The following is a 57,671-nucleotide window of genomic DNA, read 5'->3' as shown; positions in this document are numbered from 1 at the left end:
CGTATTCTTTAGAAAATCTGACCTCTAATTTAGATGGATGAACATTAACATCTACTAAATAAGGATCAACCTCTATATTGACAACAGCAATAGGATAACGATTATCAGCCAAATATGCTCGATAAGCATTGTTAATTGCATCAATACTCATTGCATTTTTTACATAACGATGATTCACCAAAGTGATAATATTTGTCTTTGATGCTCGCGAAGTATCAATTTTGCTAACATATCCTTGAATTTGAAATTCATCATTTTCAAATTCAACAGGAATCATATTTTTAGCTGTTGCAATACCATACATACTGGCAATGACTTCCAACAAATTGCCTTTTCCATTTGTCTGAAAAATCAATTTTTCGTTATGATATAATCGTATTGCAATATGAGGATATGCTAAGGCAATTCTTTCAACATACTGGTGTATAGCAGCAAACTCACTATTAACTGATTTTAAATACTTTAAACGGGCGGGAACATTCTGAAAGATTTTAGTGATCGTAATCTGTGTGCCTTTTGGTAAATCACATATACCTTCTTGAAGAGACTTCCCAAATTCATATATCATAAAATAACCTGCTTCACCAGTTGATGTTCTTAAATCAAAATGACTGACTGAAGCAATAGAAGGTATAGCTTCTCCTCGAAAACCTAAAGTCATAATATTAAACAAATCCTGGTCATCTTTTATTTTACTTGTCGCATGACGTGAAAAACAAAGACGGGCATCTTCTTTTGACATACCTTCACCATTATCAACCACTTTAATCATTTGAAGTCCACCATCTTCAATATATATATCGATACGATGAGCAAGTGCATCAATACTATTTTCAACTAGTTCCTTTACAACACTAGCCGGTCTTTCAACAACTTCTCCAGCTGCAATTTTATTAGATAAAATATCATCTAACTGTCTAATTTTTGCCATTTAACCACCTCACTTATAATAATTTTTTTAATTCAATCAATGTACTTAAAGCATCTAATGGTGATAAAGACATTGGATCTATTCTTTCTAATGCTTTTTCAACTAAGCTTTCTTGAACTATCATCTCGGGTTGTTCTTGTGTTTCACTGATAACAGTTTCAATATTATTATCTTCTAAAGATTTTAAAATAATTTTAGAACGAGCAATCACTTCATCAGGTAATTTAGCTAACTGAGCAACATTAATTCCATAAGAGCGATGAGAACGTCCTGGTTTGATTTGATATAAGAAAACAATACGGTCTCCCTCTACTGATGCACTTGCATGAACATTTTGGATATGGAAACTTTCATCCATCATAGTCAATTCATGATAATGAGTTGAAAAAAGAGTAATACACTTGATATGAGTTGCAATGTATTCAATCATAGATTGTGCTATCGCCATTCCATCAAATGTTGCTGTTCCACGACCAATTTCATCAAAAATAATGAGAGAATCACGAGTTGCATAACGTAAGGCATTATTAGCTTCTAGCATCTCAACCATAAAAGTTGATTGTCCAGATATCAAGTCATCACTTGCCCCAATACGTGTGAAAATCTGATCAAAAACTGGTAAATTCGCACTATCACATGGCACAAAAGAGCCAATTTGAGCCATAATAACACACAAGGCAATTTGTCTCATATAAGTTGATTTTCCACCCATATTAGGTCCTGTAATTAATAAAATAGGTGCATCCTCATGGATATGTAAATCATTAGGTACATACTTTTGTCTTGAAATCACTTGTTCAATAACACCATGTCTTCCATTTTCGATATCTATAATATGCTGATCATTAAAAACAGGTCGAACATAAGCATTATGACTTGCTTTAGAAGCTAATGACTGATAAACATCAATTTGTGCAACAATACTTGCTACATCCTGAATCAAATGAACATCTTTTTTGATATATTCACGCAATTGAACAAAAATTTCATATTCTAAAGCAACAATTTTATCATTAGCACTGAGAATTTTTGCTTCCATCTCCTTTAATTCTGGTGTTACAAAACGTTCAGCATTAGAAATACTCTGTTTTCTTGTATATTCAAATTCATCTTTAACCATAGATAAATAACTTTTTGTAACTTCAATATAATAACCAAAAACTCTATTATAGCCAATCTTAAGCCCTTTGATTCCTGTTTTTTCTCTTTCTCTTTGTTCAAATTCACTTAACCATTGTTTTCCATTTTCACGAATATATCTTAATTCATCTAACTCTTGATTATAGCCTTGTTGAATCAACCCACCTTCTTTAACTGTTAAAGGCGGATTATCAACAATCGCCTGATCAATAACATCCGTCATATATGATAAATCTATTAATTGTTCAGCTAAGGCATTGGTATATGGATGTCCTAAAGAAAGTAACTGATGTTTTAATTCAGGAATAACTTTTAATGAAGCACCAATCCATTTGATATCTCTCGCATTCACATTTCCAAAAGCAATTCTCGCTGCCAACTTCTCCAAATCATAAATATCATTAATAATATCTTTAATCGTTTCACGTTCAATAAAATTATCAATAAGAATTTCAATAATATCCATTCTTTTTTCAATTTTCTCTTTATTTACTAATGGTCTTTCAATCCATTGTCGTAATAATCGACCACCCATTGCTGATTTTGTATCATCTAATAGCCATTGCAATGTCCCATAATTTTCATTATCTGCATTTTTAACAAGCTCTAAAGATTTTTTTGTATAAGAATCCATATAAATATAATCTTCTGTTTTCACTTCTTGTATTACTTGAATATGACCCAATTCACGTTTTTGTGTCTCAACCATATAATTCAATAATAAAGAACAAATCTTAATTTCCTTTAAATCACTAATATTTTCAAAAATCTTTTTATATTGTTCATTAAACTTATCATTGTTATATTTTGAAACAAAAACACCTTCAAAAACAAAATCATCCATAACAACTATTTCTTTTAATCCCAAAGCATCAATATGATTCTTCAATAAATGATTTTCTTTATCAAAATTAACAACAAAAAATTCTCCAGTTGAAATATCACAATATGCTAAAGTATAATGGAAATCAAAAACACCTAAAGCTCCTATATAATTATTTCTTTTCTCATTTAAAGAATGATCCATAATTGTTCCAGGAGTAATAATTTGTACAACTCCACGTTCAACTATTCCTTTTTTACCAGGATCAGTTAATTGTTCAACAATAGCAACTTTATGTCCCAAATCAATTAATTTTTGGATATAACCACTCACTGAATGAAAAGGGACGCCACACATAGGAACACGTTCTTTAGCACCAGCATTTTTTCCTGTTAAAGCAAGATCTAAGGCTTTAGAAGCCACAATTGCATCATCAAAAAACATTTCATAAAAATCGCCTAAGCGAAACATAACAATAGAATCTTGATTATCTTCTTTTATTTTTAAATATTGCATCATCATTGGTGAATATTTTTGTTTCATTTTATCACTCCTTAATAACTACAATATTATAGCATAATTTGACAAATAAAGAAAAGAATTCCTCTTGAAAACATAGGAATTCTTTAAACATTATTTAATAAAATCCGGATTAATTTCAATATCATCAAATTCATCCCAAACCTCTTCTTCATTCTTGACCTCAACCTTAATACAAGTTTCACCACTGATTTCAATCTGCATTTCTTTTTCAATTTCAATTGTCACATTTTGCTGACTATAACTCGCAGATAAACATTTAGGCTTTTCAAAACAACGTGCTTTGACCTGATCACTTGGTTCAAATTCACGGTTTTCTTTTTTACTCACCTGCATATCATCAATATATGTCACTTGATGCTTTTCAACTTGTGAGTCCATTTCATCATGACAGCTGTACCATATGTGAACATCGAAAGTCCCTATAATTTTAGGAACTCTATTTTTAATTGCAGCTTCATAATGATGATTAGAAATCCAACATCCTAATATGTCATTTGGCAATGTTGTTAAAGTAAAATTATACGTATTCTTGGATAATTTTTTGCCTTTCGCTACGATTGCCTTCGTATAAATCTCTCTTATGTTATTGCTCATAATTCCACCTCCATATACTATATGACAAAAAACATGATATAACACAATTTTTTATAATTATTGTGTGATATCATGCTATATTTTAAAATTCTTATTTATGTCTGTTACATTATTCATATGTTCAATAATCAAGTTATCATTTTTTACTTTTCTATATGAATTTTAGCCCATAATTCTATATAACAGTTTTTAGAAAATGGCTGAAAATATTTTTGAACCAATAAAGGCTCAGGAATAAACTGATGTTGAGGTAACCATATTTCGTATAAATACTGACTTGCCTTATACAATGCATCATTGACCAAAGCATTAAAATCCTCCGCTTCATAGCGGCATACAACATACTGACCTTTAGGCATAATCCTCGTTTCTAAATGAAAGGGATTATTCTTAGACTCTAGGCCAACAAAATAATGAAAATAATTTGGGTCTTCACAAGCAGTCAAAATATCTACACCTACTTGATTTTGATTCACTTCAAATTCATCCCAAAGTGATTTTAACTGATTGATTTTTGCTTCACCTATCTTTGATACAGGTGAAATAACACTTTTCCCAATAAATTGAATATCTTCTTCATTTTCAAATTTATTTATTTCAATAACCATATCATCAACAATATAAGTTTTTCCTTCTTCTATTAAAGAATAATTGAAAGCAAGATTGGGTTGAATAAAAAAATCTAAATGAATATTTGAATTTCTATAATCAGATGGTGTGATTGTATAAACATTTTTAAATACCTTTGTAAAATGACTATGACTTTGAAATCCACACGCTATTGCGATATCTAAAATATTATCGTCAGACTCCTTTAAAAGGTTAGCCGCTTTTGCTAATCTCCTTAATTGAATATATTCAGCAACATTTTTCTTAACCAAACGGCTGAAAAGACGTTGAAAATAATAAGGTGATAAATAGACTTTTTGTGCAAGTGTTTCAACATCTAAGTCATTTGATAAATTGTCTTCAATATATAAAATTATTTCCTGAATTGCCTCCCACGCAACCATTATTAACTCCTCCTTTTCTTAAATCTAGTCTATCATTTATTTTTACTTCACGCTTGTCTATAAATGCTTTATAAAGCAAAAAAGTATCTGCTAAATACAGATACTTTGATATATTTTATTGATTATGTGATGGAGTTGAGTCTTTTAAAACAACATCATGAGCTCCACCTTCAACAATACTTGTAGAAGAAACAAGTGTAATTTTTGCTTTTCTTTGTAATTCAGGAATTGATAATGCTCCACAATTACACATTGTAGATTTAATTTTTGCAAGTGATAATCCTACATTATCTTTTAATGATCCAGCATAAGGAACATAAGAATCGACACCTTCTTCAAATGACAATTTTTTATCTCCACCTAAATCATATCTTTGCCAGTTTCTTGCACGAGCACTTCCTTCTCCCCAATACTCTTTCATATATTGACCATTGATATTAACCTTATTTGTAGGTGATTCATCAAAACGTGAAAAATATCTACCTAACATAATAAAATCAGATCCCATTGCCAAAGCTAAAGTCATATGATAATCATGAACAATCCCACCATCGCTACAAATTGGGATATAAACACCAGTTCTTTCATAATATTCATCTCTAGCCTTTGCAACTTCAATAGTTGCTGTTGCCTGTCCACGACCAATACCTTTTTGTTCACGAGTGATACAGATAGATCCCCCACCGATACCAATTTTAACAAAATCAGCACCAGCTTCTGCCAAGAATAAGAAACCTTCTTCATCAACAACATTACCAGCCCCAACTTTGACTTGATCACCATAATGTTCTCTGATCCAATCAATTGTGAGTTTTTGCCATTCACTAAATCCTTCACTTGAATCAATACATAACACATCTGCACCAGCCTCAACTAATGCTGGAACACGCTCAGCGTAATCTCTTGTATTAATCCCAGCTCCAACAACATATCTTTTAGATGAATCTAATAATTCATTTGGATTAGATTTTCTTGATTCATAATCTTTTCTAAATACAAAATATTCTAATTTTTGATTTTCATCAATAATTGGTAATGCATTTAATTTGTTTTCCCAAATAATATCATTTGCTTCTTTCAATGAAACACCACTATGAGCAGTAATTAATTTATCAAATGGTGTCATGAATTCAGAAACCTTTGTTTCTTCATCCATACGTGAAACACGGTAATCTCTTCCCGTAACAATTCCTACTAATTTTCCATTCGCTGTTCCATCGATAGTAACAGCCATTGTTGAATGTCCTGTTTTTTCTTTTAATTCAATAACATCTTTTAATGTTTGATCAGGTGCAATATTGGAATCACTAGGAACAAATCCAGCCTTATATGCTTTTACCTTTCTCACCATTTCTGCCTGACTCTCAATTGATTGAGAACCATATATAAATGAAACTCCACCTTCTCTTGCTAAAGCAACAGCCATTGTATCATTAGATACTGATTGCATGATTGCTGAAACAAGAGGAATATTTAATGACAAAGCAGGTTCTTCACCTTTTTTAAATTTTACCAAAGGTGTTTTTAAATTGACATTCTTAGGCTGACATTCAGCACTAGAGTATCCAGGTACTAATAAATATTCATTAAATGTATGTGATGGTTCATCAAAAAAATATGCCATGTTTTCTCTCCTTTATCTCTTTTATATTCTATTTTATTGAAAAATTATATAGATTTTTGTCGTTTTCGTCAACCTTTTTCTTCAATTGTTGATTAATATCATTTTGAATTTGATGTAACAGTATGTTGACATCTTGTTTTAATGCTAAATAATTGTAAATAACAGGATTTTCATCAAAAGCTTTTTTCTTTCTTTCATACTCATTAATGAGTTCTTCACAATCAATCTGACTATGTTTACATTGAACGATTTCCTGTTGCATTTTTTTTAATTCATTTTCCCATTGAGCATATTGCTGATTCTCTTTAATTAATGATGCATACTTTTGATATTCCTGCACAACTTCTTGACTTAGAATCCATTGATTTAAGAGATTAGCTTTTTCTTCAATATCTTTATTCAACTTCTTCACCTTTAAGTGCCCATGTTTTGGCTTCTGTAATTTTTACTGGAACAATTTGACCAATATGATCTTTATTTCCTTTAAAGTTAACCAATTTTTGATGTGCTGTATAACCAGTTAACATCTCTTCATCTTTTTTAGAAAGACCTTCCACCAAAACTTCAACAACCTGATCCAAATATTTTTGATTTTGCATATGGGCTTTTTCATTCACAAGATCGTTTAAACGATATAAACGTTGTTCCTTTGTATGAATATCAATATCATCTTCCATTTTAGCGGCTGGTGTGCCTTCACGTGGAGAGTATATAAAAGTATATGCCAAATCATATTCACAATGTTCATATAAGCTGATTGTGTCCTCAAATTGTTCATCAGTTTCACCTGGGAAACCAACGATAATATCCGTTGTAATTGTACAGTCAGGAATTTTCTTTTTAATTCTATCAAACAAATCTAAATATTGTTCACGGCTGTAACGGCGTCCCATACGTTTTAAAACTTCACTATTGCCTGATTGTACAGGTAAATGAATAGCAGGCATGATGTTATCATACTTAGCAATAACATCAATCATATCATCAGAAAAATCCCATGGATGGCTAGTTGTAAAACGAATTCTTGGAATGCCTGTTTGAGCAACGTCTGCTAACAATGAAGCGAAATCATATCCATTATCAAAATCTTTTCCATATGAATTAACATTTTGTCCCAATAAAGTAATTTCCTGATATCCTTTATTTTTGAGATCATTTATCTCATCAAGAATTTCATTTTGTAAACGTGATCTCTCTTTACCTCGTGTATATGGAACAATACAATATGTACAAAATTTATTACATCCATACATAATATTAACCCATGCTTTATAAGGATGAGCACGATGACTTGGTAAATTTTCAATCACATCCCCTTCTTTTGACCAAACTTCTAAAATCATTTCTTTTTCAAGCATTGCCTGTTTAAGTAAAACAGGTAAACGATGAATATTATGTGTTCCAAAAATCATATCAACTTGGTGATGTTTCTCTAGAATTCTATTAATCACGACTTCTTCTTGTGCCATACAACCACAAATACCAAAGATAATGTTTGGATTTGTACGTTTCAACTTTTTAAGATATCCTATTTTCCCAAAAACCTTTTCTTCAGCATTTTCTCGAATTGCACAAGTATTCAATAAAACAACTTGAGCATCTTTAATTTCATCAGTTGCTTCATACCCTAAACTTTCTAAGATTCCTGCCAATGTTTCACTATCGCGTTCATTTGCCTGACAACCGTATGTCTGAATAAAATATTTTTGTCCTTTTCCTATTCCAATCATATCTGCTGGAACTTCATAAGCATCATCTATATGATGAATTTCATCTTTTCCTCTATGTTTTGCATCTTTTAAAGATGGACCTTTAAAATATTCACTATAATCTTTCATTCTTTCACCACTTTCTGACTCATTATATCAATTTATTATAAAATAAGAAAGAAAAAAATAAGGACAAAGTCCTTATTTTTAAATTTTTAACCAAAGAATCCGTCAGGTTGAATTGAAAAGTATAAAACTGCACCTTCAGGTGTTTTTTTGAAAAGTCCTTTACAATATGAAGCAGCTTCTTCAGGTGTTAAATCTGTTTCACACTCAATTTCAGCCTTAATTCCTGTCTTCTTTATAAATTTACATTTCACTTTATCATCTTCTAATCCATCGAAGAAGTCAATTAACTTTTGAGTTTGTGCAGTTGACATTAATAATTTACATTTTGCCATAATATTTCCTCCTTATTATCTTCTTATATTATACCCACTTTCACATAAAAAAGAAAGTCTTTTTAATGCATTTCTACATTTAAACGTAAAGACGTCACAATTTGATCATCGATAGTTAAATCATAGAAAGAAGGTATGCAATAAATCTCATAACCACCTGGAGCAATATATCCTCGTGCAATCGCAATAGCTTTCATTGCCTGATTAAGTGCAGCAGCACCAATCACTTGAATTTGAACATTTTGATTTTCACGCAAGAGACTTGTTAATGCTCCCGCCACCTTACTTGGTTTCGATGATGAAGATACTCTAATCATTTCCATAAAAATTCCTCCTTGCCCCAATATATGAAAGAACAAGGATAAATATGCTTAAAAAGAATGATCAGGATCAATACAAATGCGTTCAATTTGAATACATTGATTTTGATCATTAAATGTAAGTAATGTTGCACGTAATTGTCCGACACTTTCAGCTACTAAAAATGGTGTCATAACACCTGTTTTCATTCTTTTGATAATGCTATCCTTATCACATCCAATGACACTTTCATAAGGTCCTGTCATACCAACATCGCTCTGATAAGCAGTTCCTTGAGGAAGAATTTTTTCATCAGCCGTTGTGACATGCGTATGCGTCCCTAAAACTGCTGATACTTTTCCATCTAAATAATATCCCAAAGCTATCTTTTCACTTGTTGCTTCAGCATGAAAATCAACAATATGAATATCACTTGTATCTTCTTTTAAAACATCATCAATGGCTTCAAAAGGATTTTGGGATTTCCCATCCATAAAAGTAATTCCCAATAAATTTGTTACACGGATCTTCTTGCCTAAAATTGTTATTTCTCTACTTCCCATACCTGGTAATGCGCGTGGCTGATTGTAAGGAACAATCAAACGGTCTGCTTCATCAATGTAATCAAATAACTCTTTTTTAGCAAATGTATGATTTCCCATTGTCATCAATGAAATTCCCTGAAATAAAAACTCCTCATAATGTCTTTTATTAAGTCCTTTTCCATGTGTTGCATTTTCAACATTTGCAATCACAACATCAATTTGATATTGCTGTTTTAATTGTGGCAAATAGGTTTCAATCATTTCTCGTCCAATAGCCGCAAAAACATCTCCAATAAAAAGAATTTTCATAATCTCTTCTCCTTTAAAAAAAGATAGGTTATGCCTATCTTTTACTTTGCAATTTCATTTGCGCGCACTTCACGAATAACAGTGACCTTAATATGTCCAGGGTATGTTAATTCATTTTCAATCTTATCCCTAATATTTCTTGCTAACTGATGACTTGCTAAATCATCAACTTTATCAGGTTTAACAATTACACGCACTTCACGGCCAGCCTGAATCGCAAATACTTTATCAACTCCATCAAAACTTTTTGAAATTTCTTCTAATTTCTCAAGTCTTTGAATATAGTTTTCAATTGTCTCACTACGACTTCCTGGACGAGCGGCAGATAATGTATCAGCAGCAGCAACAATAATAGAAATAACACTTGTTGGTTCTACATCTCCATGATGTGACTCAATTGCGTTAATAACAGTTGCATTCTCACCATACTTCTTAGCAAACTTTGCTCCTAATTCAACATGGCTTCCTTCCATTTCATGATCAACTGCTTTTCCTAAGTCATGCAATAATCCAGCACGACGTGCCAACTGCTGGTTTAATCCTAATTCAGCAGCCATCATACCAGCAAAATGTGCCACTTCTAAAGAATGCTGTAAAGCATTTTGACCATAACTTGTACGATATTTAAGTTTTCCCAGCATCATGACAATTTCTTTATTAACACGTGATAATCCTAATTCAAAAATTGCATCTTCACCTGTTTTTTGAATGACTTCATTTAATTCATTTTTCGTTTTTTGAACAACTTCTTCAATTCTACCTGGTTGAATTCTTCCATCACGAATCAAAGTTTCTAATGATAATCTGGCAATTTCTCTTCTTACTGGATCAAAGCAAGAAATTGTAATAGCTTCAGGTGTATCATCAATGATCAATTCAACACCAGTCGCATTTTCAATAGCCTTAATATTTCTACCTTCTCTACCAATAATACGGCCTTTCATTTCTTCGCTTGGTAAAGCGACAACATTCACTGTACGTTCAATCGTTTCTTCTTGTGAATAACGATTAATAGCAGCAGCGATAATATCTTTTGCATATAAAGATGCTTTAGATTTAGCCTCATCTTCTTGTTCTTTAATATAAGCAGTGACTTCTGTAGCCATCTTTTGTTCTACTTGCTTAAAGAGTTCCTGTTTGGCTTCATTTGCACTCATAGCCGCTATTTTTTCTAATTCAACAATTTTTGCATCAATTTGTTCTTTTAATTGTGCCTCCAATTTACCTAGTTCTTCACTTTTTTTCTCTAATTGCTTTGCTTTATCGTCCAAAACATCTTCTTTACCTTGTAAAGCAATATCTCTACGATCGATATTCTGTTCCCTTTGCAATAGTTTATTTTCAAATTTAGTAACTTCTAAGCGCTGTTCCTTGATGTCTTTTTCAGCATCCAGCTTATATTCATAAGCTTGTGTCTTTGCATCAAGAATGGCTTCCTTTACTATATTATCAGCTTTGGCAGTTGCTTCTTCTATAATTTTTGTAGCATCAACATTGGCTTTTGATACTTTTAATTTTGTCAATACAAAATACAATACAAACCCTACAGCAACTGCTAGAACATAGGTTAAAATAGTGAGAGGTCCATTCATTTCTGGCATAATCATCCTCCTATTTCCTATGATAAATTTCATTGAGTGCGTTTTACGCACAAATTTATTATACCGTATTTTTGTGAAATTGACAATAAAATATCGAAATTATGGAATGGCTTCCACCAATGAAGACTAAAAACAGAAATTCTCTTACCTCTTCTTTACTCCTGCATAGAGTTAAAAAGGCTTCGTTTAAAACTTTTTTCTATATCTTGAATATATTGTTTTTGAATATCTATTTCTGATAATTCACTTGCAATACCCTCTAAACAAATACCTGTTATTCCATATTTATAAAACTTAATAATAAACTTTTTACGTTCATCACTGATATGCACATCAGCAAAATGAATATCGATATATTTCTTCAGAATATTTTCAATCACTTGTCCTAAAAAGTACTCTAAGGTTTCTCTATTCATTGATTGATATAAATGATAGACCGCTGTCTTATTAAAAAAAACAAATGAAAAACCAATTTCAAAGCATTCTAACCAAGTCAAATCATTATCTAAAGCATCTTCAACTTTTTGACACTCTTGTTGCAATAAACATTCCAACAACATATAAATATCTTGAAAATGGTAGTAAAAGGTATTTCGATTAACCCCACAATCATCAACAATATCCTGAACTGTAATTTTATCAAAAGGTTTTTCATTTAATAATTTAGAAAATGAAGCCATCAATGCTTTTTTTGTGAAATTTGCCATATCTTCTTACCTCCACTTTTTCCATTATATCAGTGCATATTTTGAAGTCAAAAGAAAAGCCTCCTATGAGGCTTTTTCGAGTAATTAAATATCTCTGGGGTTTTTACTGGCACTCAAATTTATTGGGGTGCCTTTTCTTTTTATATTGTTTCTTCTTTTCATTTCTATGGGGTTCTTTCTCTTTATATTTTCTCTAAATCATTATATGATTATTTTATAAAATTTACAGAAAGAAAATGGATAAACAATCGCCCCGACCAAAGTTTGATTATTTATCCTGTCCTATTGAAGAACACTATGATAATAATTCAAACTCACAAAAAAATCAAGCCTTTCAATCAGTTTGTTTATGACAGATTGATTAGAAGCATCAACTTCAATAAAATTGAGTGCTCCAGTTGTCATTCCCACAGCTGGACTTTTCATGCCTACTATGATCGTCATACTGATTTCTTCAATAGAGATATTGTTATCAGAATACTGAGAGTTCAATGCACTGATTGCGGTGTGACTCATGCAGTTCTTATTCAGGAAATGATTCCCTATTCAATTGCCGATTTCTCTGTTATCTGTTCATCTGTCAATTATTCTCAGTTCACTTATTCCTCTCATCGCTTTTTTCTCATCCATAAATATCACGATATCCCCCTTAGATACATAACCTTATGCTGGATGAACCGCAGAAATCATCCTTGTCTTTTCTATTTTCCCACATGACTTTTGTATGCCTTTCCCTTTTTCTATGTTACTTTTGTCTTAGAAACAAGATGAAAGGAGATTTTTATATGAAGGCTATCGATGCACCACCTCTTTTGGAAGATGGTGAACTGCTCAATACTACCATTATGCCTATTATTTCCGAAAATGATATTCTCAAGTTCTTCAATCTTGAAAAAGATGATATTCAGGAATTCAGAATCACCCATCAGTCAGATGGAATTTACATCTGCATCAGACTGAATGTCAAATATCATCAGTGTCCTGTATGTGGTCAGATGACTGATAAAATTAAGGATTATTCTCAAAAAAAGATTATTCATTCCGTTCTTAATTATTCCCAGTGCTTTATCATATACGAAGCCAGAAGATATCGCTGTCCTCACTGTCACAAAACATTCTTTGAACACAATCCCTTTGTATTTGGAAGTTCCAGAATCTCTGTAGCGACTGTATCCAATATCCTCAGAGATCTTAAGCTTCCCAATGAAACATTCACATCTGTTGCCAGGCGTTATCATGTTTCAGTAACCTCCGTCATCAATATCTTTGATGATCATGTCCGTATTTCCAGGAGACCTCTTCCTGCATGTCTGGGTATTGATGAGGTTTATGCATTCAAGACTTATAAAAGCAAATTTGTCTGTGTGCTGGTTGACTGTACTGACCAGAAGATTGTTGATGTCCTGCCAACACGTAAAAAGGATGACCTGATCAGCTACTTTATGCTTATTCCCAGAGAAGAGCGTGAAAAGGTGCTGTACTGTTCGTTTGACATGTGGGAAACCTACAGGATTGTTGCCAGACACGTCTTTCCCAATGCAAGCTGCTGTATCGACAAGTTTCATGTTGTTCAGGAACTGGGGCGAAGAATGGATAAAGTCAGAATATCAGCTCAGAAAAAGTACATGACACAGATCAGGGAACTTCAACAAAAAAAGAAGAATATCGGCCTTACAAAAGAAGAGGAATATATATACGAGGAAGCATCCAGACACTACTATGTGCTTAAAAAATTTAACTGGATGTTCATCTCAACTGACAACAGAATATTTGATCCCAATGAGGAAAAGAGATACAACAGAAGACTGGAAGGATACTACAACTATTATGATCTGTTTGATTATATGGTGAAGTATGACAGAGAACTTGATATCGCCTATGACCTTAAGGACAGTGTTACCCGTTTCTACAGACAGTGTCATTATGAAGACGCAAAGAAAAAACTGGAAGAAATCATTATCGACTTCAGGTGCTGTCCTATAGAAGAGATGAGCCAGTTCGCCAACACTCTGACAAGATGGAAGCAGGAAATCATCAATTCCTTTATGATTGTAGACAGGGAGAAAAACAGAAAGATGAATACTGCGATTGTAGAGAACCGCAATAAAAGCATCAAGCTGATCAAACATGCATCAAATGGATACCTGAACTGGGAACGTTTCAGAAACAAAATCTTATTTTCACTTAACAGTGATACAACCTATTATCTCAATATTATAAAAAAGGAGGACAAATAATAATGATAAAGACATACAAGCTTATTCTGGAGGACGATGAGAATAGGATTCTTGAAGAAGATGAAGTTCTGGAAGAAATACTGGAAGACATAAGTAATATGTATAGAAGAATCATGATAATATCTTCAAAAGTAGATAAGATTTTAGAAAAATCCAATGAACGATTCTAATTAAAAAAGTCTATACAAAAAAGTGGGGTCAGTTAAGCCCCACTTTATTTGATAGATGAGATTCACGAAATCCCAAGTTATTTTAGATTACCGCTTTTTCATCTTCCACTGATTCATGTGCAAAAATAATCTCTTTAAGCTTATTTTCAACTTCTTCCATAACTTCAGGATGTTCAGCCATGAAAATCTTTACATTTTCACGTCCTTGTCCAATTTTTTCACCCTGATAAGCATACCATGCTCCAGATTTATCGATAATATTATTTTCAACTGCTAAATCAATAACTTCACCATCTCTAGCAATCCCTTTACCATAAATAATATCGACAGAAGTGGTCTTAAATGGTGGTGCAACTTTATTTTTAACCACTTTAATATTGACTTTATTTCCAACAATTTCAGAACCATTTTTAATGGCCTCACTACGTCTAATTTCAATACGAACTGATGAATAGAATTTTAAAGCACGTCCACCTGTTGTTGTTTCCGGATTTCCATACATAACACCTATTTTTTCTCTTAACTGATTGATAAAAATAATTGTACATGATGTTTTATTCATAAGTCCTGATAAACGACGCATCGCTTTAGACATCATTCTTGCCTGCAATCCCACTGAATTATCACTAATTTCACCATCAAGTTCAACTTGAGGTACAAGTGCCGCTACTGAATCCACAACAACCAAATCAATAGCATCACTCTTTACCAGTGTCTCAGCAATTGCTAAGCCCTGTTCTCCACTATCAGGTTGTGATAAAATCAATTCATCTACATTAACACCTAAATTTTTTGCATACACAGGATCAATTGCATGCTCAGCATCAATAAAAGCAGCACGTCCACCTTGTTTTTGTACCTCTGCAATTGCATGCAATGTCAAAGTTGTTTTCCCACTTGATTCAGGTCCATAAATTTCAATAATACGGCCTTTAGGATATCCACCAATTCCTAACGCTGCATCAAGTGTTAATGAACCTGTTGGAATAACATCAATATCCACCGCAACACGTTCACCCAATTTCATAACTGACCCTTTACCAAATTGCTTTTCAATCTGACTAATTGCATCAGCAAGTGCTTTTTCCTTTTTTTCAGCCGGATCATCTGTTTTCTTTACTTTTTTTTCTGCCATAATATTTCCCTCCTTACTACATATATACACATTTATTCTTCATTTTTCTTTAAAATATTTAATATTTTTTCTATTCCTAATAAAATTGCCTGTTTTTTGATCTCTTCTCGACTTCCAGACAATTCAAAACAAAACGTGTGAATCTTTTGAGCATATGCAATCGCTATGTAGATAAGTCCCACTGGTTTACCTTCCATCGCAGATGGCCCAGCATTTCCAGTAAAAGAAATACACAAATCACTAGCAAACATTTTTTGACCTTGAATAGCCATAAATCCAGCAACTTCATTGGAAACAACACCAAACTGATCAATGATTTTTTCATCAATCTTTAATACATCTCGTTTAATGCATGTCTGATAACTCACCAAACTGCCACGATACACTGCTGAAATACCACTGATACTACCAATCATATTAGCAAATCCACCGACGGTAAAACTCTCAACACTACTGATTGAAATACCTTGTTCTATTAATAGTTGTGCTAATTCTTCCATTTTACATACTCTCCATAATATATTGACTATTCTTAACAAAATAATCAATACCACTTATAACTGAAATACCTGTTGCCAGCCAAATCATAATCTGATCCATTGGAATACCAACAGCTGCAAAAACAACATTATGCAATAATAAAATACAAATTGCAATCATCTGTGTCATAGTCTTGGCTTTGCCTAAATAACTGGCTGCCAAAACAACATTCTTTTGACTTGCTACCAAACGAATCGCATCAACAATTGTATCTCTAGAAATCATAATAATAGGAATCACAATTGTAATATCCTGTGATGAAGCCAATAATAATAAAGCAGTATTCACAATTAACTTATCAGCAATTGGATCAATAAATTTTCCAAATGTTGTGACAAGATTATTTTTTCTGGCTAAGTAACCATCCAAATAATCAGTAAAAGCAGATAATACAAAGATAATAAATAAAATAATATCTAAAAGTGATAGTTCTGTAGATAAAATATCAAAAGTAGGCATCGAAATGCCTAACATTTGATAAGGTATTAAATAAATAATAACAAATAATGGGACACTAATTAAGCGGATTGTTGTTAATTTATTAGGTAAATTCATACTATTCCTTCTCTAAAGTTAATTTCAAATTAGCAGGTCCTGTTACACTATCTTCCTCAATCAAAGGAACTTCCTGATTATTGATGTAAAAATGATGTCCCACATTATTTCCATTACGTAATCGTAAATTTTCAAAATCAGCAACCTTAAATGTTAATTCAACAGTATCTGGTTTATTTTCATCAGTATAATCATGATAAACCTTTGAAACAAATTCATCATATGATTTCCCATTAACACTCATTTGTGCCCAGCAGGCACGATTATATTCTATCTTTAAGGTAAACTCTTCAGTTCCTTCAGGTAATTTAAAATTAAAATCTAATCGTCCATTACGTGTAAAATCAACATTTGTTGTTGTATTGTTATTTGTATTTGTATCATTATTTTGATTTTGCTGATCATCAGTATTTACATCACCTTCAACAGTTGGTTGATTTTGTGGTACAAATTCAGGATCTTTTGTTTGTGAGCGCGTCGCATAAAAACCATACCATATAACAACGATAACCAAGCATACAAGAATTAAAATAATAGCACCTCGAATAATCGTTACATGAGATTTATCTTCATAAACTGATGGCTTTCTAGCAAGTTGTGGTGCTTCAAAAGAAAATTTTCTGCCTTTTTTAACAACTTCATCATTGTGCTGTTCTTTTTCTTCTTTTTCCTTGACATCTTCTAAAGCAATTTCTCGCGTTAACTCCACATACTGCTGAGTGACCATTTCAGTATCCATATTTAAAATATTTGTAATCTTTTTTAAATACATTTTCACATACGCTTCATCGCCTTTATAACGGTCAAACTTTCCGTTTTCAATATCTCTTAAAATAGCTACAGAAATCTTCGTCTGAGCTGAAAGTTCTTCAATCGTTAGATTTTTTGCTTCTCTTTGACGACGTATATATTCACCTAAATTATCCACAAAAGTACCTCCTTTATGTTAATGAACATAAAAATCCAATCATAGTAATATTAAAACATAAATTGCCTTTTTTGACAACACTATCACTATTATTTTATGAATTTATGTCCTCGTTATGAATTTTTAACAAAAAAAAGAAAAAAAGTCGATGAATCATCGACAAAATAATGCTCACTCTGATAAGCCGAGTTCTGTTTTTCAACCGATTATTTATCTATGCATAGCATTTTCAATCCAGTTTGTTTCCCTTCATGAAATTCCCCTACCAAAATTTGGGTTTCATCCTTGCAGAGTTTACCTCTTTTCACTCTCCTTTTTCAAAGAGACATTGTTTCTGTGGCACTTTATGACTTATCAGCCATGCATTATGTTTAGGCCTTAGGTCTGTCGTTAGCGAACGCTACCTGCATTTCTTAGACGCAGTACAAACACTACAATCATCACAGATTGTGGATGCCCGGACTTTCCTCTACTTTCGTAGCAATCGGTTCTCGTGAGCACGCTTTATTTTACTACAATTTTAAAAAAAAGCAATCAAAAAAAGGATAAGAATTAATCTTTATCCTTATAAACTTCTTTTTCCAAGCTTGAAATTCTTTTTAACAAATCAACATTCGATGACAAATTTTCTTCCATCGAACGAATATTATCTTGTTGTAATAACTTTTCTTTCTCCAAATGTGAAACTTTTGCTTTTAAAGCCTCATTATCTTTTTGAAGACGCTCAATTTGTTCATATGAATCATTAAGCATATTAGCAAAGGTTTCATAATCTTCTACAATTGTATCAAGAAAATAATCAACTTCTGTCGCACTATAACCTTTAAAATCTATCTGAAATTGTTTATTTAATATTTTTTTAGGACTTAATTGAATTTTATTAGCCATAAACATCCACCTTTCTTCTTTCATATTTTCACAAAAATATCATATAAATGCAAGATATTTTTAAAAAAAGATGAAAATACACACAATTTAGACAAGATGTGAAAAATATATGTTATAATATATAAGACAATGAATGAAAGGATGAGGTTATGGTCAATTATCCCAACATGAAAAAAAAGACAGGATTACATGAAAGTTTATCAACTTCTCAAAAACATTATACGGCACATCGTGGCATGTCTTTGGAAGAAGATATCTCATTATCTAATCAATATTATCTTGAAATAGATAAAGCGGTTATATACAAAAAACCTACACCTGTACAAATTGTCAAGGTTGATTATCCACGTAGAGAAGCAGCAAGGATTGTAGAAGCTTATTACAAAACACCTTCTACAACCGATTATAACGGTCTTTATCGAGGACGTTATGTTGATTTTGAGGCCAAAGAAACAAAAGTAAAGACTTTTCCCTTTGGGAATATCTCAAAACATCAAATTGAACATCTACAAAAAATTATTGATCATGGTGGTATTGCATTTGTTATTATTGCATTCACTAGTCTAAATGAGGTATACTTAATTGATGCAAGTTATGTTATTTGCGATTATTATCATTCTCAAAGAAAATCAATGACTTATGAAAGAATCAAATCAAAGGGACATTTGATAGCCCAAAGTTATCAACCACGCCTGGATTATTTAAAAGTTGTAGATAGGGTGTATTTTAAGGAGGACGAATGATGAAAAAGATGAAACTCAAAAAGAAAAAACGAACTCCCCAGGAGGAATTAGCTAAAAAGAAACGAAATCGAAAGATTATTAAGATTAGTCTTTTGGTTGTTGTTTTGCTCGTTGCTTCAGTGGGGATTTATTTAGGAATAGGAATTTTTGATCAGGTAAAGGATTTTTCTAAAGAAAAATTAATGAACAATGAATCATCAATTCAAGTTTCTACTAATGGATCTGAATATTATTCTTATGGACAAGATGGTGTTCGAAAGAATGTCTCTTATGATGATATTCCTCAGGTTATGATTGATGCTGTTGTTGCGGCGGAAGATTCACGTTTCTTTGAGCATAATGGATTTGACTTACCACGTATTGTGAAAGCATTATTAGGAAATATTGCTGCTGGTGGAATTACAAGTGGTGGTTCTACAATTACACAACAGGTTATTAAAAAATCTTATTATCCTAAAGAAGAACAAACGATTGAAAGAAAAGCTGGCGAAGTTATTTTAGCAATTGAAGCAACTTCTCAGACAACTAAAGAAGAAATATTGGAACTTTATTTAAACAAAATTTATTTTGGATATGGAAATAAAGCAATTGGGATTTATGCTGCTTCTAAATATTATTTTGATAAAGCTGTTCAGAATTTAACATTGCCAGAAGCTGCATTGTTAGCTGGAACATTAAACTCTCCAAACAGTTTTGACCCATTTAAAAATTTAGCCTTAGCACAAAAACGTCGTGATACGATTTTATATTTGATGTTTGATCATGGCTATATTACGAAAGATGAATACGAAGCAACCAAAGCGATTCCGGTGGAAAATACATTGAAATCAAATCCTATTTCTTCTGGTGGACATTATCAGGCTTATGCTGATATGGTTACACGTGAAGTTTATGAAAAAACAGGTTATGACCCAAATTCAACACCAATGAAAATTACTACATATCTTAATACTGATTTACAAGAAAAATTAGATGATATTGCAAGTGGTGAAAGCTTTAAGTTTCCTGATAAATATATGCAAACTGGTGCTAGTGTTCAAGAATCAACGACTGGTCGTGTCATTGGTGTCATTTCTGCAAGAGACTATGCTCCAATGGGAACAACATATGCTTATGCTGCAAGTAAAGAAAATGCTGAAAAAGATAGTTCATTTAGATATGGACAAAGAAATCAACCAGGATCTTCTTTAAAACCTATTATTTCCTATGCATCTGCATTTGAATATCTCAATTATTCAACTGCTCATTATGTTCATGATATTCCTTACAGTAGTGGTGGCTGGACACCAGGTAACTGGGATGGAAAATATCATGGTGATGTGTCTATCAGTGAAGCTTTGTCAAGTTCATGGAACTTAGCTGCAATTCAAACATTTAAAGAAGTTATCGACAAAGTCGGTACTGAAAAAATGACAAATTATTTATCAGACTTTGGTTTTGATATGTATAAAGAAAATTTAAGTTTAGGTTATGCAATTGGTGCTTGGGCAACTGGTATTTCACCTGAAGAACAAGCAGCTGCATATGCAGTTATCGCAAACGGTGGAACATATATTGAACCACACACTGTTGCCTCTATCGAAATTCTTTCAACTGGTGAAGTGATTAATTTAGATGAAACTGCTCAAAAAGAAAAGAAACAGGCATTATCTGCAGAATCCGCATTTATGATTCGTCAAGTTATGACTGACTATGTAAAAACTACAAATTCATATTCTCGTTTAAATATTGGATTACAAATTGGAGCAAAAACCGGAACTTCTAACCATGATAAAAATGCTCCTAATAAAAAATTAGTAGGGAAAAATAAAGATTTGTGGATGGCAGCCTACTCACCGGATTACTCTTGGAGTGTTTGGGTTGGTTATACTTCCGAAGCACAAAAGAAGGGATACTTCCCAAGTGGTACAATCAATACCCAAATTTCTGCTTTAATTGCTAAATATGTTCATGGTGGTAAATTAAAGAATAGCTATCCAAGCCAACCTTCTGGTGTTGTTAAGGCAAGCTGTATTTCAGGAATTTATCCTTATGTATCACCAGGTGAAGGTGTTCCAAGTAATCGAATTGTTTCTGGATGGTTTAAAAAAGGAAACACCCCTAGTGGTACTGCTAGTGGTGCAGCGCTTAATAGTTTAAGTGCATTTACTGCCACTTTAGAAAATGGCAAAATTAATGTTAACTTTGCGGAATATGATCCAAAGAGTATGACTGAAGATGGAACTCCAACGAAAAATTATGGTGGTCAAAATCTTCCATATTTGGGTGATATTAAACAAATTTATGGTAAGGTTGTCTATGTTGTAGAAATTGCTGATTCAACTGGAAAAGTCATCCATAGTGAAAAATTAAGTACCAATGCAGCAACGTTAAATTATACATTATCTACTCCGGGTTCTTATACAGTTACAGGATATTACGCATTTGAAAGTGGTAATGGTGCTTCCAATAAAATATCTCAAACAGTCACAGTTGAAGGCGTTGTGACTCCAGCAAGTTATACAGCTGGAACACCAACAACTTCACAAATCAGTTATCAAGTTGTTGTTCCTACAGGCAGCAAAGTAACAGCTGTTCTTAATGGTGTCACACGTGAATTAACTGCTAATGGGACAATATCTTTTGATGGTTTAGCCCCAAGTACGAATTATACAACAACGTTTACGGAAACAAGAAGCGATGGTTCTACCCATCAATTAACTGCTCATTCATTTAAAACAGCAGAAGCTACACAAGTTCCTACAACGAACCCATAATGATTAAAACCTATCATTGATAGGTTTTTTTGTATACAAAAAAAGAATGATGGTCATCATTCTTATATCTTAGTTATTTTTATTTATAGATATTTCTTTCTTTTAGGTTCTTTACAAATATCAATCAAAGAACAATTCTGACATTCAGGATTCATAGCTTTACAATGATATCTTCCAAAAAAGATCATTTGATGATGTGTTTTGATCCAACGTTCTTTAGGAACAGCTTTTTGTAGTTTCTTTTCTACCGTCAGAACTGAATCCTTCTTCTGAGCGATTCCTAGCCTTTTTGAGATACGTTCAACATGTGTATCAACTGCAATAGCCGGAACCTGAAAACCCTCTGAAATAACAACATTGGCTGTTTTACGCCCTACTCCTGGTAATGTCTGTAAAGCATCATGATCACAAGGGACATCACCATCAAAATCACTGATTAATTTTTGTGCCATCGCTTTGACATTTTTCGCTTTATTACGATAAAGACCTATTGTATGTAAATCTTTTTCTAACTGTTCTAAAGGTGCATTTGCATAATCTTCCACACTTTGATATTTTTGAAATAAATTTTGAGTCAGTTTATTAACACTTGCATCTGTAGTTTGCGCAGAAAGCATAACAGCAATCAATAATTGTAATTCATTTTGATGAACCAATTCACACTTTGCATCAGGATACATTTCATCAAAAACATCTAATATACGTTGCATTTTCTCTTTATTCATGTTCTTCCCACCATTTATAATCCTTTATATTTTGTTCCACCTGATTTTTTTCTACCTTAGGTGCCATCGGTGCATAACGTCTCTTCACTCCATATTTAGCCCAATTATCAAGAATTTTTTCAATATATCTAAAAGTAATAACCCCTGATTTCACTGATTCATTTAATGCATCAACAATCATTTCATCACTATGTCCCTGACATTTCAATGAATTAATCAATTGAACTTCTCTTTGACTTAAACTTCTTCCAAAAGCATCCTCAAAAATATGAATCAAATCAATTTCCTGAGTATCCTCAACTTCCTCATGATCTAACAATCGTTTTTCTAATGGACGTAAATCAAGTGTTCCATTTTTTCTTGAAATAAAATGTTTATCTACCAAAGATATTAAAGTTTCATCTATCTTAGATAAAGGCAATTGACATAATTTACTAATTTGTGAAGGTGTGATAGGTCTTACTCCAATCTCATTTAATGTCATAATTAACAATAAAAGATAACATTCCTGATCAGTTAATTGAATCGACTTTGCCTTTAAAATTAATAACTTTTTAAAATCAACACATCGATAATCCAATAATTCATCCATATTCTACTCTCCAAGCTTAACTGCTTTCATAAATTCTCCACTCGCCAAATCATAATAAACATATAATAACATATCATCGTTTTGTTGACGACCATAATAAACAAACCTTTGATTCTCATAAGCAATGTCCAATTGAGAAATATCTGTTTTATATTTATTCTCAATTTCTTTTTTGACATCTTCCTCATTTGCAACATCACCCTGATAAGTATCTACCAGTTTTAAATCCTGATCATAAGCCACATAAGATAAAACACCATTAATTTTCACCTTTAGCATATAATACGTATCTTTACCTCTATATTCGCTAAAGTAATCCATATATTCATAATTGTTTTCTTCACATATTTGATTCCTTATTGTATTTAACTGATGATGATAATTATAATAAGGTACGTGGACATAAAGCATATAAAAAGAAACAACTGCTAATATCACAACTAATATAACCACACTTATTCGAAATACATGTTTCTTCATTGAATGCACCTCCAGTGTATTTATTATATAACAAAAGAAACAAATTGCAAAACAAAAATGAAAAGACCTCACGGTCTTTAATCATCTCTTGAATTTCCTAAAATAATCAGAAAAATTCTAAGCATACTCATTAGTGTTGAAATCATTGCAGCAACATAAGTCATTGCAGCGGCTGATAACATACTACGTGCTCCACTATATTCATCTTCATTTAAATAACGTGTTTTCAAAATAGCCAGTGCACGACTTGATGCATTAAACTCAACTGGCAGTGTCACAACCTGGAAAGCCAAGATACCGCACATTGCAAAGAAACCAAACCATGCAACATTTGTACGACTAAATATCAAACCAATGAAGATGGCTATCCATCCTAAATACTGACCAATATTAGCAATAGGTAAAATTGCATTTCTAAGCGAAATAGGAATATACTTTTCTTTATATTGAATAGCATGTCCACATTCATGTGCAGCAACTGCAAGTGATGCAATTGATGTCCCCTGATAAATATCCTTAGATAAATTAATCGTTTTCTTTCCAGGATTATAATGATCACTTAATTGACCATTGACTTCAAAAATCTGAATATCATGCAATCCCTCACTATCAAGAATCTCACGTGCCAATTGGGCTCCCGTCATACCACGAGAATTGGGAATCTTTTTATAGCGAGAATATGTTGATTGCACTTTAAACTGTGCCCACATTGCTAATAATGCAGCAATAATAACCAAAATTGTTCCAATCATATAATATCTATTTGAAAACATACCGTAATAATAAAATGGCATTGAAATCACCTCGCAACTATATTATACAACATTTATGAACAGAATATGTCACCTTTTTTCAAATTTATAAAAAAAGATGTATGAATTAATTCATCGCATCTTTTAATCTGTTGCTAGGTTTAAATGAAACTGTCTTGCTTGCTGGAATAATCATAACTTCTTTTGTTTTAGGGCTAACACCCTTACGTTCTTTACGATTATTGACTTTAAAAGTACCAAACCCTGAAATCAAGACTTTATCTCCATCTAAAATACTTTCAATCATTGTATCAAAAACTGTATCTACTAACGCTTCAGCATCTTTTTTTGTTAAATCTTTCTTTTGTGAAACGATATCAATAAGTTCTTTTTTATTCATTTTAAATTGCCTCCTACCTAAATCTAAGTAGTAGTATAACATTTCAATTTCAGCAAAGCAACAACAAATTTATAAAACTATTGCAATCACATTTGTCTTTCCTTTATTCACTATTTTACTTAAAATATCATGCACACGAATACAAGCGGTTTCATTCATTGAAGCCAATTTAACACGCATACCTTCATTAATTAAATCACCTAATTTTCGACCAAAAACATCGCAATCAAAAATAGCTTCTTTGTTATTTTCTCCATGACTTTGTAAATATTGAATAAAGGCTTCTGCTTGTTCTTTTGAACCTATAATTGGCTCAAATGTTGATTCAATATCAACTTTAATCATATGAATTGTAGAAGCAGTTGAAACAAGTTTCATTCCATATCTTGGCCCTTGCTTAATAACTTCTGGTTCACTCAATTCAATATCATCCATAATCGGCAATGCATATCCATAGCCAGTTTGTTTAACCATTTTAATAGCACTCTGATATGCCTGATATTCTTTTTGCATCTGCATCAGCTCTTGCATTTGTTTTAAAAACATTGCTGAATCAAATTTATCCTGTCCTAAGATTTCATTTAATATTTCATTATAAAGCCCTTTTCTTTCCTGAATACGCAAAGTGGCAGATGAAGAAGATGTATCAATTGATGAGAGATATGCCTTTTTTATAAAGTCAAATTCACTCATATGCGTCGCAATACTTTCCACATCTCTAAAACGCTTAATTTCCTGCAAAGATTGTTCTAAAGCCTCATCTAACGTTTGTTTAAGCCAGTGTGATGAATCCATTAAAGCAATCCAGCGTGGAACCTCAATTTTCACTTCATGAATTGGAAATTCATATAAAGCTTCTTTAAGTAAATGAGCAATATCTTCTTCACTCATTTCATTAACTTTTAAAGGAATAACTGGTACATCATGTTTTTGTTTTAAATCTTCAACCAATTCACTACATTGTATACTTCTTGGATCTTTAGAATTAACAACAATAACAAATGGTTTTCCTATTTCTTTTAACTCTTGAATAACTTCATCAGTTGCTCCTACATAATCATGTGCTGGTATTTCACAAATAGACCCATCACATGTCATCACAATTCCAATTGTCGAATGATCCTGGATCACTTTTTGAGTTCCAATCTTAGCCGCTTCATCAAATGGTATAGCTTCCAAATACCATGGTGTCTTCACATAACGGATACCCTGTTCATCCTTATATCCTTTGGCCCCATCTATGACATAACCCACACAATCTACCAATCGAATATTAACACCTAAATTTTCTTCAACATAAATACGAGCAGCTTGATTAGGAACAAATTTAGGTTCAACTGTCATAATCATTTTTCCTTCACCTGATTGAGGCAGTTCATCAGTTGCACGAATTTTCGCATCAGGATCATCAATATATGGAATAACAGCCATTTCCATAAAACGTTTAATAAATGAAGATTTCCCAACTCTCACTGGTCCAACAATACCTAAATAAATATCTCCATCACATCTTTTTCCTATGTCTTTAAGTATATCTATTGTTTGCATATACTTCCTCCTTCTTACACATCAATATATGAATTTTTTCGTCAAATAGAACATCCGTGAAGAGACAAACGTATTTTGTTTGTCCTTAGTATTAAATATGTAAAGAAAAGAAAAAATATGATAAAATAATAGAGGAAAGAAGGTATTAGATGAAATACAAAAATACATTACTTGTTGTTAATGACATAAGTCGTTCAAAAAATTTTTATCGTCGCATACTTGGTTTAAAAGTGATATTTGATTTTCATGGTCGTGTTACATTAACTTCTGGGATTGTTTTACAATCATATGAATTATGGAAAGATTTAATTCATCGTAGTGATGATGAAATTGTCTTAGAAAACTATGCAAGTGAACTTTATTTTGAAACTGATGACATTGATGAATTGATATGTACCCTTGATAAAGCCAATGTTACTCTTGTCCATCCTTTAAAAGAACAAACTTGGGGTCAACGTACTGTTCGTTTTTATGATCCTGACGGTCATATCATTGAAGTTGGTGAAACTTTAAAAAAAGTGGCCAAAAGACTCCTCTCTCAAGGTTTTTCTTATGAAGAAACAGCCAATCAAATGCAAGTGCCTGTCGACTATATAAAGAATATCAAATTTTAAACCATATGATATGCTATACTTATTCTCTTTTCATAATATACAAAAAAATGCAAGTTAACTTGCATTTTTAGCTTTTTCTTTATGTTTTTTACGTATTTCTTTATTCCAATACTTATTAGCAGTTTTCATAAATATTTTATCAGTCAGCATCGTTACCTTACTATGTGTTTCTTCATGTTTTAAAATAGCTGATGCAAAACTTTTTATGTAATTAGAAACAACAAATTTAGAAGCACTTTTCATAATAAAGAGAACGGAACCAATTTTTAAAGAGCCTTTAAATTGAAGATTTTCTTTTTCACACCATTTTTTTATAATTTTTTCAGAAAGATTGCATTTTTCAGGTTCATATTCATCACATGCAATTAATGCATAAACTTCTGTATTATTTTTTAATTGATTTTCTAATTTTTCAAATATTTCTAAAGTCGATGAAGGAATTGAATCTAAAGCAATTGTCAAAAGAAAGACAACTTGATCATACTCAAAGAAAACACGCTCATCAAAATTAGCAGCATTTCTCACATCAATAACACAATCATCATGACCTGATAAATACACTTCTAAACGTTTTAAAAAGGGTTCAACAAATTCCTGTGCATGCTTTAAGCCAGAACTAACCAATAGAATTTTAGCCATGATCAACACCTCCAAATGTATGAAGGGTATCTTCTAATTCATATTCTTCACAAAAGTAAGCATCAACAGATGAATAAGAAAATCCTAATGTTGATTCATCTAATAAATCTTTAAACATCCTTTTCTCTTCCTCACTTACATCATCACCATAGCCAATAACTAATAATTTTTTTCGCAATTGACTCACACCCAGATGACATGTTTCACCATCAACCATTGAATAATAAGGTTCATGATTAACAACAAGTCTTTCTAGCATCTTTTTAAATGGGATATCAAAACAGCCATATTTTATTTTAGTGATATAAACAATAAGTTGACACTCATTCATCCATTTTGAAATAATACTCATATCATCATGAAAATAGCAGGCACCTTCACATTTCAAACATTCTAAACCTCCAGTACATGCTGAATAATGGATATTATTTAAGTTCACTATAACTGAATTTTTGAATAATTGTGTTGAAATATCTTTATCTGTAACAACTAAGTTTTTCATATTTCATCCCCTCATAAATGTTTCTTACTTTATTGTAAAGGTTACATTTTCTTTTGTCAAATAAGTTCATCAAAATCAATCACTTTCGTCGCAATTTTTTCTTGAAAAAATTGATCATGTTCGACTAATAAAAGTGTAGGTGTATATTCTAAAATCAATTTTTCAATTTGCATTCTTGAAAAAATATCGATATAGTTTAAAGGTTCATCCCAAATATATAAATGGGCTGAAGTCGCAAGCGAAAGTGCTAACATCACTTTCTTTTTTTGACCCTCGCTCAATTGTTCTAATCTTTTTTCAAAATGAAGACGAGAAAACCCTAATTTTTTTAAAATAGTAAGTACCAACGTTTTATCAACTTGCTGCTGTGTAATCATTTCATCATATGTACCACAAATTTGTGAGCAGTCTTGTGGTACATAGCTTATCTTTAACTGAGAACCTTTCATATACTGTCCAGAATATTGGATATCTTGTCCAAGGATAAATGCTAGAACGCTTGATTTCCCACATCCATTTCGTCCTTTTAAAAGAACTCGCTCTTTATTCTCAATTGTAAAAGATAAATCATGAAACAAACATTTTTGATCATAGCTTAATGAAAAGTGAGAAAAAGATAACAAATTTTTTTGAAAATAATTGAATGGATACATTTTCAAATCATCAAATATCTCTATATCTTTAAAAAGTGTTTTTTTCTTTTCAATCTGTTCATTTTTTCTTTTTTCAATATTTTTAGATCTTTTCATCATTTTAGCAGCCATATGACCAACATAACCTTTGTCTGGTTTGACACCAGCTTCACGATGACCATGTCCATTTTTTGTTTTTTCTACCTTTTCTGACCATGATGCACTCTTACGACATGATGATTCTAAACGATCAATATCTTTTTTAAGATGTGCATTTTGTAACATCTCGTTTTCATCTCGCTTTTGTTTTTCAAAATACCAAGTTGAAAAATTCCCATTCATAACTTCGATTGTTGTAGGGTTAATCGCAATAATATGATCACAACACATATCAATAAAATGACGATCATGACTTACCAAGAGAAATCCTGTTTGACGTTTTAAATAACGTGCAACAATTTCTCGAGAATATTGATCCAAATGATTGGTAGGTTCATCAATCAATAAAAAAGTATGCTTTTTTAAAAAGAGCAATGCCAATAATATCTTTGTTTGTTCACCTTGAGATAATGTATCAAATGGACGATAAAAAACATCTTCACTATCAATGCCTAGTAATCTCAATTCTTTGTTAAATTGCCATTGTTCATGATCTGGTGCTATCTCATAACATAAATCCAATGTGTAAATATGTTTATCTTTGACATGATATGGAAAATACTCACAAGCCTCATTCAATAGAATTGTCCCTTGATACTCATATTCTCCCATTAACAATTTTAAAAACGTTGTTTTTCCTCTTGCATTACGCCCTATTAAGGCAGTTTTAAAGCTAGTATCAAATTGAAAAGATACATCTTCAAAAATAAAATCATAACTTCCTTCATAACAAAAACTTAAATGTTCAATTTGTATAAGTGCCATCTTACCCCTCCTTTGTATAATAAAAGCGACAAGAAAATAGACTTGTCGCTTAAAAAGAATATACAAAAAAGTATAAATGGTTTAAAGGATGTCTATCTTCTTGCAAGCATAACAAAAAAGGCTGTTTTCTTCTTTATTATGCATTTGTTTTAGCAAGAAAATGTATACATCCTTCCACCTCATTTCTATCCATATTATACATGAGTCTTTATAAAATGCAAGAAAAAGAGTCCTGATGGACTCTAAACAAATTTATCAATATCAGCAGGAATTTGATTATTCTTAATAACATTAATAATTTTATTCATTTGTTCTGGTTTCACTTGCTTATTTGTCATCTTTGAAATCTTGTAAACAAATTCTTTAATGTTTTCATCATTGTTCAAATCTTTTGTTTGCAGATCACTCGCAAGTGATAAAATATCCTGTTTTGAGACATGGGTCTTACTTGAGACTTTGTCTAATAACTTATCTTGTTTATCCAATTTGATCACCTAAAATAATATATGCGATTATTTTATAATTGTTCAGCTTTTAAATCTCTCATCATTAAAGATGCTACAGTTTCTTCTGGTGAAGCATTTTCATAAAGTACACTGTATACAGCATCAACAATTGGTGTCTCTATTCCATAATCATGTGACACAACATCATCATGAATAATTTTACATGTTCTTACCCCTTCACATGTTTTGGTATTATGAGCCATAAAATCGATGGCACGATTACTTTGTCCAATTTCAAATCCAGCCTGAAAATTACGTGAATGAACTGATGAGCATGTTACAACCAAGTCACCAATACCTGTCAATCCAAAATAGGTTTCTCTTTTTGCTCCTTTAATCATTCCATATAATGACATTTCATGTAATCCACGCGTAATTAGGGCAGCTCTGGTATTATCGCCATAACCTAATCCAGCCACAATTCCTGATGCCACAGCAATAACATTTTTATAGGCTGCACCATATTCAGCCCCAATTTCATCAGTTGTTGTATAAACTCTAAAATAATGATTAGAAAATAATTGCTGAACATCTTTAGCAAATGTTTCATCTAATGATACAGCACAAACAGCTGTTAAAATTCTTTCAACAACTTCTTCTGCATGGGAAGGTCCAATTAATGAAACAACTGGATTGATTTCCTGATTTGAGAAAACACTTCTAATCGTTTCTGAAATACGCATATTGGTATTCATATCAAAACCTTTTGATGCATTGACAACTGTGACTTTATTTTTTAATAAAGGCTTAACTTTTTCTAAAGTACTTCGTACAAATTGCGTTGGAATAGTAATTAAAATATATTGAGCGTCTTGGATTGCTTCTTGTAAAGATAAAGTCGCAACAATACTTTCTTCTAATTGAACCTCTTTAAAATATTTATAATTACAATGTCTAATATTAATATCATCTATCTCATTTTGATCAATTCCATACATCATGACAGCATGACCATTATCATTAAGAACACGTGCCAAGCCTGTTGCCCAGCTTCCGGTTCCTAAGATTGCTATTTTACTCATTTTTAATCCCTCTTTCTTGCTATGATATGGATTGGTGTACCTTCAAATCCAAAAGCTTCGCGTAATCTGTTTTCAAGATAACGTTTATAACTAAAATGCAAATACATTGGATCATTCGTAAATAAAACAAATGTTGGTGGACAAATACTCACCTGATTAGCATAATATATTTTTAATCGTCCGCCATTAAATGTTGTGGTTGGGTTCATCGCTTGTGCATCAATTAAAACATCATTAAGGACACTTGTTGTTACACGTTTACGATTATTTTCATAAACTTCCTGAATGAGCGGAAACAATTGGCCAATTCGTTTATGCTCTTTAGCAGACACAAAAACAATGGGTGCATAATCCAAATACTTAAATTGCTCTCGCAATTCTTTTTCCATCTTTTGCATTGTTTTCTCATCTTTTTCAACCAAATCCCACTTATTGACAATCAAAATGACCGCCTTACCTGCTTCATGAGCATTTCCTGCAACATGTTTATCTTGTTCGATAATCCCTTGAGCCCCATCAACAACAACCAAAACAACATCACTTTTTTCAACGGCTGATAAAGCACGTAAAATCGAATATTTCTCTATATTTTCATAAATTTTTCCTTTTTTACGCATACCAGCAGTATCTATAACACGATACTTTTGACCATCTTTTTCAAAAGCCGTATCAATCGCATCACGTGTTGTTCCTTCAATATCAGAAACAATAACACGTTCTTCACCTAATAAGGCATTTGTTAGAGATGATTTTCCTACATTTGGTCTACCAATAATTGAAAAACGAATTTCATCTTCATCATGTTCATCTTCAGTTTCAGGCATTAATTTAATAATTTCATCTAAAATATCACCAATTCCAATTCCATGACTTCCTGAAACTGCAATCGGTTCACCTACACCTAAACTATAAAAATCATATATATTATCTTTAAAAGCCTGATCGTCAATTTTATTAACAGCTAATACAATTGGTTTTCTTGATTTTTGTAACATTCTTGCAACAAACACATCTTCTTTCGTAATACCTTCACGACCATTTACAACAAACAAAATAACATCTGCCTCTTCAATTGCAATTTCTGCCTGCATACGAATTTGTTCAGTAAAAGAGGCATCCTCAATTTCAATACCACCTGTATCAATAATTCGAAAATCACGTGTTAGCCAAGAGGCATTGGCATAAATACGATCACGTGTCACTCCTGGTACATCTTCAACAATTGAAACCCTTTCTCCGACAATACGATTAAAAATAGTTGATTTCCCAACATTCGCTCGTCCAACAATCGCTAATACTCCTTTAATCATTCTTCCACTTCCTTTCACTATACTCTTTGTGCAACCAAATCCATGACATGTGCCACAACTTCATCTAAAGACATATCTGATGTGTCAATTTCAACTGCATCATCAGCCTTTTTAAGTGGAGATATTGCACGATTCATATCCTGCTCATCACGCTGAGCAATTTCGGCTTTGATAGCCTCTAAATCAGAATCTAATCCTCTTTCTATATTCTCTTTATGTCTACGCATTGCACGACATTCAATACTTGCTATTTGATAAATCTTTAATTCTGCATCCTTTAAAACAACTGTTCCAATATCACGCCCATCTAAAATCACACCGCCACCTTGAGCCATTTGACGTTGCTTATCGACCAAGAAAGTTCTAACTGCAGCGTATTTTGAGACAATACTTGCTCCCATAGAAACTTCATTTTCTCGTATATAAGTTGTAACATCTTCATGATTTAAATGAACTGTTCCATCTGGTAACATTTGAATATCCATGTTCTTTAATAATTCTCCAATGCCAGTCTCATCTTCAAAATCAATATGATTTTTCATAGCATAATAAGCCACGCATCGATACATCGCACCGGTATCAATATAAGTATAATTTAAATTTTTTGCAACCATTTTAGCAATTGTTGATTTACCTGCTGCAGCTGGTCCATCAATTGCAATTGAAATTTTTTTCATTATGTATCCTCCTTAAAAAACTAAGGTTACCCCTTAGTTTTAAAACAATAATTGTTTAACAATAAAAAACGCCAACACGATAAAAATAACAATAAACACAATAATAACATAATTTAAAATTGTGACTACTTTGCTTTCTTCTTCCACGTCTTCCTCTTCAATATCTGGTTCAGGTTCTTTTGGATGAACAACTTCTTTTGAACGTGTTTTTTGTTTTTTATGTTTCTTCTGTTCATGCATTAAATCAGCAACCGTTAAATCTTCTTCAAATTTTTTGAGTTCTTCAGCATCTTCTTCTGGAGACATTGCTGCTAATTTTTCTAACAAAGACATCTTCTTATGTGGTTCTTCATGCAATGTATATTCTTCTGTCTCATCATAAGAATGAGTTGGAATATGGTCTTCTTCCTGTTTAATTTTATTAAGAATATCTAAACGAGTATTGTATTGTTCTTTACCTACATTCACTTTTGCTTGATTTAAAGCCATCTTCACTTCTTCATTATCTTTTTTAAGTGTTTCATAAGAAAGTGGTTCAATCAATGTATCATCAATACTTGGCTTTTCATCCTTTGGTAAAAATGCTAAAAAATCATCATCACTTTCATCTGTTGACTTCACAACATGATGATCAATAGCCACTTCTTCTTTCATTTCATCTCTTAATTCTTTATATTTATTAATTCTTGTTTGCTTTTCCACCTTTTCATCACCGTTCTCATTATAACATAACTACAAAAATTATAAAATAATCTTTAAAAATAATTATATTTAGTTTATAATAGAGGTATATTGAATAGGAGGAATAAAAAAATGTATAAAGTTAATGAAAATTGTATTGGATGCGGTGCTTGTACAGCTGTATGTCCAGAAGTTTTTGATTTAAATGGTGATGGATTAGCAGAAAACATTATTGGTGAAGTCCCTGCTGAATTAGAAGATTCTGCTAAAGAAGCTATGGAATCTTGTCCAGTTGCTGCTATCGTTAATGAATAGTCAAAAAGATCTCGCGATGAGATCTTTTTTTATTTTGAACTTGATTTATAAAAATTCATTTCATTTTCAATCATTCTTTTTTTATCATCACTTTGAGGTTGTCTAAAAAAAGTAATGGTGTGACATTTATTGCACCAAATAAAGTGAACGTCTTCTAACTCTTTATATTCTATAAATGGCTCCTGAGCACCACAAATCCCACACATATTTGCTTTTTCCTGATCTAAAACTACACTTCGCATATTTTTTTACCTCCTTGTTTACAATTATAACCACTTCTTATTTCTCTTCAATAAACTTCATCATACAAATTCCTACAAAAAAGGAATATTCCTATCATGATATTCCTTTTTGAAACAATTATTTTTTATGATAGTTCTGTTTTTTAGCCAATGCCATATTCTTAAGTTCTTTGACTTCTTGTGGTTTTAATCTTCGGTATTCTCCTGGTCTCAATCCTTTTAATTGAATATTTCCAACAGAAATACGGTGTAATCTTTTAACACGATGTCCCATTGATTCAAACATTTTCTTGACCTGACGATTTTTACCTTCTACTAATTTTATCATTAACATTGTTGTTTTATGTTCAACATCTTTTCCAACAACTCTAATTTTACATGGTAATGTTTTGACACCTTCCAAATAAATACCTTTTTCTAACTTATTTAATGTTTCACCAGTTACCAGTCCAGTGATTGTCACTTCATAAACCTTTTCTAAATGTGATGAAGGATGCATCATTAAATTAGCAAACTCCCCATCATTACTCATTAGTAAAACACCTGTTGTATCATAATCTAAACGTCCAACTGGATAAATACGTTCTGATACATCATTAAAATAATCAATAACTGTTGGCCGACCCAACTCATCACTGAGTGTACAAATGCATCCTTGAGGTTTATAAAATAAATAATAAACTTTATTTTCTCCTTCTAATGCTTTGTCATCCACCATAATAAGATCACCTTGTTTCACCTTAAACCCTAGCTCACTTACGACTTCACCATTGACTTTGACTCTCCCTTGACGAATAAGATCTTCCGCTTTTCTGCGTGATGTATATCCACTCGCTGCTATTGCTTTTTGTAGTCTTTCCATAGTCTCACGTCCTTTCTTCATTCATTATACACATATTTAAAAATTACACAAACATTTTTAAATATATTGTGATTGCAAAAAGAACGGATAAAAAATCCATTAATAAGCCTACCCATAAAGCATAACTTGTTTTTTTCATTTGAATAGAAGAAAAATATAAAGCGACAACATACATTGTTGTATCACTTCCACTTTGAATCAATGTTGCTAATAAACTTAAAGGATGATCAACCCCAAAAACTTCATAAAAAGAATATAAAAAAGAAAGCGAAGCATTTGCACTAATTGGACGCAATAGTCCTAAAACAAAAATATCTATAGGAATTTGAAGGGTTTGAATAATCGGTTGAAATAATGCACTTAAAACATCAATACATCCACTACTTCTTAATAATTGTACAAATAACATAAAGGCCATCAAAGTTGTAAAAATTGGTTTAATCAATGTAAGAGCATCTTTGACTCCGTCAATAAACAATTCAAAAAGATGACATTTTTTGATAAGTCCATCAATAAAGACTATAAGCAAAAATATAATAATAACCTTATTCATGATCAATCACCCTTTGTACAATAAGACCTATTATAATAATTGTCACAGCAATCAATAACATATAAGGATAAAATGCATAAATATCAGTTGAACCCATTTGCTTTCTTAACATAATCAGTGAAGATGGAAACAAACATAAACCAGCTGTATTAACAATCACTAATGTTAACATTTCTCGACTAGGACGATTGGATAGTCTATTGAGTTCATTTAATCTTTGAAACGCCTTGATTCCACTCAAAGTTGCTAAAGAACCTAGACCTAGTAAATTAGCAACGACATTAGAAGATAAATAGGCATATACATTTTCTTGGTCTAAAATGGGACCATAAATCAAACGTAATAGAGGTTTTAATAAAAACGATAAATAATTCATAAATCCTGTTTTTTCAATAATATTTAAAAAGCCACCCCACAGACATGCTGATAAAATCACTGTTGTCACTAAATCAAATACCAAATAAGGTGTCTCCATCATAGCATTCATCATATCTTCTTCATGATGCAACAATAAACCCGTCAACAAAAAAATAACAACGCTCCATTTCCATACTTTAGCCATTGACAAATTCTCCTAATAAAATCATCCAATATCTTAAGATTGTCTGTAACCCTGCTTCTTTTTTTACCTCATAGATTTGCTGTTTTGATACATATACTTTTAATGAATCCTGATTGCCAATCATTGAAGCTTTCACAGCTTCATTACCACAATAATACAAATCTTGATCAATTAAAAATGAATGTCCATGATACTGATAGATTCCTTTAGGTAATACCAGAATGTTTTGATATTTTTCAAAACATTCTTCATATTTATCTTTATGAAATTCAAAATCATTACCACAATTAAATGTCACAATAATCAATGAAATATCATTTTTAACTGCTCGTGTTACTAATGTTCGCTTGGCTTTTTTGGTAAAACCCGTTTTACCACCCACGCAATATTCGTATTCATTCAATAAACGATTCTTATTATGCCAAGTCCCTCCCCCATCTTCACGCAAATACGTTTCTTTCATGACAATATCATTAAAAATAGGATTTTGTGAACAATAAGACATTAATAATGCCATATCATAAACAGTTGATTGATTACCATCATCTTCTTCATCTAATCCTGTTGGATTAGAAAAATGAGATTGTGTCATTTTTAATTCCTGAGCTTTTTCATTCATCATTTTCACAAAAGTTTCAATATCCCCACCAATATTCTTGGCAATGACATTAGCAGCATCATTGCCACTTCTTAATAGCAATCCATGTAAAAGATCTCTTAAATTAATGCGGTCTCCAATATGTATATAGACCCCACTTCCCCAAGCCTCATTCACTTCTTCACCAATTTCATATTCATCATCAAGTTGTCCATTTTCAATAGCAACAATGGCTGTCATAATTTTAGATATTGATGCTACACTTTGAACCGCATTTTGATTTTGTCCCTCTAAAACAGTTTGATTATAAGAATCCATCACGATATATGCTTTTCCTTGAAAATTGACTGCTTTAACGGGTGTTAAACATAATAAAAAACAAAGTACACTTAACCATTTTTTCATAATATCACCTAACGCATTATATGAAAGAAATGAAATCTTATGATTGCTTATTTTTTTAGTAAATATTGATTTTAATTTTACTAAATGATAGAATGAATCAAAAGGAAGTGATGATATGGCAACACTCAAAGATATTGCTAAACTGGCAGGTGTCTCAAGTGCTAGTGTTTCAAGAATCTTAAACAATGACCCTACGCTCAATGTCCCACTTGAAACAAAACAGCGTGTTTTTCATGCCGCACAAGAACTAGGTTATCAAAAGAAAAAAAAGAAATTCGATGACAATGTCATGAGCGTTGGAATTATCCAATGGTTTTCACCTATTCAGGAAACTGAGGATCCTTATTATTTATCGATTAGACAAGGGGTTGAAGAATTCTGTTTTCAAAATAAAATTGCTATTAAAAGAGCATTTCAAACTGATATAGATTATCTTGCTTCTTTAGAAGGGGTTGAAGGTTTAATCTGTATTGGTAAATATAGTCATGAGGATATGGATACTTTTCGAAATTTATGTCCAAATTTAATTTATTTAGATATGAATATTGATCCTATTCATGAATGTAGTATTGTCTTAGATTTTAAAAATGCAATGAAATCAGTGATTCAATATCTTTCTCAATTACAGCATCGAACAATCGGCTATTTAGGAGGACTCGAATATACTGGTCAAGAACTGTATCCTGATGTTCGTAAAAAATATTTTATACGTTTTTGTGAAGAAGAACATATTGATTTTCAAGATTATATTATAGAAGATGCTTTTTCAATAGAATCAGGCTTTAACATGATGAGTGAGCTGATTCAGAAAAATAAGATTCCTTCTGCTCTTTTTGCAGCAAGTGATCCCATTGCGATTGGTGCAATGCGTGCCTTAAATCAAAATGGTATACGGATTCCAGAAGATATTTCAATTATTGGTTTTGATAATATCAATACAGCAAATTATACCTCACCACCATTAACAACAATCTTTGCTCCAACTTTTGATATGGGATATATGGGGGCAAGAATGATATATGATGCATTTCAACGAAACGAAAATATTTCACCAGTACGTATTCAAATGCCTTGCTTCTTAATTGAACGTGAATCATGTCAAAAAAGAGACCTTTGATTAGGTCTCATTTTTGAATATAAGTATTAATATAATCGATTGTAGCATCTAATCCATTATCATGAAGATGGATCAATAAATCTTCTAACAATGCTCGTGACTGCGGATGCATAATATATGTATGCTTTCCTCTTTCATAATAGGCAAGTGGAAAAGTATCTTGATAACGTTTCCCTTGATAAGTCATGCTGGCTGCAATGCGATCACAAAACATTTCTAGGACATAACGAGTTGGCATTTTAGCAGGCGCTAATCCTTGTCGTGTAAAATCAACCCAAAATTCCCAATGATGTTTATTGCGGCCTTTATGATGAAGCCAGGCAATCGAATAGCCTTCTTCCTCACGTTGTGCTGAATTTGGAGATTTATCTCCCTGATAGTAGTGAACACCTGTTAAAAATTCACAAGGTGAATATTTTGACATATCATGTAATAAGCCTTGTTTATAAAGCCCTATGCGAAAACATAGTTGCATCACTTTTATTTTATGTTTTGTTATTGTTTTAAAATGTTGTATAGCTTTCATAATCTCACCACAAAATAGTATACACCTAATTATATTTATAGTAAATCTCTTTCTTTTTTTGAAAAGCGTGATATAATAGGTGCGGATATGCATAAGGAGGTGCGAAAATGCCTATTAAAGTTGATGTCCATACGAATATTAATGATTATGAATTGACCATTGAAAAATGTTCAGAAATCATATCCGCTTTACAAGAGACATACCAAAACTTAAGAAAAGAAATGTATAATCTTTTCTTGGGAAAAAGAAACTTAAAGAAATCTATCATTTTTGCAGTGATTTTGTTAATCTTATTTTATTTAACGAAAGATATGTTCTTTGTGTATTTAATGCCAGTTTCTGTCCTACTTGCAATGATTACATCCATTATTAGTGCAGAATATATTACTTCACAAACACGCAAACAAATTCTAGGACAATTACAGCATTACAAAGAAAAAAGAGATAGATTATTACATGACCAAAAAATCAAGGTTTAATACAACCTTGATTTTTATTTTAACAATTCTTCTAATACTTTTCTGACATTATGAGCTGCATCTTCTTGTATTTCAATAATTCTTGCCCCTCGACTCTTTGCAACTTCCCTTAAATCAACAGCAATCGCGGTGTGAAACGAACATCCAATCACCAGCAAAACATCTCCTGGCTGTAATCCATATACCATTGCATAAGCTCTTTGATAATTTGGTGCAGGATCACCATATAATACTGGCTTATTATATAAAGAATAAGCCATGTCCATTTCATCATCTTCAGGAAGTCCACCATGTAACTCTAATGCATCTGTTCCTGCTAATTGATGTAAACCATCAATATTCATCGTAATAACTGGAATATTGTATTCAGCCAAAGCAATATGTGCATCATTTGGTTTTGCACCATTCATATTGGCTTTGAGTTGTTTAATGACTTCATTATATTCTTCATGATGTGTATTAGCATAATCCCTAAATAGTTTTTCTCTGACATCTGGTCGTTCCATAAAGGTTGGAATATGAGATTGCTTAGATATTCCAGCTCCTGTAAAAGCTATTACTTTCATCTTGTCACTCTCCTATATTTATATATTATACTATAAACAGTCTTTAAAAACATATTTTTTTATAATGAATACAAAAGAAATTATCAGTATTTGTGATTTAATGATTTCTATTTTGAAAAAGTTTTTCCAATTTGGTAAAAAAAGTAGATTTTCATAATAATCATCTTATAATGAAAACAAAGAGGTGGAAATTATGGATGAGTTTTTAAGAGATATCAATACACTTATATTTAAAGAATGGATTCTTATTCAAGATCAAAAAGATTACCAGATTCATCTTGATGAACAGCAGGATAATGTTATCGTTATTCATACTGACTACAGTTATAGCCAAATCACTTTCAATCCTTTAAATATTATCGAACTCTGTGTCACAAATACAACCAATCAAGAAGTTGAATTTTACCTTCATTTTCAAATGAAAACTATGAAACATGCTATTGAATTGTTTCATGAAATGATAGAAAGTATTCTGCAATTGGTTGAAAAACCAAAGGTAAGAATATTATTAAGTTGTAGTGGTGGATTAACAACATCCTACTTTGCATCTAAATTAAATGAAGCGAGTGAACTTTTATATTTGAATTATGAAGTGAGAGCCGTTGGATACAATCAAGTATTTGATATTGGACATGATTATGATGTTATTATTCTTGCTCCACAAATTTCATACATGCATGCAAAAGCTCAGGAAATCTTTAAAAATCAAATTGTCATCAAAATTCCACCTCATATTTTTGCTAAATATGATGTTGCTCAAACATTAAATTTAATTGAAGAGGCCTTAAATAATAAACAACAAAAAGTTGAACCGGAATCTAAACCTTTGTCTTTACAAACAACAATTCATAACGATACCAAAATATTAGTCTTATCTATTTTTAGAAATAGTTTAAGAGTGCATATCGCTTATCGTATTTATGATGAAAAAAATCATATTCTATTAGATAATGAAATCATTAAACCAAAAATCACAATTCAAGATATTTATGATATTATTGATACTGCTATTCTCCACCATCCTGATATTAAAATCATTGGTGTTTCAACTCCAGGTATTATCAATGATGGTTATGTTGTTTCGGCTAATGTAGAAGGTTTAGAAGATATGGATTTCATGAATGTATTATCTTCTCGTTATAGTCAGATTCGATTTATTTTAAGCAATGATGTCAATACGGCAGCAGTAGGTTATTATGCCTCTCAAAAAGAATATCATTCACTTTCTTTCTTGTTTCAACCAACCAATCACCTTGCTGGTGCAGGAATGATTATTAAAGGACAATTGATTCGTGGAAGAGCCCATCTTGCTGGTGAGGTTCAATATCTTCCTATGTCCCTTTCAGATGATCGTCTCGCACTTGCCCGAACACCTGAAGGTGCTTTAGAATTGGTGACCATGACAATACTTTCTATTATTAGTATTATTAGTCCTCAAGTTATCGTCTTATGTTGTGTTCTTATTCCTGATGTTGAAGAACTCAAAAAAGAATTAGGACGTTATCTTCCAAAACATTATATTCCAGATATTATCAAAGTTGATATTCTACAAGAATATACATTGTTAGGGCAATTGATACTCTGTATTCAAGGACAAGATTAATGTAGCTTTCATGCTACATTTTTATTTTAAAAAATTTTATATGAATAGGGATAGAAAACGCTTACAATTGATGATATAATATATACATAAATACACATAAAGGAGATTATAATAATGAACATAAGTCAAAGAATAGAGGAGTTAAGTGATGCTAAACATAAGTTGCTACTGATTATTGGACAGCCTGGTAGCGGTAAATCAAAAATGATACGTCATTATAGTGAAGAAACAGGAATTCCAATTGTTGATCTTGATAAAATATTTATCAATACCCCAAGCGAACAACTCATGCATGAAATGAAAAATTTCCTATCAACATATCATCAAAAAGTTTTATTGCTTGATAATAAAAAAATTCTTTATGCTAAAAACAGTCAAATTGATTTGCTTGCTTTCTTAAAAGAACTCAGTGAAGATATTATTGTTGTTGCAACTTGGAATGGAAAAATTGAAGATGGTCAACTTTTCCACTTCTGTAAAGATGCACCTGAAGATTTAATCTACTCTGTAGAAAAAGAAGATTTTAAATATACATTATGCTAAAACAGGGATTCTCCCTGTTTTATTTTTTTGGTCTTTGATTTTTCAATTGCATTTCACCTAATGTTACTAATTGCTTTGTTATTTCGCCACCAATAGAACCAGCAACATCTGCTAAACATCTTCCCTGATGATCGACTCCATTAGCTATTTCATACTTCATTTCATCAATACCATCTTTAGCTTGAGGTACTAACAAACGTTTTGAATGAGAACTCACATTTTCACCTCTTTCAAGATTATTTTGCAACAACCTTGCTCTCTTTATTCAAATGAAAATTATTTTTTCTTCTCAATCTCAATCACATATGGAGCACAATTTTTATTAAGCATGCGATACGATGATACATGATACTGATGAGCATCTAAATGCTGAACATATTCATCAATGAATAAACTTTCTTTTTTCCCTTCATCATGTCCTGGATAAACAACAATAAATAAAACATACTGAACTTTTTCAATTGCTTCCTTAATAGCTGGTATTGTTGTCTCTAATGACGTTGTCACTTGATGATCACCTAAAGGTAAATATCCCAAATTAAAAATACCAATATCAAAAGACGACAAATATAAAGACATATGTTCATGTCCATCACATATAAGATGAACAGGCTTTACAAATTTTAATCTTTTCTTTGTATTGTCAATGGCAACTTGTTGGATATCAAAAGCATAAACTTCTCGACAATGTTCTTGTAAAAATGCAGTATCATGTCCATTTCCCATCGTAAAATCAACACCTATCAAATTTGATGGATAAGTTAAAATTCGCTGATGAACATATTCAACCATCGATAGCATTTTTTTCAACTCCTTTATGAATATTTATCTTATTATTTTCTATAATATAAATATGAAAAAACTATATAAAATTTTATTAACAATCTATATAACAACTTTACTTTTCACTCTTTGGTTTCATTTTCAGTATAACCTATTGGTTTCCATTATCCTTTTAGTTCCACTTTATTTTATCAAAGAAACACTATATCGCAATGAATATATTTTATATATTTATTTGACTCAAGTTCTTGGTTCAACCTGTGGTTTTTATAATCTACCCTACTATGATAAAATCATGCATTTTCTATCAGGATGTATTTTTGTCATTATTGCTTACATTCTTTTAAAACCATTGACTCAACTTCCAAAACTTTTATATGTAATGTTAAATTGTGTAGAAACAGCCATTGCTTTTTTATGGGAAGTTTTTGAATATTCTGGTTTACTATTGTTTAATTATGATGCTTCTCGTCATTATACAACAGGTGTTCATGATACCATGCAGGATATGATTTTTTCTTTTCTGGCAGGTCTGCTGATGACCTACATTATTTATAAATATCCATCGTACATTGATAGTCTTTATAAATCACAACCAGATAACCTTGCTGAAGTTTCTCAACAAGAGCATATCTAAAGAGTGTTTCTTGTGAAAGATGATATTGATCAACTAAATATCTGATAACAAGTTTTCTTTGTTGAGGAGATAGGGTTGGCTGATACCATCTTTTTGGTTTGACTTTAAATTGACATAAATAATCCTGAATTAAAAGATCATGATATTTTGTACCTAAATAAGAATCTAAATACATAAATAATTCATCTAATTGATAGCCTATTTTTTTATAATGCTGTTGTTGATAAAAACAAGCTAACTGATAGAAAAAATCAAATGCTGAGGATTGATGGTCCATAATAGCATTCATAGTTCTCACAAATCGACCACTATTCCAATATTTTTCAAGCATATCCTCAGCCATATGAATTTTCATGACATCAGTTTGTGATAACCAATGATTTTCAATCATTTCATAAGGTGGTTCATTTTGATATTGATAACCATACTCTAAAGCATCATTTCTTAAAGATGTACCACGTAATAGTTTTAAAAAACCAAGTTGTAATTCTTTTGCTCGAAATGCAAAAACATCATCAAACGACTTTGCAAAACGTTCAAAAGATTCATAAGGAAGTCCAGCAATTAAATCTAAGTGTAAATCACATTTTCCATCTGCCATGAGCTGTTGAACCACTTCACTTAATCGTTCAAAGTTTTGAATACGTTTAACCGCTTGATTGGTTGGTTCATAAGTTGATTGAATGCCGACTTCAAATCTGAGTAAACCTTCAGGTGCATGCATTTTAATAAAATCAATAATATTCTGGTTAAGCACATCAGCATTAATTTCAAATTGAAACTGTTGCCCAGGCTGATGATTCTTAAAAATATAATCTAATATCATGATTGCATGTTTTGCATTTGCATTAAAACTACGATCTAAGAATTTAATTGTTTTCGCTCCACTATGACAAATGATATCAAGTTGCTTTTTTAAATAATCTTCACTAAAAAATCTCAGTCCCTGTTCCAATGATGATAAGCAATACTGACACTGAAAAGGACATCCTCGACTTGATTCAAAATACAAAATACGTTTTGACATATTCTTTTGATCTTGTTGAAGATTATAGGGTGAATCTAAACTTTCCACATATGCTAAATCAACAGTTGCAATGATTGATGAAATATGCTGATGATAACTCACACCTGGAATATCCACTGTTTCATGATTTTCAATTGCCTTTAACAGCATTGGAAAAACCTTTTCCCCTTCTCCACTAATTACATAGTCAATATCTGTCGTTTCTAAAAAATATTGTGGTTCATAAGTGACTTCTGGACCACCTAAAATAATAATCATTTCAGGTTTTTGTTTTTTTATCATTTGACATAATTTTTGGATATATTCAATATTCCAAATATAACAGGAAAAAGCCAAAATCTGAATATTCATAGAAAGAATATCTGAAACAATATGTTCTAAAGAATCTTTAATAGTATATTCTTTAAAATCAATATCAAAATCTTTATAGCTTGCTACATATAATAATCGTAATGATAAAGATGTATGAATAAATTTTGAATTTAAAGTCGTAATCAGTGTTTTCATACTTTCCTCCTAAAAATAATCTAGGGATATCCCTAGATTATTTATTTTCTTTAATATTTGGAATAACGCCTTCATATAAGCAATATTCTTCTAACAACCAATGATTGTCATGAATCTTTTGGGCAGCCTCTTTTCCAACATATCGAAAATGCCATGGTTCATTACCAATTCCTGTAATAGCTGATTGAGCTAATGGAAAACGCAAGATAAAGCCAAAACGATAAGCATTTTTTTCGACCCATTTTCCTTCTTCACTATCACCAAAGACAGCAACATCACCTTTCGCCTTTTTTTGAATGACACTCGTACTTGTTAAATCAACACTTAATCCTGTCTGATGTTCACTTGCTCCAGGTAATGCAACTAAACTTGCTGCTGTCACTTCATCATATCTTTTAAAATAATCATCATAAGTTTTCTTTTGATCTGCGTATGAACGATAAGCACTATTGATAACTAAATTATATCCTAATCCCTTAGCCTCATTATACATTTCTTCTAATGCTTCAGCTGCTTCTTTTCGCATCATTGAATTGTCACAGTCAGGTGCAACAGGAATATTTGGCTTCACAAGATCAGACGGAACATATGAATCTGCTAACTGAAAACCTTTTTTCACCAAAGTTAAAATATCATCTGGATTTTGAATAGTATATGTTTGAGTTGCTTTGTTCTCTGAAATAATAAATGGATATGTTGTAATTAAAACAGCATAATTATAATTTTTCTTCTCAGCATAAACCTGCATATACTTTTCCATATCTGTTAATACATATCCTTTAACTTGCATATATGGTTGAATTTGACTATATGTATATTGTTTGTCTAATAAATATTTTAAATCACTAGCACTTGCTGTTTTTAAAAGTTGCCAGATTTGATCATTGGTATAACCTAATCCCGTTAATTGAGGAACATAATTATTAAAAATATCATCAACTGTTGTCACAACAACTTTCACTTTTAAATCTTTATGAATAGAAAAGTATTTTTCATATTCGTCATAGTATTCTACATTTTGACTCGTAGCAATCCAATCTTCAATGTGGCTCATTTTGTCATGTGATAAAATTTCATCTATCTGTTTTCCATCTAAAGCTAAAATTTCATTTTGTTGTGAAAAAGAATAGCCTTTAAATAATAACTTTAAGCGACTCAAATTAAACCAAACCAGCGCTCCTATAATCAAAGCGACCACTACACCAATAATCGCAATTCTATCCCAACGTATTCTCTTTCTTCGTGAAGATGAATACGAACTATAATATGTATATCTTCTACCTTTATTAAATCTCATACCCTACCTCTTTTCTTTGCCCTTATAGTTTATCATATTCATTTCTATAATTCTACATTTTACACAAAAATTAAATGATTATTATCAAGTTGCTATCATTATTTTATTGCATTATTTTACTAATTATGTTATTTTAAATGATGTATATAAAGGAGGTCTCTCTATGCATTTTGTCATATGTGCTTTTATTGCACTGATTTGTTTAATCACTGCAATTTTATTTACAGAAGTTTTCCCTAAATGGTTTAAAGTCATTTTAGGACTTATTGGTGGTGCCACTTCTGGATATGCAATTGCTATTTTGATTAGAAAAATAGCTGAGTGGACAAAAGCGTTCGCTAAACCAGAATTATGGACAACAACTGGTATCTGTATAGCTGTAATGCTTGTGATCATTGTTGTTGTCGTTATGATAATCAAGAAAAAGAAAAAAGCTTAGATCAAGAGGAAGATATAAATTGTACCCTGTTAACAGGGTCTTTTCTTTTATTTTTAAAAAAATTAAATCAATTTCAATACTTCTTTTCTTTTTAGAAGATATTGATTAAAATAAATATAAAGAAGGTGATAATATATGCAATTAGAAAGTCTTATCAATCAAAATTATTCTCAATTAAATGAAAATGATAAACTTGTCGCAAAACAAATCATTATTCATCAACAAGAATATGCTTATCTAACATGTGAAAAAATAGCAGAAGAATGCCATATTTCTAGAGCAACTCTCCTTCGTCTATGTCGTAAAATTGGCTTGAGTTCTTTCTCAGATTTAAAATATTTATTAAAAACAGAATCCAAAAAACAGATAGATAATCACTATGATTTTCATGATATTTGTATGAATTATCAAATGCTGATTAATGAATTACAAAAGTTATCATTTGATTCGGTTTGTAAAACAATCCATCAGGCATCAACCATTTATATATATGGAACTGGCAATGAACAAAAAAGTATTGCTCAAGAAATGAAAAGAATTTTTTTATCAGTCAACAAATGTGTCATCGATTTATTTGATGCAGGAGAAGTGGAATTTTTGAAACATGTCTTTAATAAAACGGATCTCTTTATTATCATTTCACTTTCAGGTGAGACGCCAGAAGGAATAGACATTATTAATAATATCCATCCTTACATTCATACTCTCTCTATGACAAGATTAGATAATAATACGATTGCTACACTTTGTGAACAAAATTTATATGTTGCAACTCAAAAGTTAAATTCACATCATTTTGCGGCATATGAAGTTGTAGGGGCATTTTATGCATTATTAGATTTATTATTTGTCAATTACATTGAGTACCAAAGGAGACTATCATGAAATTAGAAGAACTGATGAATCAATATTATGAAACTCTTAGTGCCAATGAAAAATATATTTGTGAATCAATACTTAATCATAAAAATGATTGTATAAAGCTTTCAATAGATGAATTTGCCTGTAAATACCATGTCTCAACAAGTGCCCTTTCACGATTTGCCCAAAAATTAAAATTGCCTGGCTATAGTGAATTAAGAACAATGCTAAGATTAAATGACTCTCTTTCAATCAATGATTCTCAAAATGTTGAACATATGATGAATTGTTATAAAGGAGTTATTGATTATATCGATCAAAAAGATTGTATGAGTCTGTTTGAAAAAATGTCTCAGGTCAACCGGATTATTGTTTTTGGCGAAGGCTATACACAAGGTCGCGCCGCAAAGGAAATGAAAAGAATATTCTTACCTTTAGGTATACAAATATATGATATTTATGGATATGATATGATTGAGTCATTAAAAACATTTGTACAACCAGATGATATGATCTTCTTTATTTCTTTTCATGGCAATGCACAAGAAGTCATTGATTTAGCAATATTTATGAAAATGAAAGGAATTTATACTGTTTCTATGACAAAGATGGTCAGTAATAAGCTTTCTCAAATATGTGATGAAAATCTTTATATCCAGTCATTATCATTGCCTATTGATCATAATCGAAATTATGAAATTACAACGCCTTATTTTATTCTTATAGAATTGTTATTTATTAAATATAAAATGTATAATGAAATGTGAACATTTTCCCATAAATTGAAAATTCGTGCGATATATGCACATCATTTTTAAAAGGCTTCGATATATTGAAGTCTTTTTTTGTGCATGTTATGATGACTTTGCTAGCAAGGAAGGAAGATGGAATTGTATAAATTACTATTATTAGATATAGATGGAACAATTCGTGATGAAAGTTATGGAATTCCTGATTCACTTAAAGAAGCTGTTCATTTATGTCAACAAAATAAATGCCAGGTTGTGATATGTACAGGAAGAAGTATGGGAACGATTCAAGATGATGTATTATCTTTAAAGTGTGATGGATACATTGCTGGAGGTGGAAATTATATCCAGTATCAAGATCACATACTCTTTCAACAGACTTTTGACTTGAATATGACAAAGAACGTCGTTTCCTTTTTAAAAGAACAGCCCGTAGCCTTTGCAATTGAAAGTCAGGAAAAAGTCTATATGAACCAATTAGCTAAAGACATATTAGAATCTATGAATCAAAAGAAAATCAATCATCAAAATATCAACAAACAATTTATTCAAGAAAAAATTATCTATGAAAATAATATTGATTTGTTTGACCAACAAATGATTCATAAAATATGCCTTTGGTCTCATCCTAAAATTTATCAGGAAGTCAAATCCTTATTAAAGGATGAATTAGAATTAGCACAAAGTGATCAATATATGGATATGTATTATTATGAAATCATACCTCAAGGGTGTCATAAAGGAAATGCTGTTATCAAATTACAACATTATTTAGGAATCTCAAAAGAAGAAACAATCTGTTTTGGTGATGGACTCAATGATATTAAGATGTTTGAAGAGTCAGGTTTAGCAGTTGCAATGAAGAAAAGTCATTCATCTTTAAAAGCAGTATCAGATGCAGTTTGTGAAGATATTTTTGATGATGGAATATATAAAGAACTGAAAAGAAGAAAGGTTATATAGGTGAAATATAATGAAAAAATGGTGGCAAAAAGAAGTTGTTTATCAGATTTATCCCAAAAGTTTTCAGGATAGCAATCATGATGGTATAGGTGATTTACAGGGAATCATTTCACGCTTGGATTATTTACAAAATTTAGGTGTGACAATGTTATGGCTATGTCCAATTTTTCAATCTCCAATGGATGATAATGGATATGACATTAGTGATTATTTAAGTGTTGCTAAAGAGTTTGGAACTATGGAAGATTTAAAAGAACTGATTGATGAAAGCAAAAAAAGAAATATGAAGATTATTCTAGACTTAGTACTAAATCATACAAGTGATGAGCATCGTTGGTTTCAAGAAGCATTAAAAAATCCAGATAGTCCATATCATGATTATTATATCTTTAAAACAGGACAAGAGATTCCTAATAATTGGCGTTCAGTTTTTGGTGGAAGTGTTTGGGAAAAAGTTGAAAATCGTGATGAATATTATTTCCATTCCTTTGGGAAGAAACAACCTGATTTAAATTGGGAAAATCCACAATTACGAAAAGAACTTTATCAAATGATTAACCAATGGACACAAATGGGAATTGCTGGTTTTAGAGTTGATGCAATCACATTTATAAAAAAAGATCTAAGTTTTCAAAGTCAAGAAAGTGATGGTGTTGATGGTCTTGTCAAATGTACAAAAACAGTGAGAAATCAACCTGGAATTGAAGTTTTATTAAAAGAATTAAAGGAACAGACTTTTCAAAAAAGTGACTGTATGACAGTTGCTGAAGCAGCTGGATTGCATTATGATCAGCTTGATGATTTTATTGGTGAAAATGGTTTCTTTTCAATGATTTTTGATTTTAAACATGCTGATTTAGATATTGCCTCAGGAAGCGAATGGTTCAAAAGAATACCATGGACCATTGAAGATTTAAAAAATCGTATATTAGATAGTCAAATGTATGTTCAAAAAAGTGGTTGGGCTGCTAACTTTATAGAAAATCATGATCAACCTAGAGCAACCACAAAATATCTTGGGCAATATGATAGACATTCAGATGCTGTCAAAATGTTAGGAGCGATGTATTTCTTTTTAAGAGGAACACCATTTATATATCAGGGACAAGAACTTGGTATGACAAATTTTAAACGAACTGATATTTCTGATTTTAATGATTTATCAAGCATTGATCAATATCATCGTTCGATTGAAGAAGGCTATAGTGCAGCTGAAGCTTTAGAATTTGTAAACTTAAGAAGCCGTGATAATGCAAGAACCCCTTTTCCATGGACTCATGAAAAATATGCAGGTTTTTCAGATCATTTGCCTTGGTTAAAACTGATTGATAATTATCAGGATATTAATGCTCAAAATCAAGTTGAAAATGCCGATAGTGTTTATTGTTTTTATCAAAAAATGATTAAACTCCGTCAAAAGAGTCAGTATTCTGATTGTTTGATTTATGGAAAAATTGAACCGATTGAAACACAAAATAAAGATATTATTGCTTATCGAAGAAGCTATAATGATGAGATTATTGATTGTTATTATAATTTTACAAATCTGTATCGAAAAGAACCTAAAAAACATAATTATGATGTGATATTGAATAATTTAAATCAGATTGAATGGGATGATGAAATTCATTTGGCACCATTTCAAGCAATTTTATTAAAAGTAAGGGGAGAATAAAATGGATAAATATACACAAATAGCAAAACAAATTATAGAAGTCATTGGAAAAGAAAATATATTGTCAGTGACACATTGTGCAACAAGATTAAGAGTGATGGTTAAAGATAGAGATGCCATCGATGATAAGCAAGTGGAAAACATTGATGAAGTGAAAGGTGTTTTCTTTACCTCTGGTCAATATCAGATTATTTTAGGAACTGGGATTGTCAATAAAGTCTATGCTGAAGTTGAAAAGATGGGGTTAAAGACTTTATCTAAAAAAGAACAAGATGAAATTGTCAAAGACAATGAAAAAGGAATGAAAAAAATCATGCGTATTTTAGCTGATATCTTTGTTCCAATTATCCCTGTCATTGCTGCAACCGGATTATTTTTAGGATTAAAAGGATGTTTGTTTAATGACAGTGTGCTCTCTTTGTTTGGCATGTCTGCAGCAGATATTCCAGTCTATGTGACAACACTTGTCTCTGTTTTAACGGAAACGGCGTTTGCCTTTTTACCTGCTATTATTGTTTGGTCAGCCTTTAAGGTGTTTGGGGGAACACCTGTCATTGGATTGGTCATTGGATTAATGCTTGTTTCACCCATTTTACCAAACGCTTATTCTGTCGCTGATCCTAATAGTGGTGTTGATGCAATTATGGCATTTGGTTTTATTCCGATTGTTGGCTGTCAAGGAAGTGTTTTAACGGCTATTGTGACTGCACTTATTGGTGCAAACATTGAAAAATGGTTTCGTCAGCACATGCCTAATGTTTTAGATTTAATCTTTACACCTTTCTTTGTTATGTTAATCACAATGCTTGTTATTTTATTAGGTGTTGGTCCAATAATGCATACTATAGAATTAAAGATGGTTGATATTATCCGTTTATTAATCGATTTACCATTTGGATTAGGTGGCTTCTTAATCGGTTTTACTTATCCATTAACCGTTATTACAGGATTACATCATACTTATGTGATGATTGAAACGTCTTTACTAGCAAATACTGGATTTAATGCTTTGATAACACTATGTGCTATGTATGGTTTTGCAAACTTAGGAACATGCTTGGCATTTATCAAAAAATCTAAAATTCAAAAAGTCAAACAAACAGCGATTGGCGCTATGTTATCACAATTATTTGGAATTAGTGAACCTGTTTTATTTGGGATTCAATTACGATATAACTTAAAACCACTCATTATTATGTGTTTATCTTCTGGTTTAGGTGCTGCCCTTTTATCTATTTTTCATATTCAATCTAACTCATATGGTTTAGCAGTTTTACCATCATATCTGATGTATATTTATGAAGGATACCAATTACTTATTTATTTCTTTGTTTCTATTTTTGTTGTTGCATTTTGCTTTATTGTGACTTACTTATTTGGGATTCCAAAAGAAGCTATTGTTGAAAACATGAACGAAATAAATGTTTCCAATGAAAAATTCATTTCACCTGCACAAGGACAGATTATCGCTTTAGAAGATGTCCCTGATGAAACTTTCGCAAAAAAACTATTAGGTGATGGTTTTGCAATTGATATTACAGATGGAAAAATTGTAGCACCCATATCAGGTTATTTAGAAACTGTATTCCCTAGTGGTCATGCATTTGGTATTCATAATGAAAAAGGTGAAGTTCTTATTCATGTTGGCATTGATACTGTAGCATTAAATGGTGAAGGATTTGATGTCATGGTGAAACAAGGTGATATGGTCAAGCAAGGAGATGTCTTGGTTTATGTTGATCTAGAGAAAATACATGCTCAAGGAAAATCAACAATGACTATGGTTCTCTTTACTGATGGGCAAGCCGTTCATCTTTTAGATAATGGAAAACATATCAATACTGGAGAATTGTTAAATTTCCAATAACTCTCCTTACTTATCATAAAACTATATCTCATTTTCTCCTTAACAGAATAATCTGTAGAAGAATTTGATTTATAGTTTTTTTAGAATAAATTCAAATATTGTTTCATTAAAACATGTAAAAATTTTATCGATGTTAAGTGACTGTTTATATTTTAAATAACAAAAAAAGATGATTTATAGAAATCATCTTTAAATAATCTTCGTTGAACATTCTTCTAAATTAATGACCTTATCAACAATTGGCAGATAAAAATCCGGTTCATGGCTGACAAGAATAACAGCCCCTTTGAATGCTTTTAAAGCGTCTTGTAATGATTCTTTAGCATCAACATCTAAATGATTCGTAGGCTCATCAAGTACCAAAACATTTGCTTCACGATTCATAATCTTACATAGCCTTGCCTTGGCATTTTCTCCACCTGATAAGACCATCATCAGCGATTCAATATGATCTGTTGTTAAACCACATTTTGCTAACATACCACGAATCTCACCATTTGTACGATCAGGAAACTCATCCCAGATATAATCAAGAGCTGTTTTTTTCAATGCTGCTTCTTCTTGTTTGAAAAAGCCAATTTCTACAAACTGATCTTTAATAACTGTCCCACTATAGGGTTTAAGCATTCCAATGAGCGTTTTTAATAAAGTCGTTTTCCCTAATCCATTGACCCCTTTAATTGCCACTTTTTGAGAACGCTCAAAAATGATATTCATAGGTTGAGTTAAAGGTGAATCATAACCAATCACGAGATCCTGACATTCAAATAAAACTTTACCTGGTGTTCTGGCTTCTAAGAAAGAAAAAGTAGGTTTGATTTTTTCTTTTGGTTTGTTGATAATATCCATTTTATCTAATTTCTTCTGTCTTGAATGAGCCATATTACGCGTTGCAACTCGAGCTTTATTTCTCGCAATAAAATCTTCTAATTCAGCAATTTCTTTTTGTTGTTTCTGATATGCATTTTCCTGTTGTTTTTTCTTTAATTCAGATTGTTGTAAATAATAATCATAATCCCCTTTGTATCTTGTTAGTTCTCCATTATCCAAATGATAAATGACATTAATGACTTGATTTAAAAAGGTTGTATCATGACTGACTAATATAAAAGCATTTTCATATTGAATTAAGAAATTTGTTAACCATTGAATATGATGTTCATCTAAATAGTTGGTTGGTTCATCTAAAATAAGAATCATAGGATTTTCTAATAATAATTTTGTTAATAAAACTTTAGAACGTTGACCACCTGATAATTCATCAACTTTTTTATCCAGTCCTATTTCATTTAATCCTAAACCACCAGCAATCTCTTTGATCTTAACATCAATTGTGTAAAAACCACCATGTTCCAATATATCTTGTATTTCTCCCACATCTTCCATAAGTTGTGTCATTTTCTTGGCATCAGCAGTTGACATCTCTTCATATAGTGACAACATTTCTTGTTCTAAATCAAAATAATGTTGAAAAGCATTTTGTAAGACTTCATAGATTGTTTGTCCAGGCTGTAAGGTTGTATGTTGATCTAAATAGCCTGTTGTAATTCTTTTACACCATTCAATTTTCCCTTCATCAGGTGTTAATTTCCCTGTAATTATATTTAAAAAAGTCGTTTTTCCTTCTCCATTGGCCCCTACAAGCCCAATATGTTCACCATTAAGTAAACGAAAACTTGCATCTTCTAATATTGTTCTTCCACCAAAATCATGACTCACATGTTCAACATTTAGTATACTCATAAAATCCCTCTTTTCTCATAAGAAAAGGAAGTCATTTCTTCCTTTAAAGTACTTCTATTATACAATAATGATTCTTAATTTCAATCATTTCTTTATGAATCATAAATCACTATTTTATTGATAAGAAAACATAAGGAACTAATGTCCCCTATGCTTTTCTTTTTTCTTTTGTTGTTTCAAAACAAACTTCATTTGTTTTTCTTTTTCTAAACGTTTTTTTCGTTCAACAAGATGTTCTTGTTTAGAAACTTCATACTGCATTTTTAATGCAATCTGAGATTTTGTTCCTACACCTTGTTGCTGAAGTTGTTTTTTAACATCTCGTTGCAAACGTTTATAAGAAATATGTTTTGGTTTGTTTTTGACTTCAACAGCTGGACTTAATTTCAATTGACAAAATTGATTATAGATTGCTTGAAGAATGTCTTCATTCATAGGTTCTTTGCCAAATATAATACGGCTGACCTGTAGTTGAGATTGATCAACCAACTCAAACATTCCCATCCAAAATGGATTTTCAAAATATACAGTCAATTGCAATGATATTTTATCCATAATATTCCCTCCTTTGTACTAGTATTTCACAAAGAACGGACGACCAAGGAGGAAGGTTACTGACTGCAAGCAGTGATCCGACTACCAACGGATTCTCAATGTGTTTTTATCTTTGCTTTTTTATTATACACAGGAAAGGAAATGGTTTTCAATCATTTTCAACATTTCAATTCAACTATTTATATACAATATTATATCTTCGTTAAGTTATATGAAGACTTTAGATATTGAAATCATCATTGACAATCATAAATTTGAATATCCTTTTTATTTTATAAAGCAAAAATAATAGATATAACTATCTTTCAAAAAAGACGGTTCAACAAGAACCGTCAATCTAAAATTCTTTTTTTCTCATAATTTGTAAACTTATCCTATAAGAAATAGCTAAACAAATAATAACAAACACAATAATAATTCCCAGTAATCCAACTGAACCAATTGTACTTAAAGAACCAATCAGTTTAAAAACATCTATTCCCATCCATTCAGCAAGTTTTAATCCAACAAAGCCAATCACAGCAATTGATGCCATACTCAAAATCATTGCGACATTCCCTTTTGTTTGTCCAAACTTTAATTGAACAGGAATAACAACAGACATAAATAACAAAGCAATAACTAACATTGTGAGACAACTTGCTAGCCAATCAACCAATTGAAAATCTTGAATATAAATATAAGAATAAACAGTTGAAAGCATAGTAGATAATATCCATGCAATGATACCAATCAAGAATCCAAAGACATATTTTTCAATAGTATATTCCTTTCTAGTTACTGGTAAAGTCAACAAAAAGGCATTGGAATTGTTATATTCATCATAACTAATACTGCTGACAACAAATAGACAGCTTATAAATGTAACATAGCTGACAACAAAAATAGGATTGTTATTGATAAATAAGAAGAAAAAAGCAAATATAATCAACATCATAAAGAAAGTTTTTTGATTTTTTAATAATTTAATATCTTTTATAAGAAGTCCTATCATTATTTTTCACCTCTAATCATCATCATAATTAATTCATCAATATTTCCCTTTTCAATAACGATTGTTGGATAATTATCCATATAATATTGTTTTTGATTTGTTAAACAACGATATCCAAAATTTTCTTTCTTATATCTTAAAATATATTGTTTATCTAATTCTAAATACTGTTTCTCATCAACTTTCAAAATAGCATATTCACCTAATAGAACATCAGTTTCTTCATGTAAAATAATTGAACCATTATGGATCATATAAAGATCATCACACAATCCTTCTAAATCACTTGAAATATGTGAACTAATTAAAATAGCACAGTCTTCATTTTGTTCCATATAATTTCTTAACATATCTAAAAGTTCATCTCTGGCAATCACATCTAATCCAGCTGTTGGTTCATCTAAAATTAATAGTTTTGCCTGATGAGATAAAGCTACTAAGACTTTCAATTTGGCTTTCATACCTGTTGAAAAATCTTTAATCTGTTTATTAAGTGGTAGTTGAAATAAATGACACTTTTCTTTAAAGTCATGTACACTAAAGGTTTCATAAAGATGTGACAATACAGGAATCACATCTTGAATTGTCAAATAATCACTAAATCCAGCATCTGATAAAACCACACCTAATAGTTGTTTATCTTTCTGGTTTAACTCTTGACTATTTTTTCCCAAAACTTCGATATTTCCACCATCTATCGAAATCAAATCTAAAATAGCTTTAAAGGTTGTACTCTTCCCAGCACCATTTTGTCCAATTAATCCAGTTATACATCCAGGTTGAATTTCTAAAGAGCAGTTGAGTGTAAACTGATTATATTCTTTTTTCACATCATTAAGTTTTAACATAAATTAGTCCTCCATAATCAGATCAAATAATTCCCTTATTTCATCATTATTCATGCCACATCTTCTGCCTTTTTGGATGGCCATTTCCAAATCGGTTTC

Annotated in this window: 65 protein-coding genes and 1 other RNA gene (2 of these 66 running past the window's edge); 17 read left to right on the top strand and 49 right to left on the bottom strand. The window is 31.3% G+C overall.

What is annotated here, in order from left to right; all coding sequences use genetic code 11:
- The 13 genes from mutL to BN1865_RS18385 all read right to left on the bottom strand — a co-directional run.
- Window positions 1–931, bottom strand: partial view of a DNA mismatch repair endonuclease MutL gene (gene mutL, locus BN1865_RS08025; protein WP_050636724.1) — the 5' portion only. 887 nt of this gene lie to the left of the window's left edge; only the first 931 of its 1,818 coding nucleotides appear in the window; the start codon lies at window positions 929–931; the stop codon falls past the left edge of the window.
- Window positions 932–944: 13 nt separating this feature from the next.
- Window positions 945–3,437 carry a DNA mismatch repair protein MutS gene (gene mutS / locus BN1865_RS08020; RefSeq protein ID WP_050636723.1) on the bottom strand — a complete coding sequence of 831 codons (2,493 nt, stop codon included), beginning with the start codon at window positions 3,435–3,437 and terminating at the stop codon, window positions 945–947.
- A gap of 90 nt (window positions 3,438–3,527) precedes the next feature.
- Window positions 3,528–4,031: an outer spore coat protein CotE gene (gene cotE, locus BN1865_RS08015; protein WP_050636722.1), complete on the bottom strand. Its 504-nt coding sequence runs from the start codon at window positions 4,029–4,031 to the stop codon at window positions 3,528–3,530.
- 143 nt (window positions 4,032–4,174) lie between these two features.
- On the bottom strand, window positions 4,175–5,044 hold the full coding sequence (locus tag BN1865_RS08010; RefSeq protein WP_050636721.1) for a helix-turn-helix domain-containing protein: 870 nt from the start codon (window positions 5,042–5,044) through the stop codon (window positions 4,175–4,177).
- 115 nt (window positions 5,045–5,159) lie between these two features.
- The gene (locus BN1865_RS08005) at window positions 5,160–6,668 is read right to left on the bottom strand and encodes an IMP dehydrogenase (protein WP_050636720.1); all 1,509 of its coding nucleotides are present in this window, start codon (window positions 6,666–6,668) and stop codon (window positions 5,160–5,162) included.
- A gap of 28 nt (window positions 6,669–6,696) precedes the next feature.
- The gene (locus BN1865_RS08000; protein WP_050636719.1) at window positions 6,697–7,080 is read right to left on the bottom strand and encodes a YlbF family regulator; all 384 of its coding nucleotides are present in this window, start codon (window positions 7,078–7,080) and stop codon (window positions 6,697–6,699) included.
- On the bottom strand, window positions 7,064–8,506 hold the full coding sequence (gene miaB, locus BN1865_RS07995; protein WP_050636718.1) for a tRNA (N6-isopentenyl adenosine(37)-C2)-methylthiotransferase MiaB: 1,443 nt from the start codon (window positions 8,504–8,506) through the stop codon (window positions 7,064–7,066). Before miaB ends, BN1865_RS08000 begins: the two co-directional genes overlap by 17 nt.
- An 86-nt stretch (window positions 8,507–8,592) precedes the next feature.
- Window positions 8,593–8,838, bottom strand: coding sequence for a hypothetical protein (locus BN1865_RS07990; protein WP_050636717.1), 246 nt, complete (start codon window positions 8,836–8,838; stop codon window positions 8,593–8,595).
- Between the two features lie 62 nt (window positions 8,839–8,900).
- Complete coding sequence (locus BN1865_RS07985) at window positions 8,901–9,161, bottom strand: stage V sporulation protein S (protein ID WP_050636716.1); 261 nt, start codon at window positions 9,159–9,161, stop codon at window positions 8,901–8,903.
- 48 nt (window positions 9,162–9,209) lie between these two features.
- Window positions 9,210–9,992, bottom strand: coding sequence for a TIGR00282 family metallophosphoesterase (locus tag BN1865_RS07980; protein ID WP_050636715.1), 783 nt, complete (start codon window positions 9,990–9,992; stop codon window positions 9,210–9,212).
- A 41-nt stretch (window positions 9,993–10,033) separates the two neighbouring features.
- Complete coding sequence (gene rny / locus BN1865_RS07975) at window positions 10,034–11,593, bottom strand: ribonuclease Y (RefSeq protein ID WP_050636714.1); 1,560 nt, start codon at window positions 11,591–11,593, stop codon at window positions 10,034–10,036.
- 155 nt (window positions 11,594–11,748) lie between these two features.
- On the bottom strand, window positions 11,749–12,300 hold the full coding sequence (locus BN1865_RS07970) for a TetR/AcrR family transcriptional regulator C-terminal domain-containing protein (RefSeq protein ID WP_050636713.1): 552 nt from the start codon (window positions 12,298–12,300) through the stop codon (window positions 11,749–11,751).
- 282 nt (window positions 12,301–12,582) lie between these two features.
- A complete protein-coding gene (locus BN1865_RS18385; protein WP_157844080.1) occupies window positions 12,583–12,816 on the bottom strand; it encodes a hypothetical protein in 234 nt (77 codons plus the stop codon).
- A 269-nt stretch (window positions 12,817–13,085) separates the two neighbouring features.
- Here BN1865_RS18385 and BN1865_RS07965 point away from each other — a divergent pair, with 269 nt between their 5' ends.
- Both BN1865_RS07965 and BN1865_RS18380 read left to right on the top strand, forming a co-directional pair.
- Window positions 13,086–14,537, top strand: coding sequence for an ISL3 family transposase (locus BN1865_RS07965; RefSeq protein ID WP_232780323.1), 1,452 nt, complete (start codon window positions 13,086–13,088; stop codon window positions 14,535–14,537).
- 2 nt (window positions 14,538–14,539) lie between these two features.
- A complete protein-coding gene (locus BN1865_RS18380) occupies window positions 14,540–14,707 on the top strand; it encodes a hypothetical protein (RefSeq protein WP_157844079.1) in 168 nt (55 codons plus the stop codon).
- Window positions 14,708–14,789: 82 nt separating this feature from the next.
- Here the strand turns inward: BN1865_RS18380 and recA are convergent, their stop codons facing one another.
- The 6 genes from recA to BN1865_RS07940 form a co-directional block, all read right to left on the bottom strand.
- Window positions 14,790–15,842 carry a recombinase RecA gene (recA, locus tag BN1865_RS07960; protein WP_050636712.1) on the bottom strand — a complete coding sequence of 351 codons (1,053 nt, stop codon included), beginning with the start codon at window positions 15,840–15,842 and terminating at the stop codon, window positions 14,790–14,792.
- A 32-nt stretch (window positions 15,843–15,874) separates the two neighbouring features.
- Window positions 15,875–16,342, bottom strand: a complete 468-nt coding sequence (locus tag BN1865_RS07955; protein ID WP_050636711.1) for a CinA family protein — start codon at window positions 16,340–16,342, stop codon at window positions 15,875–15,877.
- Window position 16,343: 1 nt separating this feature from the next.
- Window positions 16,344–16,937: a CDP-diacylglycerol--glycerol-3-phosphate 3-phosphatidyltransferase gene (gene pgsA / locus BN1865_RS07950; protein ID WP_050636710.1), complete on the bottom strand. Its 594-nt coding sequence runs from the start codon at window positions 16,935–16,937 to the stop codon at window positions 16,344–16,346.
- Between the two features lies 1 nt (window position 16,938).
- A complete protein-coding gene (locus BN1865_RS07945) occupies window positions 16,939–17,865 on the bottom strand; it encodes a helix-turn-helix domain-containing protein (protein ID WP_050636709.1) in 927 nt (308 codons plus the stop codon).
- 178 nt (window positions 17,866–18,043) lie between these two features.
- Window positions 18,044–18,359, bottom strand: an RNA gene (gene rnpB, locus BN1865_RS17980) — RNase P RNA component class B.
- Window positions 18,360–18,417: 58 nt separating this feature from the next.
- Window positions 18,418–18,753, bottom strand: a complete 336-nt coding sequence (locus BN1865_RS07940; RefSeq protein ID WP_050636708.1) for a DivIVA domain-containing protein — start codon at window positions 18,751–18,753, stop codon at window positions 18,418–18,420.
- A 149-nt stretch (window positions 18,754–18,902) separates the two neighbouring features.
- On the opposite strand from BN1865_RS07940, the gene recU reads away from it, so the two are divergent.
- Window positions 18,903–19,496 (top strand): Holliday junction resolvase RecU, encoded by a 594-nt coding sequence (gene recU, locus BN1865_RS07935; RefSeq protein ID WP_050636707.1) that lies wholly within the window; start codon window positions 18,903–18,905, stop codon window positions 19,494–19,496.
- Window positions 19,496–22,252, top strand: coding sequence for a transglycosylase domain-containing protein (locus BN1865_RS07930; RefSeq protein WP_232780354.1), 2,757 nt, complete (start codon window positions 19,496–19,498; stop codon window positions 22,250–22,252). Before recU ends, BN1865_RS07930 begins: the two co-directional genes overlap by 1 nt.
- Before the next feature lie 83 nt (window positions 22,253–22,335).
- Here BN1865_RS07930 and nth read toward each other — a convergent pair whose 3' ends face one another.
- The 6 genes from nth to spoIVA all read right to left on the bottom strand — a co-directional run bounded on the left by nth (window position 22,336) and on the right by spoIVA (window position 26,749).
- Window positions 22,336–22,977: an endonuclease III gene (gene nth / locus BN1865_RS07925; protein WP_050636705.1), complete on the bottom strand. Its 642-nt coding sequence runs from the start codon at window positions 22,975–22,977 to the stop codon at window positions 22,336–22,338.
- The gene (locus BN1865_RS07920; RefSeq protein ID WP_050636704.1) at window positions 22,970–23,569 is read right to left on the bottom strand and encodes a DnaD domain protein; all 600 of its coding nucleotides are present in this window, start codon (window positions 23,567–23,569) and stop codon (window positions 22,970–22,972) included. Before BN1865_RS07920 ends, nth begins: the two co-directional genes overlap by 8 nt.
- 3 nt (window positions 23,570–23,572) lie before the next feature.
- On the bottom strand, window positions 23,573–24,049 hold the full coding sequence (locus BN1865_RS07915) for a hypothetical protein (RefSeq protein ID WP_050636703.1): 477 nt from the start codon (window positions 24,047–24,049) through the stop codon (window positions 23,573–23,575).
- A gap of 77 nt (window positions 24,050–24,126) precedes the next feature.
- The gene (locus BN1865_RS07910; RefSeq protein WP_050636702.1) at window positions 24,127–24,843 is read right to left on the bottom strand and encodes a zinc metallopeptidase; all 717 of its coding nucleotides are present in this window, start codon (window positions 24,841–24,843) and stop codon (window positions 24,127–24,129) included.
- A gap of 85 nt (window positions 24,844–24,928) precedes the next feature.
- Window positions 24,929–25,201, bottom strand: coding sequence for an HU family DNA-binding protein (locus tag BN1865_RS07905; protein ID WP_028044678.1), 273 nt, complete (start codon window positions 25,199–25,201; stop codon window positions 24,929–24,931).
- 69 nt (window positions 25,202–25,270) lie between these two features.
- Window positions 25,271–26,749 (bottom strand): stage IV sporulation protein A, encoded by a 1,479-nt coding sequence (spoIVA, locus tag BN1865_RS07900; RefSeq protein ID WP_050636701.1) that lies wholly within the window; start codon window positions 26,747–26,749, stop codon window positions 25,271–25,273.
- Between the two features lie 149 nt (window positions 26,750–26,898).
- Between spoIVA and BN1865_RS07895 the strand changes: the two genes are divergently transcribed.
- Complete coding sequence (locus BN1865_RS07895; RefSeq protein WP_050636700.1) at window positions 26,899–27,363, top strand: VOC family protein; 465 nt, start codon at window positions 26,899–26,901, stop codon at window positions 27,361–27,363.
- 54 nt (window positions 27,364–27,417) lie between these two features.
- Here the strand turns inward: BN1865_RS07895 and BN1865_RS07890 are convergent, their stop codons facing one another.
- The 8 genes from BN1865_RS07890 to BN1865_RS07855 form a co-directional block, all read right to left on the bottom strand.
- Window positions 27,418–28,002 carry a hypothetical protein gene (locus BN1865_RS07890; protein WP_050636699.1) on the bottom strand — a complete coding sequence of 195 codons (585 nt, stop codon included), beginning with the start codon at window positions 28,000–28,002 and terminating at the stop codon, window positions 27,418–27,420.
- On the bottom strand, window positions 27,995–28,504 hold the full coding sequence (locus tag BN1865_RS07885) for a hypothetical protein (RefSeq protein ID WP_050636698.1): 510 nt from the start codon (window positions 28,502–28,504) through the stop codon (window positions 27,995–27,997). Before BN1865_RS07885 ends, BN1865_RS07890 begins: the two co-directional genes overlap by 8 nt.
- Before the next feature lie 56 nt (window positions 28,505–28,560).
- A complete protein-coding gene (gene abc-f / locus BN1865_RS07880) occupies window positions 28,561–30,060 on the bottom strand; it encodes a ribosomal protection-like ABC-F family protein (protein ID WP_050636697.1) in 1,500 nt (499 codons plus the stop codon).
- A 242-nt stretch (window positions 30,061–30,302) separates the two neighbouring features.
- A complete protein-coding gene (locus BN1865_RS07875) occupies window positions 30,303–30,554 on the bottom strand; it encodes a stage VI sporulation protein F (protein ID WP_232780353.1) in 252 nt (83 codons plus the stop codon).
- Between the two features lie 23 nt (window positions 30,555–30,577).
- Complete coding sequence (locus BN1865_RS07870; RefSeq protein ID WP_050636695.1) at window positions 30,578–31,588, bottom strand: NAD(P)H-dependent glycerol-3-phosphate dehydrogenase; 1,011 nt, start codon at window positions 31,586–31,588, stop codon at window positions 30,578–30,580.
- 2 nt (window positions 31,589–31,590) lie between these two features.
- Complete coding sequence (gene der / locus BN1865_RS07865; RefSeq protein WP_050636694.1) at window positions 31,591–32,898, bottom strand: ribosome biogenesis GTPase Der; 1,308 nt, start codon at window positions 32,896–32,898, stop codon at window positions 31,591–31,593.
- 17 nt (window positions 32,899–32,915) lie between these two features.
- Window positions 32,916–33,575: a (d)CMP kinase gene (cmk, locus tag BN1865_RS07860; protein WP_050636693.1), complete on the bottom strand. Its 660-nt coding sequence runs from the start codon at window positions 33,573–33,575 to the stop codon at window positions 32,916–32,918.
- A 39-nt stretch (window positions 33,576–33,614) separates the two neighbouring features.
- On the bottom strand, window positions 33,615–34,277 hold the full coding sequence (locus tag BN1865_RS07855; protein WP_050636692.1) for a hypothetical protein: 663 nt from the start codon (window positions 34,275–34,277) through the stop codon (window positions 33,615–33,617).
- Between the two features lie 111 nt (window positions 34,278–34,388).
- Here BN1865_RS07855 and BN1865_RS07850 point away from each other — a divergent pair, with 111 nt between their 5' ends.
- A complete protein-coding gene (locus BN1865_RS07850) occupies window positions 34,389–34,571 on the top strand; it encodes a ferredoxin (protein ID WP_050636691.1) in 183 nt (60 codons plus the stop codon).
- 29 nt (window positions 34,572–34,600) lie between these two features.
- Here BN1865_RS07850 and BN1865_RS07845 read toward each other — a convergent pair whose 3' ends face one another.
- From BN1865_RS07845 to BN1865_RS07825, 5 genes are all read right to left on the bottom strand, one after another.
- Window positions 34,601–34,813, bottom strand: coding sequence for a hypothetical protein (locus tag BN1865_RS07845; protein WP_050636690.1), 213 nt, complete (start codon window positions 34,811–34,813; stop codon window positions 34,601–34,603).
- A gap of 118 nt (window positions 34,814–34,931) precedes the next feature.
- Window positions 34,932–35,675, bottom strand: a complete 744-nt coding sequence (locus BN1865_RS07840; protein WP_050636689.1) for a pseudouridine synthase — start codon at window positions 35,673–35,675, stop codon at window positions 34,932–34,934.
- 43 nt (window positions 35,676–35,718) lie between these two features.
- A complete protein-coding gene (locus BN1865_RS07835; RefSeq protein WP_050636688.1) occupies window positions 35,719–36,228 on the bottom strand; it encodes a spore maturation protein B in 510 nt (169 codons plus the stop codon).
- Complete coding sequence (locus tag BN1865_RS07830; RefSeq protein ID WP_050636687.1) at window positions 36,221–36,790, bottom strand: hypothetical protein; 570 nt, start codon at window positions 36,788–36,790, stop codon at window positions 36,221–36,223. The genes BN1865_RS07835 and BN1865_RS07830 overlap by 8 nt, the downstream gene beginning before the upstream one ends.
- Window positions 36,783–37,793: a D-alanyl-D-alanine carboxypeptidase family protein gene (locus BN1865_RS07825; RefSeq protein WP_050636686.1), complete on the bottom strand. Its 1,011-nt coding sequence runs from the start codon at window positions 37,791–37,793 to the stop codon at window positions 36,783–36,785. The genes BN1865_RS07830 and BN1865_RS07825 overlap by 8 nt, the downstream gene beginning before the upstream one ends.
- 115 nt (window positions 37,794–37,908) lie before the next feature.
- Here BN1865_RS07825 and BN1865_RS07820 point away from each other — a divergent pair, with 115 nt between their 5' ends.
- Complete coding sequence (locus BN1865_RS07820; protein ID WP_050636685.1) at window positions 37,909–38,910, top strand: LacI family DNA-binding transcriptional regulator; 1,002 nt, start codon at window positions 37,909–37,911, stop codon at window positions 38,908–38,910.
- 7 nt (window positions 38,911–38,917) lie between these two features.
- On the opposite strand, the gene BN1865_RS07815 is transcribed toward BN1865_RS07820, so the two are convergent.
- Complete coding sequence (locus BN1865_RS07815; RefSeq protein ID WP_050636684.1) at window positions 38,918–39,436, bottom strand: DUF5662 family protein; 519 nt, start codon at window positions 39,434–39,436, stop codon at window positions 38,918–38,920.
- Between the two features lie 107 nt (window positions 39,437–39,543).
- Between BN1865_RS07815 and BN1865_RS07810 the strand changes: the two genes are divergently transcribed.
- Complete coding sequence (locus BN1865_RS07810) at window positions 39,544–39,915, top strand: hypothetical protein (protein ID WP_050636683.1); 372 nt, start codon at window positions 39,544–39,546, stop codon at window positions 39,913–39,915.
- 14 nt (window positions 39,916–39,929) lie between these two features.
- On the opposite strand, the gene BN1865_RS07805 is transcribed toward BN1865_RS07810, so the two are convergent.
- The gene (locus tag BN1865_RS07805) at window positions 39,930–40,481 is read right to left on the bottom strand and encodes a Sir2 family NAD-dependent protein deacetylase (RefSeq protein ID WP_050636682.1); all 552 of its coding nucleotides are present in this window, start codon (window positions 40,479–40,481) and stop codon (window positions 39,930–39,932) included.
- A 193-nt stretch (window positions 40,482–40,674) separates the two neighbouring features.
- On the opposite strand from BN1865_RS07805, the gene BN1865_RS07800 reads away from it, so the two are divergent.
- Together BN1865_RS07800 and brxF are read left to right on the top strand one after the other, a co-directional pair.
- On the top strand, window positions 40,675–42,084 hold the full coding sequence (locus BN1865_RS07800) for an ROK family protein (protein WP_050636681.1): 1,410 nt from the start codon (window positions 40,675–40,677) through the stop codon (window positions 42,082–42,084).
- A 114-nt stretch (window positions 42,085–42,198) separates the two neighbouring features.
- Window positions 42,199–42,627 (top strand): BREX-3 system P-loop-containing protein BrxF, encoded by a 429-nt coding sequence (gene brxF / locus BN1865_RS07795; protein ID WP_050636680.1) that lies wholly within the window; start codon window positions 42,199–42,201, stop codon window positions 42,625–42,627.
- Between the two features lie 19 nt (window positions 42,628–42,646).
- Here brxF and BN1865_RS07790 read toward each other — a convergent pair whose 3' ends face one another.
- Window positions 42,647–42,844 carry an alpha/beta-type small acid-soluble spore protein gene (locus BN1865_RS07790; protein WP_050636770.1) on the bottom strand — a complete coding sequence of 66 codons (198 nt, stop codon included), beginning with the start codon at window positions 42,842–42,844 and terminating at the stop codon, window positions 42,647–42,649.
- Window positions 42,845–42,903: 59 nt separating this feature from the next.
- Window positions 42,904–43,428, bottom strand: a complete 525-nt coding sequence (locus tag BN1865_RS07785; protein WP_050636679.1) for a tRNA 5-(aminomethyl)-2-thiouridylate-methyltransferase MnmM — start codon at window positions 43,426–43,428, stop codon at window positions 42,904–42,906.
- A gap of 52 nt (window positions 43,429–43,480) precedes the next feature.
- Between BN1865_RS07785 and BN1865_RS17975 the strand changes: the two genes are divergently transcribed.
- Window positions 43,481–44,047, top strand: coding sequence for a DUF2238 domain-containing protein (locus BN1865_RS17975; protein WP_157844107.1), 567 nt, complete (start codon window positions 43,481–43,483; stop codon window positions 44,045–44,047).
- On the opposite strand, the gene BN1865_RS07780 is transcribed toward BN1865_RS17975, so the two are convergent.
- Window positions 43,959–45,581 (bottom strand): B12-binding domain-containing radical SAM protein, encoded by a 1,623-nt coding sequence (locus BN1865_RS07780; protein WP_050636678.1) that lies wholly within the window; start codon window positions 45,579–45,581, stop codon window positions 43,959–43,961. The two genes, BN1865_RS17975 and BN1865_RS07780, sit on opposite strands and share 89 nt — an antisense overlap.
- 37 nt (window positions 45,582–45,618) lie before the next feature.
- Window positions 45,619–46,878: a M15 family metallopeptidase gene (locus BN1865_RS07775; RefSeq protein WP_050636677.1), complete on the bottom strand. Its 1,260-nt coding sequence runs from the start codon at window positions 46,876–46,878 to the stop codon at window positions 45,619–45,621.
- A 163-nt stretch (window positions 46,879–47,041) separates the two neighbouring features.
- Here BN1865_RS07775 and BN1865_RS07770 point away from each other — a divergent pair, with 163 nt between their 5' ends.
- From BN1865_RS07770 to BN1865_RS07745, 6 genes are all read left to right on the top strand, one after another.
- Window positions 47,042–47,317, top strand: a complete 276-nt coding sequence (locus BN1865_RS07770) for a hypothetical protein (RefSeq protein WP_050636676.1) — start codon at window positions 47,042–47,044, stop codon at window positions 47,315–47,317.
- A 135-nt stretch (window positions 47,318–47,452) separates the two neighbouring features.
- The gene (locus BN1865_RS07765; RefSeq protein WP_050636675.1) at window positions 47,453–48,202 is read left to right on the top strand and encodes a MurR/RpiR family transcriptional regulator; all 750 of its coding nucleotides are present in this window, start codon (window positions 47,453–47,455) and stop codon (window positions 48,200–48,202) included.
- The gene (locus tag BN1865_RS07760; RefSeq protein WP_050636674.1) at window positions 48,199–48,945 is read left to right on the top strand and encodes a MurR/RpiR family transcriptional regulator; all 747 of its coding nucleotides are present in this window, start codon (window positions 48,199–48,201) and stop codon (window positions 48,943–48,945) included. The genes BN1865_RS07765 and BN1865_RS07760 overlap by 4 nt, the downstream gene beginning before the upstream one ends.
- Before the next feature lie 117 nt (window positions 48,946–49,062).
- Window positions 49,063–49,890, top strand: a complete 828-nt coding sequence (locus BN1865_RS07755) for a Cof-type HAD-IIB family hydrolase (protein ID WP_198527254.1) — start codon at window positions 49,063–49,065, stop codon at window positions 49,888–49,890.
- Window positions 49,891–49,900: 10 nt separating this feature from the next.
- Window positions 49,901–51,565, top strand: coding sequence for a glycoside hydrolase family 13 protein (locus BN1865_RS07750; protein WP_082189927.1), 1,665 nt, complete (start codon window positions 49,901–49,903; stop codon window positions 51,563–51,565).
- A gap of 1 nt (window position 51,566) precedes the next feature.
- Window positions 51,567–53,432 (top strand): PTS beta-glucoside transporter subunit IIBCA, encoded by a 1,866-nt coding sequence (locus BN1865_RS07745; RefSeq protein ID WP_050636672.1) that lies wholly within the window; start codon window positions 51,567–51,569, stop codon window positions 53,430–53,432.
- A 189-nt stretch (window positions 53,433–53,621) separates the two neighbouring features.
- Here the strand turns inward: BN1865_RS07745 and BN1865_RS07740 are convergent, their stop codons facing one another.
- From BN1865_RS07740 to BN1865_RS07720, 5 genes are all read right to left on the bottom strand, one after another.
- Window positions 53,622–55,175 carry an ABC-F family ATP-binding cassette domain-containing protein gene (locus tag BN1865_RS07740; RefSeq protein WP_050636671.1) on the bottom strand — a complete coding sequence of 518 codons (1,554 nt, stop codon included), beginning with the start codon at window positions 55,173–55,175 and terminating at the stop codon, window positions 53,622–53,624.
- Window positions 55,176–55,313: 138 nt separating this feature from the next.
- The gene (locus tag BN1865_RS07735) at window positions 55,314–55,730 is read right to left on the bottom strand and encodes a YjdF family protein (RefSeq protein WP_050636670.1); all 417 of its coding nucleotides are present in this window, start codon (window positions 55,728–55,730) and stop codon (window positions 55,314–55,316) included.
- Between the two features lie 337 nt (window positions 55,731–56,067).
- The gene (locus tag BN1865_RS07730) at window positions 56,068–56,724 is read right to left on the bottom strand and encodes an ABC-2 transporter permease (protein WP_050636669.1); all 657 of its coding nucleotides are present in this window, start codon (window positions 56,722–56,724) and stop codon (window positions 56,068–56,070) included.
- Window positions 56,724–57,572 carry an ABC transporter ATP-binding protein gene (locus tag BN1865_RS07725; RefSeq protein ID WP_050636668.1) on the bottom strand — a complete coding sequence of 283 codons (849 nt, stop codon included), beginning with the start codon at window positions 57,570–57,572 and terminating at the stop codon, window positions 56,724–56,726. Before BN1865_RS07725 ends, BN1865_RS07730 begins: the two co-directional genes overlap by 1 nt.
- Window positions 57,573–57,575: 3 nt before the next feature.
- Window positions 57,576–57,671, bottom strand: the final stretch of a protein-coding gene (locus BN1865_RS07720; protein WP_050636667.1) for a GntR family transcriptional regulator. The gene runs 276 nt beyond the window's last position; 96 of the gene's 372 nt are visible here — the last part of the coding sequence; the start codon falls outside the window, past its right edge; it ends in the stop codon at window positions 57,576–57,578.

The organism is Candidatus Stoquefichus sp. SB1, from assembly GCF_001244545.1.
Lineage (GTDB): Bacteria > Bacillota_I > Bacilli_A > Erysipelotrichales > Coprobacillaceae > Stoquefichus.
The sequence above is the reverse complement of the archived record's forward strand: the minus strand, read 5'-3'. Positions and strand labels throughout refer to the sequence as shown.

What these genes read in the sequence shown, in the direction of transcription:
- abc-f (WP_050636697.1), bottom strand. Translation starts at nt 30,060, where the DNA reads ATGGCACTTATACAAATTGAACATTTAAGTTTTTGTTATGAAGGAAGT.
- BN1865_RS07970 (WP_050636713.1), bottom strand. Translation starts at nt 12,300, where the DNA reads ATGGCAAATTTCACAAAAAAAGCATTGATGGCTTCATTTTCTAAATTA.
- BN1865_RS07770 (WP_050636676.1), top strand. Translation starts at nt 47,042, where the DNA reads ATGCATTTTGTCATATGTGCTTTTATTGCACTGATTTGTTTAATCACT.
- BN1865_RS07955 (WP_050636711.1), bottom strand. Translation starts at nt 16,342, where the DNA reads ATGGAAGAATTAGCACAACTATTAATAGAACAAGGTATTTCAATCAGT.
- BN1865_RS07920 (WP_050636704.1), bottom strand. Translation starts at nt 23,569, where the DNA reads ATGGATGAATTATTGGATTATCGATGTGTTGATTTTAAAAAGTTATTA.
- BN1865_RS18380 (WP_157844079.1), top strand. Translation starts at nt 14,540, where the DNA reads ATGATAAAGACATACAAGCTTATTCTGGAGGACGATGAGAATAGGATT.
- BN1865_RS07895 (WP_050636700.1), top strand. Translation starts at nt 26,899, where the DNA reads ATGAAATACAAAAATACATTACTTGTTGTTAATGACATAAGTCGTTCA.
- BN1865_RS07805 (WP_050636682.1), bottom strand. Translation starts at nt 40,481, where the DNA reads ATGAAAGTAATAGCTTTTACAGGAGCTGGAATATCTAAGCAATCTCAT.
- BN1865_RS08010 (WP_050636721.1), bottom strand. Translation starts at nt 5,044, where the DNA reads ATGGTTGCGTGGGAGGCAATTCAGGAAATAATTTTATATATTGAAGAC.
- BN1865_RS07840 (WP_050636689.1), bottom strand. Translation starts at nt 35,675, where the DNA reads ATGGAAAGACTACAAAAAGCAATAGCAGCGAGTGGATATACATCACGC.
- BN1865_RS07780 (WP_050636678.1), bottom strand. Translation starts at nt 45,581, where the DNA reads ATGAAAACACTGATTACGACTTTAAATTCAAAATTTATTCATACATCT.
- BN1865_RS07755 (WP_198527254.1), top strand. Translation starts at nt 49,063, where the DNA reads ATGGAATTGTATAAATTACTATTATTAGATATAGATGGAACAATTCGT.
- BN1865_RS07915 (WP_050636703.1), bottom strand. Translation starts at nt 24,049, where the DNA reads ATGAAGAAACATGTATTTCGAATAAGTGTGGTTATATTAGTTGTGATA.
- BN1865_RS07740 (WP_050636671.1), bottom strand. Translation starts at nt 55,175, where the DNA reads ATGAGTATACTAAATGTTGAACATGTGAGTCATGATTTTGGTGGAAGA.
- BN1865_RS07730 (WP_050636669.1), bottom strand. Translation starts at nt 56,724, where the DNA reads ATGATAGGACTTCTTATAAAAGATATTAAATTATTAAAAAATCAAAAA.
- BN1865_RS07940 (WP_050636708.1), bottom strand. Translation starts at nt 18,753, where the DNA reads ATGGCTAATAAAATTCAATTAAGTCCTAAAAAAATATTAAATAAACAA.
- der (WP_050636694.1), bottom strand. Translation starts at nt 32,898, where the DNA reads ATGATTAAAGGAGTATTAGCGATTGTTGGACGAGCGAATGTTGGGAAA.
- BN1865_RS07725 (WP_050636668.1), bottom strand. Translation starts at nt 57,572, where the DNA reads ATGTTAAAACTTAATGATGTGAAAAAAGAATATAATCAGTTTACACTC.
- BN1865_RS07870 (WP_050636695.1), bottom strand. Translation starts at nt 31,588, where the DNA reads ATGAGTAAAATAGCAATCTTAGGAACCGGAAGCTGGGCAACAGGCTTG.
- pgsA (WP_050636710.1), bottom strand. Translation starts at nt 16,937, where the DNA reads ATGAATTTACCTAATAAATTAACAACAATCCGCTTAATTAGTGTCCCA.
- cmk (WP_050636693.1), bottom strand. Translation starts at nt 33,575, where the DNA reads ATGAAAAAAATTTCAATTGCAATTGATGGACCAGCTGCAGCAGGTAAA.
- BN1865_RS07850 (WP_050636691.1), top strand. Translation starts at nt 34,389, where the DNA reads ATGTATAAAGTTAATGAAAATTGTATTGGATGCGGTGCTTGTACAGCT.
- BN1865_RS07990 (WP_050636717.1), bottom strand. Translation starts at nt 8,838, where the DNA reads ATGGCAAAATGTAAATTATTAATGTCAACTGCACAAACTCAAAAGTTA.
- BN1865_RS07985 (WP_050636716.1), bottom strand. Translation starts at nt 9,161, where the DNA reads ATGGAAATGATTAGAGTATCTTCATCATCGAAACCAAGTAAGGTGGCG.
- BN1865_RS07815 (WP_050636684.1), bottom strand. Translation starts at nt 39,436, where the DNA reads ATGAAAGCTATACAACATTTTAAAACAATAACAAAACATAAAATAAAA.
- BN1865_RS07930 (WP_232780354.1), top strand. Translation starts at nt 19,496, where the DNA reads ATGAAAAAGATGAAACTCAAAAAGAAAAAACGAACTCCCCAGGAGGAA.
- BN1865_RS07735 (WP_050636670.1), bottom strand. Translation starts at nt 55,730, where the DNA reads ATGGATAAAATATCATTGCAATTGACTGTATATTTTGAAAATCCATTT.
- brxF (WP_050636680.1), top strand. Translation starts at nt 42,199, where the DNA reads ATGAACATAAGTCAAAGAATAGAGGAGTTAAGTGATGCTAAACATAAG.
- BN1865_RS07775 (WP_050636677.1), bottom strand. Translation starts at nt 46,878, where the DNA reads ATGAGATTTAATAAAGGTAGAAGATATACATATTATAGTTCGTATTCA.
- BN1865_RS07825 (WP_050636686.1), bottom strand. Translation starts at nt 37,793, where the DNA reads ATGAAAAAATGGTTAAGTGTACTTTGTTTTTTATTATGTTTAACACCC.
- BN1865_RS07785 (WP_050636679.1), bottom strand. Translation starts at nt 43,428, where the DNA reads ATGCTATCGATGGTTGAATATGTTCATCAGCGAATTTTAACTTATCCA.
- BN1865_RS07835 (WP_050636688.1), bottom strand. Translation starts at nt 36,228, where the DNA reads ATGAATAAGGTTATTATTATATTTTTGCTTATAGTCTTTATTGATGGA.
- BN1865_RS07980 (WP_050636715.1), bottom strand. Translation starts at nt 9,992, where the DNA reads ATGAAAATTCTTTTTATTGGAGATGTTTTTGCGGCTATTGGACGAGAA.
- BN1865_RS07845 (WP_050636690.1), bottom strand. Translation starts at nt 34,813, where the DNA reads ATGCGAAGTGTAGTTTTAGATCAGGAAAAAGCAAATATGTGTGGGATT.
- BN1865_RS07745 (WP_050636672.1), top strand. Translation starts at nt 51,567, where the DNA reads ATGGATAAATATACACAAATAGCAAAACAAATTATAGAAGTCATTGGA.
- BN1865_RS07965 (WP_232780323.1), top strand. Translation starts at nt 13,086, where the DNA reads ATGAAGGCTATCGATGCACCACCTCTTTTGGAAGATGGTGAACTGCTC.
- BN1865_RS07885 (WP_050636698.1), bottom strand. Translation starts at nt 28,504, where the DNA reads ATGAAAAACTTAGTTGTTACAGATAAAGATATTTCAACACAATTATTC.
- BN1865_RS07830 (WP_050636687.1), bottom strand. Translation starts at nt 36,790, where the DNA reads ATGGCTAAAGTATGGAAATGGAGCGTTGTTATTTTTTTGTTGACGGGT.
- miaB (WP_050636718.1), bottom strand. Translation starts at nt 8,506, where the DNA reads ATGAAAGATTATAGTGAATATTTTAAAGGTCCATCTTTAAAAGATGCA.
- recU (WP_050636707.1), top strand. Translation starts at nt 18,903, where the DNA reads ATGGTCAATTATCCCAACATGAAAAAAAAGACAGGATTACATGAAAGT.
- BN1865_RS07760 (WP_050636674.1), top strand. Translation starts at nt 48,199, where the DNA reads ATGAAATTAGAAGAACTGATGAATCAATATTATGAAACTCTTAGTGCC.
- BN1865_RS07890 (WP_050636699.1), bottom strand. Translation starts at nt 28,002, where the DNA reads ATGGCTAAAATTCTATTGGTTAGTTCTGGCTTAAAGCATGCACAGGAA.
- BN1865_RS07820 (WP_050636685.1), top strand. Translation starts at nt 37,909, where the DNA reads ATGGCAACACTCAAAGATATTGCTAAACTGGCAGGTGTCTCAAGTGCT.
- BN1865_RS07765 (WP_050636675.1), top strand. Translation starts at nt 47,453, where the DNA reads ATGCAATTAGAAAGTCTTATCAATCAAAATTATTCTCAATTAAATGAA.
- cotE (WP_050636722.1), bottom strand. Translation starts at nt 4,031, where the DNA reads ATGAGCAATAACATAAGAGAGATTTATACGAAGGCAATCGTAGCGAAA.
- rny (WP_050636714.1), bottom strand. Translation starts at nt 11,593, where the DNA reads ATGCCAGAAATGAATGGACCTCTCACTATTTTAACCTATGTTCTAGCA.
- BN1865_RS18385 (WP_157844080.1), bottom strand. Translation starts at nt 12,816, where the DNA reads ATGAGTCACACCGCAATCAGTGCATTGAACTCTCAGTATTCTGATAAC.
- spoIVA (WP_050636701.1), bottom strand. Translation starts at nt 26,749, where the DNA reads ATGCAAACAATAGATATACTTAAAGACATAGGAAAAAGATGTGATGGA.
- mutS (WP_050636723.1), bottom strand. Translation starts at nt 3,437, where the DNA reads ATGAAACAAAAATATTCACCAATGATGATGCAATATTTAAAAATAAAA.
- recA (WP_050636712.1), bottom strand. Translation starts at nt 15,842, where the DNA reads ATGGCAGAAAAAAAAGTAAAGAAAACAGATGATCCGGCTGAAAAAAAG.
- BN1865_RS17975 (WP_157844107.1), top strand. Translation starts at nt 43,481, where the DNA reads ATGAAAAAACTATATAAAATTTTATTAACAATCTATATAACAACTTTA.
- BN1865_RS07910 (WP_050636702.1), bottom strand. Translation starts at nt 24,843, where the DNA reads ATGCCATTTTATTATTACGGTATGTTTTCAAATAGATATTATATGATT.
- nth (WP_050636705.1), bottom strand. Translation starts at nt 22,977, where the DNA reads ATGAATAAAGAGAAAATGCAACGTATATTAGATGTTTTTGATGAAATG.
- BN1865_RS07750 (WP_082189927.1), top strand. Translation starts at nt 49,901, where the DNA reads ATGAAAAAATGGTGGCAAAAAGAAGTTGTTTATCAGATTTATCCCAAA.
- BN1865_RS08005 (WP_050636720.1), bottom strand. Translation starts at nt 6,668, where the DNA reads ATGGCATATTTTTTTGATGAACCATCACATACATTTAATGAATATTTA.
- BN1865_RS07800 (WP_050636681.1), top strand. Translation starts at nt 40,675, where the DNA reads ATGGATGAGTTTTTAAGAGATATCAATACACTTATATTTAAAGAATGG.
- BN1865_RS07810 (WP_050636683.1), top strand. Translation starts at nt 39,544, where the DNA reads ATGCCTATTAAAGTTGATGTCCATACGAATATTAATGATTATGAATTG.
- BN1865_RS07905 (WP_028044678.1), bottom strand. Translation starts at nt 25,201, where the DNA reads ATGAATAAAAAAGAACTTATTGATATCGTTTCACAAAAGAAAGATTTA.